Source organism: Variovorax flavidus, from assembly GCF_030317145.1.
GTDB classification, from domain to species: domain Bacteria; phylum Pseudomonadota; class Gammaproteobacteria; order Burkholderiales; family Burkholderiaceae_C; genus Variovorax; species Variovorax flavidus.
Window position 1 is genome coordinate 1 of sequence record NZ_JASZYE010000012.1, and the last position, 56,164, is coordinate 56,164.

The 56,164-nt window shown below is 64.2% G+C and carries 53 protein-coding genes and 1 pseudogene (1 of these 54 cut by a window edge); 27 read left to right on the plus strand and 27 right to left on the minus strand.

Features of this window, described 5'->3' with window-relative positions:
* Positions 1–289, plus strand: a pseudogene (locus QTH90_RS28695) (TAXI family TRAP transporter solute-binding subunit); the annotation flags it as partial.
* Positions 290–1,390: 1,101 nt separating this feature from the next.
* Positions 1,391–1,753, plus strand: coding sequence for a hypothetical protein (locus tag QTH90_RS28700; protein WP_286667976.1), 363 nt, complete (start codon positions 1,391–1,393; stop codon positions 1,751–1,753).
* Positions 1,754–1,860: 107 nt separating this feature from the next.
* Here QTH90_RS28700 and QTH90_RS28705 read toward each other — a convergent pair whose 3' ends face one another.
* Positions 1,861–2,313, minus strand: a complete 453-nt coding sequence (locus tag QTH90_RS28705) for a GlcG/HbpS family heme-binding protein (RefSeq protein WP_286667977.1) — start codon at positions 2,311–2,313, stop codon at positions 1,861–1,863.
* A 39-nt stretch (positions 2,314–2,352) separates the two neighbouring features.
* Between QTH90_RS28705 and QTH90_RS28710 the strand changes: the two genes are divergently transcribed.
* Positions 2,353–3,300: a LysR family transcriptional regulator gene (locus tag QTH90_RS28710; protein ID WP_353506644.1), complete on the plus strand. Its 948-nt coding sequence runs from the start codon at positions 2,353–2,355 to the stop codon at positions 3,298–3,300.
* A gap of 126 nt (positions 3,301–3,426) precedes the next feature.
* Here QTH90_RS28710 and QTH90_RS28715 read toward each other — a convergent pair whose 3' ends face one another.
* Complete coding sequence (locus QTH90_RS28715) at positions 3,427–6,573, minus strand: autotransporter family protein (RefSeq protein ID WP_286667978.1); 3,147 nt, start codon at positions 6,571–6,573, stop codon at positions 3,427–3,429.
* A gap of 536 nt (positions 6,574–7,109) precedes the next feature.
* Between QTH90_RS28715 and QTH90_RS28720 the strand changes: the two genes are divergently transcribed.
* Positions 7,110–7,355: a hypothetical protein gene (locus QTH90_RS28720; protein WP_286667979.1), complete on the plus strand. Its 246-nt coding sequence runs from the start codon at positions 7,110–7,112 to the stop codon at positions 7,353–7,355.
* 241 nt (positions 7,356–7,596) lie between these two features.
* Here the strand turns inward: QTH90_RS28720 and QTH90_RS28725 are convergent, their stop codons facing one another.
* Positions 7,597–7,998 carry a nuclear transport factor 2 family protein gene (locus QTH90_RS28725; RefSeq protein WP_286667980.1) on the minus strand — a complete coding sequence of 134 codons (402 nt, stop codon included), beginning with the start codon at positions 7,996–7,998 and terminating at the stop codon, positions 7,597–7,599.
* 41 nt (positions 7,999–8,039) lie between these two features.
* Positions 8,040–8,606 carry a hypothetical protein gene (locus QTH90_RS28730; RefSeq protein WP_286667981.1) on the minus strand — a complete coding sequence of 189 codons (567 nt, stop codon included), beginning with the start codon at positions 8,604–8,606 and terminating at the stop codon, positions 8,040–8,042.
* Positions 8,607–8,848: 242 nt separating this feature from the next.
* Between QTH90_RS28730 and QTH90_RS28735 the strand changes: the two genes are divergently transcribed.
* Positions 8,849–9,901: a helix-turn-helix domain-containing protein gene (locus QTH90_RS28735; RefSeq protein ID WP_286667982.1), complete on the plus strand. Its 1,053-nt coding sequence runs from the start codon at positions 8,849–8,851 to the stop codon at positions 9,899–9,901.
* 231 nt (positions 9,902–10,132) lie between these two features.
* Here QTH90_RS28735 and QTH90_RS28740 read toward each other — a convergent pair whose 3' ends face one another.
* Positions 10,133–11,719 carry a winged helix-turn-helix domain-containing tetratricopeptide repeat protein gene (locus QTH90_RS28740; protein WP_444814778.1) on the minus strand — a complete coding sequence of 529 codons (1,587 nt, stop codon included), beginning with the start codon at positions 11,717–11,719 and terminating at the stop codon, positions 10,133–10,135.
* 249 nt (positions 11,720–11,968) lie between these two features.
* Between QTH90_RS28740 and QTH90_RS28745 the strand changes: the two genes are divergently transcribed.
* The 8 genes from QTH90_RS28745 (at position 11,969) to QTH90_RS28780 (ending at position 17,688) form a co-directional block, all read left to right on the plus strand.
* On the plus strand, positions 11,969–12,724 hold the full coding sequence (locus tag QTH90_RS28745; protein ID WP_286667984.1) for an SDR family oxidoreductase: 756 nt from the start codon (positions 11,969–11,971) through the stop codon (positions 12,722–12,724).
* A 246-nt stretch (positions 12,725–12,970) separates the two neighbouring features.
* Complete coding sequence (locus tag QTH90_RS28750; protein ID WP_286668065.1) at positions 12,971–13,369, plus strand: cupin domain-containing protein; 399 nt, start codon at positions 12,971–12,973, stop codon at positions 13,367–13,369.
* Between the two features lie 345 nt (positions 13,370–13,714).
* On the plus strand, positions 13,715–14,221 hold the full coding sequence (locus QTH90_RS28755; RefSeq protein WP_286667985.1) for a lipocalin-like domain-containing protein: 507 nt from the start codon (positions 13,715–13,717) through the stop codon (positions 14,219–14,221).
* A 111-nt stretch (positions 14,222–14,332) separates the two neighbouring features.
* Positions 14,333–14,884 (plus strand): hypothetical protein, encoded by a 552-nt coding sequence (locus QTH90_RS28760; RefSeq protein ID WP_286667986.1) that lies wholly within the window; start codon positions 14,333–14,335, stop codon positions 14,882–14,884.
* Positions 14,885–15,036: 152 nt separating this feature from the next.
* Positions 15,037–15,768: an MgtC/SapB family protein gene (locus QTH90_RS28765; RefSeq protein ID WP_286667987.1), complete on the plus strand. Its 732-nt coding sequence runs from the start codon at positions 15,037–15,039 to the stop codon at positions 15,766–15,768.
* Between the two features lie 182 nt (positions 15,769–15,950).
* On the plus strand, positions 15,951–16,223 hold the full coding sequence (locus tag QTH90_RS28770) for a hypothetical protein (protein WP_286667988.1): 273 nt from the start codon (positions 15,951–15,953) through the stop codon (positions 16,221–16,223).
* Between the two features lie 22 nt (positions 16,224–16,245).
* Complete coding sequence (locus tag QTH90_RS28775; RefSeq protein ID WP_286667989.1) at positions 16,246–17,067, plus strand: enoyl-CoA hydratase/isomerase family protein; 822 nt, start codon at positions 16,246–16,248, stop codon at positions 17,065–17,067.
* A gap of 24 nt (positions 17,068–17,091) precedes the next feature.
* Complete coding sequence (locus tag QTH90_RS28780) at positions 17,092–17,688, plus strand: DJ-1/PfpI family protein (RefSeq protein ID WP_286667990.1); 597 nt, start codon at positions 17,092–17,094, stop codon at positions 17,686–17,688.
* A 63-nt stretch (positions 17,689–17,751) separates the two neighbouring features.
* Here the strand turns inward: QTH90_RS28780 and QTH90_RS28785 are convergent, their stop codons facing one another.
* From QTH90_RS28785 to QTH90_RS28795, 3 genes are all read right to left on the minus strand, one after another.
* Positions 17,752–18,789, minus strand: coding sequence for an alpha/beta fold hydrolase (locus tag QTH90_RS28785; RefSeq protein WP_286667991.1), 1,038 nt, complete (start codon positions 18,787–18,789; stop codon positions 17,752–17,754).
* Between the two features lie 96 nt (positions 18,790–18,885).
* Positions 18,886–20,190, minus strand: coding sequence for an epoxide hydrolase family protein (locus QTH90_RS28790; RefSeq protein WP_286667992.1), 1,305 nt, complete (start codon positions 20,188–20,190; stop codon positions 18,886–18,888).
* Between the two features lie 48 nt (positions 20,191–20,238).
* Entirely contained in the window at positions 20,239–20,667 is a 429-nt protein-coding gene (locus QTH90_RS28795; RefSeq protein ID WP_286667993.1) for an Ohr family peroxiredoxin, read from the minus strand.
* Positions 20,668–20,961: 294 nt separating this feature from the next.
* On the opposite strand from QTH90_RS28795, the gene QTH90_RS28800 reads away from it, so the two are divergent.
* Positions 20,962–21,423 (plus strand): DUF5990 family protein, encoded by a 462-nt coding sequence (locus tag QTH90_RS28800; protein WP_286667994.1) that lies wholly within the window; start codon positions 20,962–20,964, stop codon positions 21,421–21,423.
* A gap of 54 nt (positions 21,424–21,477) precedes the next feature.
* Here the strand turns inward: QTH90_RS28800 and QTH90_RS28805 are convergent, their stop codons facing one another.
* A complete protein-coding gene (locus QTH90_RS28805) occupies positions 21,478–22,611 on the minus strand; it encodes a thiolase family protein (protein WP_286667995.1) in 1,134 nt (377 codons plus the stop codon).
* Between the two features lie 131 nt (positions 22,612–22,742).
* Here QTH90_RS28805 and QTH90_RS28810 point away from each other — a divergent pair, with 131 nt between their 5' ends.
* Positions 22,743–23,690, plus strand: a complete 948-nt coding sequence (locus tag QTH90_RS28810) for a GlxA family transcriptional regulator (protein WP_286667996.1) — start codon at positions 22,743–22,745, stop codon at positions 23,688–23,690.
* Here the strand turns inward: QTH90_RS28810 and QTH90_RS28815 are convergent, their stop codons facing one another.
* The 3 genes from QTH90_RS28815 to QTH90_RS28825 are packed head-to-tail and all read right to left on the minus strand — an operon-like array spanning position 23,691 to position 25,322.
* A complete protein-coding gene (locus tag QTH90_RS28815; RefSeq protein ID WP_286667997.1) occupies positions 23,691–24,470 on the minus strand; it encodes an enoyl-CoA hydratase-related protein in 780 nt (259 codons plus the stop codon).
* A 34-nt stretch (positions 24,471–24,504) separates the two neighbouring features.
* Positions 24,505–25,092 (minus strand): GNAT family N-acetyltransferase, encoded by a 588-nt coding sequence (locus QTH90_RS28820; protein WP_286667998.1) that lies wholly within the window; start codon positions 25,090–25,092, stop codon positions 24,505–24,507.
* A gap of 20 nt (positions 25,093–25,112) precedes the next feature.
* The gene (locus QTH90_RS28825; protein ID WP_286667999.1) at positions 25,113–25,322 is read right to left on the minus strand and encodes a hypothetical protein; all 210 of its coding nucleotides are present in this window, start codon (positions 25,320–25,322) and stop codon (positions 25,113–25,115) included.
* A gap of 261 nt (positions 25,323–25,583) precedes the next feature.
* Between QTH90_RS28825 and QTH90_RS28830 the strand changes: the two genes are divergently transcribed.
* Both QTH90_RS28830 and QTH90_RS28835 read left to right on the plus strand, forming a co-directional pair.
* Positions 25,584–26,036 carry a MaoC family dehydratase gene (locus QTH90_RS28830; RefSeq protein ID WP_286668000.1) on the plus strand — a complete coding sequence of 151 codons (453 nt, stop codon included), beginning with the start codon at positions 25,584–25,586 and terminating at the stop codon, positions 26,034–26,036.
* Positions 26,037–26,213: 177 nt separating this feature from the next.
* Positions 26,214–27,125 carry a LysR family transcriptional regulator gene (locus QTH90_RS28835; RefSeq protein ID WP_286668001.1) on the plus strand — a complete coding sequence of 304 codons (912 nt, stop codon included), beginning with the start codon at positions 26,214–26,216 and terminating at the stop codon, positions 27,123–27,125.
* Between the two features lie 3 nt (positions 27,126–27,128).
* Here the strand turns inward: QTH90_RS28835 and QTH90_RS28840 are convergent, their stop codons facing one another.
* Both QTH90_RS28840 and QTH90_RS28845 read right to left on the minus strand, forming a co-directional pair.
* Positions 27,129–27,863, minus strand: a complete 735-nt coding sequence (locus tag QTH90_RS28840; protein WP_286668002.1) for a gamma-glutamylcyclotransferase — start codon at positions 27,861–27,863, stop codon at positions 27,129–27,131.
* A gap of 95 nt (positions 27,864–27,958) precedes the next feature.
* Positions 27,959–28,927, minus strand: a complete 969-nt coding sequence (locus tag QTH90_RS28845) for a GlxA family transcriptional regulator (protein WP_286668003.1) — start codon at positions 28,925–28,927, stop codon at positions 27,959–27,961.
* A 92-nt stretch (positions 28,928–29,019) separates the two neighbouring features.
* Here QTH90_RS28845 and QTH90_RS28850 point away from each other — a divergent pair, with 92 nt between their 5' ends.
* Positions 29,020–29,841, plus strand: a complete 822-nt coding sequence (locus tag QTH90_RS28850; RefSeq protein ID WP_286668004.1) for an SDR family NAD(P)-dependent oxidoreductase — start codon at positions 29,020–29,022, stop codon at positions 29,839–29,841.
* Between the two features lie 133 nt (positions 29,842–29,974).
* On the opposite strand, the gene QTH90_RS28855 is transcribed toward QTH90_RS28850, so the two are convergent.
* Positions 29,975–30,352: a helicase SNF2 gene (locus tag QTH90_RS28855; protein ID WP_286668005.1), complete on the minus strand. Its 378-nt coding sequence runs from the start codon at positions 30,350–30,352 to the stop codon at positions 29,975–29,977.
* A gap of 320 nt (positions 30,353–30,672) precedes the next feature.
* Here QTH90_RS28855 and QTH90_RS28860 point away from each other — a divergent pair, with 320 nt between their 5' ends.
* Positions 30,673–30,933, plus strand: coding sequence for a hypothetical protein (locus QTH90_RS28860; RefSeq protein WP_286668006.1), 261 nt, complete (start codon positions 30,673–30,675; stop codon positions 30,931–30,933).
* On the opposite strand, the gene QTH90_RS28865 is transcribed toward QTH90_RS28860, so the two are convergent.
* The 4 genes from QTH90_RS28865 to QTH90_RS28880 are packed head-to-tail and all read right to left on the minus strand — an operon-like array spanning position 30,930 to position 35,531.
* The gene (locus QTH90_RS28865; protein ID WP_286668007.1) at positions 30,930–32,357 is read right to left on the minus strand and encodes an efflux transporter outer membrane subunit; all 1,428 of its coding nucleotides are present in this window, start codon (positions 32,355–32,357) and stop codon (positions 30,930–30,932) included. The genes QTH90_RS28860 and QTH90_RS28865 overlap by 4 nt on opposite strands.
* Entirely contained in the window at positions 32,354–33,259 is a 906-nt protein-coding gene (locus QTH90_RS28870) for an efflux RND transporter periplasmic adaptor subunit (protein ID WP_286668008.1), read from the minus strand. The genes QTH90_RS28865 and QTH90_RS28870 overlap by 4 nt, the downstream gene beginning before the upstream one ends.
* A 5-nt stretch (positions 33,260–33,264) precedes the next feature.
* Positions 33,265–33,495 (minus strand): DUF1656 domain-containing protein, encoded by a 231-nt coding sequence (locus QTH90_RS28875; RefSeq protein ID WP_286668009.1) that lies wholly within the window; start codon positions 33,493–33,495, stop codon positions 33,265–33,267.
* On the minus strand, positions 33,492–35,531 hold the full coding sequence (locus QTH90_RS28880; RefSeq protein WP_286668010.1) for an FUSC family protein: 2,040 nt from the start codon (positions 35,529–35,531) through the stop codon (positions 33,492–33,494). Before QTH90_RS28880 ends, QTH90_RS28875 begins: the two co-directional genes overlap by 4 nt.
* Positions 35,532–35,777: 246 nt before the next feature.
* Here QTH90_RS28880 and QTH90_RS28885 point away from each other — a divergent pair, with 246 nt between their 5' ends.
* The 5 genes from QTH90_RS28885 to QTH90_RS28905 all read left to right on the plus strand — a co-directional run bounded on the left by QTH90_RS28885 (position 35,778) and on the right by QTH90_RS28905 (position 41,386).
* Entirely contained in the window at positions 35,778–36,497 is a 720-nt protein-coding gene (locus tag QTH90_RS28885) for a hypothetical protein (RefSeq protein ID WP_286668011.1), read from the plus strand.
* 120 nt (positions 36,498–36,617) lie between these two features.
* On the plus strand, positions 36,618–37,316 hold the full coding sequence (locus tag QTH90_RS28890; RefSeq protein ID WP_286668012.1) for a response regulator transcription factor: 699 nt from the start codon (positions 36,618–36,620) through the stop codon (positions 37,314–37,316).
* Between the two features lie 828 nt (positions 37,317–38,144).
* Positions 38,145–39,515, plus strand: coding sequence for an esterase-like activity of phytase family protein (locus QTH90_RS28895; RefSeq protein ID WP_286668013.1), 1,371 nt, complete (start codon positions 38,145–38,147; stop codon positions 39,513–39,515).
* 157 nt (positions 39,516–39,672) lie between these two features.
* Entirely contained in the window at positions 39,673–40,122 is a 450-nt protein-coding gene (locus QTH90_RS28900; protein WP_286668014.1) for a hypothetical protein, read from the plus strand.
* Between the two features lie 112 nt (positions 40,123–40,234).
* Entirely contained in the window at positions 40,235–41,386 is a 1,152-nt protein-coding gene (locus tag QTH90_RS28905) for an ABC transporter substrate-binding protein (protein ID WP_286668015.1), read from the plus strand.
* 54 nt (positions 41,387–41,440) lie between these two features.
* On the opposite strand, the gene QTH90_RS28910 is transcribed toward QTH90_RS28905, so the two are convergent.
* Positions 41,441–42,235: an alpha/beta hydrolase gene (locus tag QTH90_RS28910; protein WP_286668016.1), complete on the minus strand. Its 795-nt coding sequence runs from the start codon at positions 42,233–42,235 to the stop codon at positions 41,441–41,443.
* Positions 42,236–42,478: 243 nt separating this feature from the next.
* Here QTH90_RS28910 and QTH90_RS28915 point away from each other — a divergent pair, with 243 nt between their 5' ends.
* Positions 42,479–44,104, plus strand: a complete 1,626-nt coding sequence (locus tag QTH90_RS28915; RefSeq protein WP_286668017.1) for an inorganic phosphate transporter — start codon at positions 42,479–42,481, stop codon at positions 44,102–44,104.
* Positions 44,105–44,121: 17 nt separating this feature from the next.
* Here the strand turns inward: QTH90_RS28915 and QTH90_RS28920 are convergent, their stop codons facing one another.
* The 7 genes from QTH90_RS28920 to QTH90_RS28950 form a co-directional block, all read right to left on the minus strand.
* Entirely contained in the window at positions 44,122–45,300 is a 1,179-nt protein-coding gene (locus QTH90_RS28920; protein WP_286668018.1) for a tetratricopeptide repeat protein, read from the minus strand.
* Positions 45,301–45,339: 39 nt separating this feature from the next.
* Entirely contained in the window at positions 45,340–47,403 is a 2,064-nt protein-coding gene (locus tag QTH90_RS28925; protein ID WP_286668019.1) for a bifunctional metallophosphatase/5'-nucleotidase, read from the minus strand.
* 68 nt (positions 47,404–47,471) lie between these two features.
* Complete coding sequence (locus tag QTH90_RS31630; RefSeq protein WP_286668020.1) at positions 47,472–48,479, minus strand: HupE/UreJ family protein; 1,008 nt, start codon at positions 48,477–48,479, stop codon at positions 47,472–47,474.
* On the minus strand, positions 48,476–49,285 hold the full coding sequence (locus QTH90_RS28935) for a peptidylprolyl isomerase (protein WP_286668021.1): 810 nt from the start codon (positions 49,283–49,285) through the stop codon (positions 48,476–48,478). Before QTH90_RS28935 ends, QTH90_RS31630 begins: the two co-directional genes overlap by 4 nt.
* A 16-nt stretch (positions 49,286–49,301) precedes the next feature.
* Positions 49,302–51,536: a hypothetical protein gene (locus tag QTH90_RS28940; protein WP_286668022.1), complete on the minus strand. Its 2,235-nt coding sequence runs from the start codon at positions 51,534–51,536 to the stop codon at positions 49,302–49,304.
* Positions 51,537–51,713: 177 nt separating this feature from the next.
* Positions 51,714–54,275: a spermine/spermidine synthase domain-containing protein gene (locus QTH90_RS28945; protein WP_286668023.1), complete on the minus strand. Its 2,562-nt coding sequence runs from the start codon at positions 54,273–54,275 to the stop codon at positions 51,714–51,716.
* A gap of 3 nt (positions 54,276–54,278) precedes the next feature.
* Positions 54,279–54,902 carry a putative 2OG-Fe(II) oxygenase gene (locus tag QTH90_RS28950; RefSeq protein WP_286668024.1) on the minus strand — a complete coding sequence of 208 codons (624 nt, stop codon included), beginning with the start codon at positions 54,900–54,902 and terminating at the stop codon, positions 54,279–54,281.
* On the opposite strand from QTH90_RS28950, the gene QTH90_RS28955 reads away from it, so the two are divergent.
* Together QTH90_RS28955 and QTH90_RS28960 are read left to right on the plus strand one after the other, a co-directional pair.
* Positions 54,889–55,401 carry a hypothetical protein gene (locus QTH90_RS28955; RefSeq protein ID WP_286668025.1) on the plus strand — a complete coding sequence of 171 codons (513 nt, stop codon included), beginning with the start codon at positions 54,889–54,891 and terminating at the stop codon, positions 55,399–55,401. The two genes, QTH90_RS28950 and QTH90_RS28955, sit on opposite strands and share 14 nt — an antisense overlap.
* Positions 55,402–55,403: 2 nt before the next feature.
* Positions 55,404–56,164, plus strand: the 5' portion of a protein-coding gene (locus QTH90_RS28960; RefSeq protein ID WP_286668026.1) for a TonB-dependent receptor. 1,315 nt of this gene lie beyond the right edge of the window; 761 of the gene's 2,076 nt are visible here — the first part of the coding sequence; it begins with the start codon at positions 55,404–55,406; its stop codon lies beyond the right edge, outside the window.

A 56,164-nucleotide genomic window follows, 5' to 3' on the forward strand; every position in this document is an offset into this window, starting at 1 on the left:
CTATGACTACGGCCTGCAGTCGACCGTCGGCAACCTGACCCGCTTTGCCGAGTCGCTTTGCACCAACTTCGACAAGCTCCAGGCCAACGGGCATCCCAAGTGGAAGCAGGTCCGCCTGGAACTGCCTGCCCTGAGCCAGGGCTGGCGCTACTACGGTCCCATGGAAAAGCGCCTGCGTGCCTGCATTGCCGGTCAGACCGGCTTCGGCACGGCGACGCCGACCAAGGCGCAAGCACCGACGCGCGCCTGCACGGAGCAGGAGTTAGTGCTCGGCATCTGCAAGATCTGAGTCTTGCACCGTTCCATCCCATTCATTGACACCGCGCTGCGCGCAAACTGTGTCGACGTTTGGTTCGGCAGGCGGCTGTTAGAGATTGCTTTGGCCATGGCAAGAGCAAGATGTAACGGCGCTGGACGCGGGAACCCTTCGCTCGTGGAGCCCGGCGTTACAACCCGTCCAGGCCGAGAAGGAACATTCGCGGGCTTAGCCGCTCAAACCCTTACCGGTTGCAAGTAGGCCGAGGCCTGATGCTCGGCCCCTCTCCAGGGCCATCGCGCGTGGACCACCCACGGATGGCCCTCTTTTTCGCCTGCGATGGTTGCGCGCCGCCCCACCACGCGACGTTGTTGTGGGCAAGCGCCCGGTGCCATGGACAGGGACCGGTCATGGAAAGATTCAGCGGCCGGCGTAAGGGCCACATGCCTAGTCATGACACCTGAGCCTCCGCCGCCCAGGAGGTGAAAGCCTAGGATCGTGCGCTCGAAGCCGGACGCGCAGCATACGGATGAGCCGTCGCTGTTCTAGCCAACCCGGCTTGTCCAGCGCTTTGATCAGGCCCTTGCCAAAAGGGAAGGACTACTGAGCGTTATCCGTCAATCCAGCTTTTGGAAGCGTGCGCTTGTCGGGGAGGCCAAGCATGTCGATAGCGGTGCCGTCACGATTCACCATGTCGCGCGCGCGAAAGATGTCTTCTGCGTCGAGTTGTTCGACTGCGATACGTGCCGGCTGTTGAGTGCTTCGCTCAGTCGCGGGATCTCCGCAAGGTCTCTCCGTCAGGGTTATGCGACCGTCTGGGCCCTTACATCGATTCACTGGATCACCCGCAAGCGCGAGCTGGGCTGTGCTGACCAATGAGAAGCAGACGAGAGGGCACAGAAATTTCATGCGCCGATCATAGGACTGCGCGCCGAACGGCGTCCACCAACGAAAGGGCTTTTGTCTCCTCCAGCGAGAGCCATCCAGGTTTCCTCCCATGGGCGGCATTTAAGGCGAAATTTCGCGGCCGCTTGGGGCGCGGCCGTAAAAATCGATTGGCGGGACGCGGAGGCCGGTCTACATTGATCTTTCACCCACCACGAGGATCGCAACATGCCTATTCGCATCGCATCGATGACCCGCCGCATCGCGAAAAACGGCGCGATGCTCCACAAGGCGACGATGGACCGTGTCCGCGCGCTGGGGGCGGACCATGAGCCGTCCGAAGCCGAACAGACGCTGGCCGAGGAGCGCCGTTTGCTCAAGGAGGAGCGCGCGAAGCGCCAGGCGCAAGCGCTGCAGCCGAGGGCGAAGGCAATCGACAAGCTGGTGAGGACGCATCACCCGCAGGCGAAGGAGAAGCCCAAGAAGCTCAAGGAGGCCAAGGAGCCCAAGGTAAGCAAGGCTCACAGGCCCTCGCGTGGCGAAAAGCACGCCGCGCAGGCGGCGGCCCTGCAGGCCGCGAGTAGAGCGCCGAAGAAGACGGCGAAGACCTGAGGCGCCTCTCTGGCATTCGCTGCACAGGGTAGGCGGCACCGCATCATGCCGGCAGCGGCATGAGTGGCGCGAGCGCTTCCTGTGTCAACGTCTTCGGTCGGTGTACGTCAGTGCATGGCGAGGGAGTCAGCGTCTGCCATCGCCTTGGCGCCGACGGCGGCGACCTGCGCGTCTTGCGTCGATTGCATGCCAGAAACACCGATCGCTCCAACCAACTGGCCCCCAACCATCAGCGGGAGTCCTCCCTCGAGCGGGCATGCACCGTGCGTCGCCAGCAGTCTGAGATTGATGCCACCTGTTGTCAGCGCTTCCTCGAAAACCTTGGTCGGGCGCTTGAACCGGACGGCGCTCTCCGCCTTTGCCTGCGCAATCGTGACGCTTCCAGTCTGGGCTTGATCCATCTTGTGCAAGAGGACCAAGTTGGAACCGCTGTACATAACGGCAATCACCATGGGCCAGCCGTTGGCTTTCGCTTCGGCCTCTGCGGCGGAAGCAACCTTCCGCGCGGCGTCGAGCGACAAGGGAGGGCCGTATGGAATGATGTGTGAAACCGAGGTCATGTCGAGATGCCTGTGAGTGAAAGAAGCGGGCGATGCTAGGTGCCAGACAACCTCATGCCTATTCCAAATTTCTTCGCATCTGCTGTGCACAAATCACCTGATCAACGTATTCCCTCGGCGCAGGCCTCGCCTGCATTGGACGACGTGCGCTTTTTCCTGGCGGTGGCGCGCGACGGGAGCTTGTCCAGCGCCGCGCGAAGACTGAAAGTCGAGCACTCCACCGTCGCGCGGCGGGTCGGTGCGCTGGAGGCGAGTCTCGGCGTGCGCTTGTTCGACCGGCTTCAGAGGAGCTGGACATTGACGAGCGAAGGAGAGGCGCTAGTCGCGCCGGCGGAGCGTCTCGAGCACGAGGCTTTGGCGTTTGCCCGCGCAGCCACATCGGCCACGAGCCTGCACGGCACAGTCCGCATATCCGCCCCGCCGGTGTTCACGAGCCAATTCCTTGTCCCTCACCTGGCCGGCCGCGCTGACCGATGGACGGGGATCGACCTGGACCTCGTCGGGGAGGTTCGAACGGCAAACCTCCATCGCCGCGAGGCCGACCTTTCGCTTCGGTTCATGCGACCGGACGAGCCCGGATTGGCCGCACGCAAGTTGGGTGAACTGAGCTTTCGGCTCTATGCGACGCCGATCTGGCCCTCGCGTGCCGAGTCGGAATGGAGTTTCATCGGCTACGGCGACGCGCTGAGCGAAGTGCCGCACCAGCAGTTGCTCACGCGCATGGCCGGTGAACGATCTTTCGTCCTGCGAAGCAATGATCTGGCAGCGGTGCACCAGGCGTGTCGAGCCGGGATGGGGCTCGCCATGCTTCCCACTTTTCTGGCGCGCACCGACGACGATCTGATCGAAGTGCCGGGCGAAGATCGACCCTTGATGAGAGAAATATGGTGCGTCGTGCATCCCGACGTTCGTCGCTCGCCTCGAGTCAGGTTGATGGCGGATCTGATTGGCGAGCTGATTGAGGAGAGTTCTGCGGTTCTGGTTTGATCGCGGTCAGGCGCCGGATCCTCGGCGCGAAGCAGCAGAAGCTCGCGCATTGGAGATGTCCCAGTTCGAAGACCTGGCCAAAGGACCGTGTCGTTCAGAGCAGCGTCTGCCCGCTTTCGCTCCTCATCACCAAGTGCGCTTCGCCCCGATTCGCGCCGTGACGTTCTGGAAGTTCTGATTGCCCCATTGGTAGCCTAGGTTGGCCCATGCGGTCCAGCCCTTGTCGAGTTGCGTGTTGACGCCGAGCTTCACTTCGTATCGGTTGGACGGATAAAGATCTCGGATCGCGACCTGATTGAATGCCTCTCCGTTCGTCGCGTTGTCATGCCACCAGTTCAGCGTCAGATAGGGCTGTGTGCGCCGTCCGTCTTCGTGGATCCATGTGCGATGCATGCGAATACCCAAACGTGAAATCCAGCCGTTCCCGTCCTCCCCCGAGATGCGCGTGCCATTGGACTCGGTGATGTCGTCCTCGCTGTACCGCACGTAGATCAATTGGGCCTGCGGTTCGAGGATCCATTCACTGTCTTCGCGCACTCGTGTCGCGTATCCCGTTTCAGCCGACAGTGCCAAGGCCCGCGAGTCGTAGCGCACCTTCGGCAACAGGTCGCCTTGGACCTTGTTCTTGTACCAGCCGTAGATGCCCCACAGGTCCGTGTACCAGCCCAGCTTCGACTCGTCGTTCTGGTACCAGGTGCCGTAGGCACCCACGCTCCACCCTTCGGTCTTGCCGGTGGCACGGGCAGGGTTGCCGAAAGCGGTGGCGTCGCTATCGGCGCTCCCATATCCTGCCATGAGGCCTAAGTGCAGCCGATCCGGCGGCCTCTTGTCCTCGTCCTTGAAGACCGACCATCGCGCTATATCGCCGCCACCCTGAATCAACCAGCTTCGCGTGTCGACATCGAAATTTCCGTCCCGGCTGGTCGTGTCGCCGTCGTTTCCGACCACCCGCAACCATCCCGATCGACGCTTGTCGTCGGACTCGGCAAACTTCTGGGTCTCAATCCACTGCGGCTCGCCCAGCCGATCGTGCAGGCTGTGCAGGAACATCGCGCTAGCCTGGCGCTGGTTTGACAGGTAGGCGCCGACCTCAGGGCGATAGAGCGGCCGTACCGGGGCCGGTACCGGCGTCGGCGCAGGCGCAGGAGGCAGCACATCGGGATTGGGAGGCGGAGGGACCGGAGGAACCGGAGGCGCGGGGGGTGCGGGCGGCGGAGGTGGCGGAGGTGGCGGAGGTGGTGGCGAGGGCGGCTGCTGAGACCGCAAGTACCAACCTTGCGGATCGGTGCCATCTGCGGCACCGCGGAACAGAAGATATTCGTAGGGCCCGGCGACTGCACGCCCGCTCAGCACGAAGGCCCCAGGTGCCGTCGTGCCACCGCCGGTCGCAGCGATCACTTGGATCCCATTTTGCTGCGTCAGCGCTCCTGGTCCGCCGACGTTCGTAACCCTCAAGCCACTCAGGCCGCTTGCGCTGCCGCCGTTGATGACGAGCTTGTCCGAGGACGACCCGTCGCCACCGAGGAAGGTATTGACGCCGAGTGATCCGCCGAGTCCGAGGTAGTTCTGTACGGTCAGCGTGTGGAAAGGTCCGGCGCCCGGTGCGATGAAGTTGACTTGCCCAGAATTGCCGAGCTGCTGTCGCAACGTCGAGTCGCCAGTCACGGTCCAGACGCTGGTGGAGTCGACAGCGACGTTGCTGATCGGTGCTGAGGGAGGCGCCGCGCCCGACCACCGGGAGCCGGTCGCCAGGCTGACATCGACCCGGCTGTCGGAAGCAGCCTGGGCGTCACCGCCGAGCTGCGAAGCGCCCGACGCATTCAGGTGAACGAAAGTCGGCTGCTCGGGGAAGGCTGCGAACTGGTTGAATGCCGCAAGCAGCGTTCCGTTGCCGTTCACTACCGCGCCACCGTCGATGTTCAGGTCGAGCGGGCCGCGCGCGACGATCGCGGTACTGTCCGTGCTGACCACGCGGCCTCCGGTCATGTTGAAAGTGGCCGGCAGCGTCTGCGTGGTGTTCTGTGAGTTGAGGGCGACGTCTCGCGATTGGACCGTGGTGTTGGACAGTGTCAATTCGGCCCCCGTGAGGCTCGGTGTGACCGGGATCGGGCCGCGGTCGGCGGCGAGGATGTTCAGGGCCGCCTGCCCGAGACCGGTGGCGGTCACCGTTGAACCGGTCGCGACGATCCTGGCGTTAGCGTTCACCTGGAGCCCGATCGAGTTGGCGCCACTAGTGTTCACCTCAACGTTGTTCAGGTTGATGGTGCTGAGACCCACGGGACCGGAGGCGCCGGCCTGTGCGCCGAAGCCTTGGTTTGCACTGACGTCGATGCGCGTCCCGGTGGCAGTGACAGTACTCGTGGCGGTCGCCGACGCGGTGCCTGCAGGTGCGGCCCACAGTCCTGCAGCCGAAGAAGTGGTCAACGAGTTGTTGAAGATGCCCATGGATGCGGTCGTGCCTGTGACCGACACCAGTGACGCCGAACTGAGAAGTGGGGTGCTCCAACCTCCGACGTGCGCGATCTGGAGCGTGCCGCCGGTCAAGGTCACATTGACACTCGCATTGGGATCGCCGCCGGTCGCCCCTCCCGCGCCCGAGTAGGCCGCCACGCCGCCACCGGCGCCCGGCCCCTGCACCGTCAAGCCATCGATCGTCGCACTGCCGCCGCGCACCACGGCCAAGCCCACGCCACCATTGCCTGCGCCGGTGTTGGCAAGATTGACGGTGATAGCAGGCCCGACAACGGCGGCAGTCTGATCGATGACGAGTCCGGCGCCGCCGGGGCCGTTCATGGTGAAGGCCGTGCCTTGGGGAAGAGCGATCTGTCCGCCATTGTGAAAATACGCCCCGACCGCACCGTTGAATGCGGTTCCAGCGATCGAGATCGATGTCGGGGCAGTGGCAAGCGTGATCCGGCTGTTGGCACCTGATGCGCCCAACGCCACCGCCCCGCCGCCGCTTCCAGCGCTGATCGCGCCGGTCCCAGTCAAAGAGATCGTGCCGCCGTTCTGCGCCACCCATGCGGATGCGCCGGCGCCGGTGCCGCCGTTGCTCACCGTGATTCCGTCGCCAAGGACCTGTGCGCCGCTGCCGAAGGCGACCACGGAAGGCCGGCTCGCAACACCGGTGGATGTGATCGATACCGGTCCGGTCGGCACGCTAAACAGCGCAGATCCGGGCGCACCTGCGCTGTTGAGAAGTACGCCGCTGCCGTTGACGCTGAGCAGGCTGGCAGTGGGAGCCATCGTCACCGAGCCGCTGGTGATCGTCACGCCATTGGTCGTTCCCGTTGCTGTCACCTGCGTGTTGGGCCCAACGGGCACCGTGGTGCCGTCCGAAACCGTAATGGGAGCAACCGCGGTTTGAGCGCCGGCGGACATCGGCACTACGAGTGCAGCAATCCACCGCGCTAGAGATGTCTGGCGGCAAGGCATTGGCGTGGGACCGTTCAGTCGCATGCGGTTCCTCCGAGCCCGGGAAACTTGCGAACAGGGTCAGCAGCAGCCACAGCCAATCTCGAAGTGGGTGGAAGCTGGCGACCGTACGCCGAACACCACCCGACGCCAATTGCACCTTAGTGCAAGTCATCGCTCCATGTCCGACCCGGACGGCACATCTATCCGCCTTCCTAGCCTGCGACCCCAAATGGCCGTCGCACGGAGGCGCTTGAGCGAGTCTTTGCCATCCGGTCGACCAAGGATTGCGAAGGGTGTCCCGGCAAGCGGCACCCTCGTGCGCCGTTCGCCTTTGCATCCCAACCCAACTGCTCTAGCGCAACGTATGCGAGTGGACGCACAATGCTTGCACCATGGACCAGCTACGCCGCCTCTCCGTGTTTGTCGATGAGCCCCAGCCAGGCCATTTTCACTGGGTATTGCACGAAAGCACAGAGGACGCCACCGTCTGGGTGGATATTGAATCTAGCGCCGAGCCGTATCCGACATGGAATGCCGCGTTTGAGGTGGGGGTAACCAAGCTATACCACCTCATCGGCGACGAACGCGTCGGTCCTCGCGTCGCTGGTGAGGATGAAGGTGCAGCACCAGTCGGCTAGCTTTGGAGCCCACGCCTAGTGGGCAGGCTCGTTGTCCTGCCCCGTCATGTTCGCCCGGTCAGCGGTATGTCCCTGTCTCATGGATGGCAGCCCTCAAATGTGATTTCGGAGAGGCTCGGCCGTGTGTGCATTTCGTGCTCCGTTTGAAGGTGTGCACGAAGCTTGGAAAATTCCAATGCCCGAATAAAACTGGCAAAGCCGAGATCTCAATCCATGTGCATGGATAGCAGCCAGCTGCCGCTCAAGCGAGAAACTCGTTGCCAAACATCGGCAGCCCACTCTTCGACTCGGCGCGCGTCGCCTCGTCCTGCAGCACGTCCCAGTGCTCGACCAGAACTCCGTCGGCGATGCGCAGGATGTCCACGCCGATCCAGTTCACCGGACGGTGTTCGCCCCGGAAGCGGCCGTGGACCATCACGAAGTCGCCCTCGGCCATGATCAAGCCGGGCTCGTAGCGCAGGGATGCCGGCAAGCTCTTGATGAGGTTGAACAGTCCGTCGCGACTCGGCGCGATGTGGGCGCTGTGCTGGATGTAGTTCGGCGACCAGTACTGTTCGGCCTTGGCGTAGTCGCGCTGGTTGAACAACGTGTCGAAGGCCGCGAGGACCAGGGCCTTGTTCTTCGATTCGACGGATTGACCCATCTACGCTCTCCACAATTCCAGTTGACGGCAAGGACGCGAACCTACTTTCGCACCAGCGGGATCTGCAAGTTCGTCGGCCGGTTCTCTTCCGTGTCGAATCCACGGCCGTCCACGTTGCGTGCGCCCCAGAACAGCATGTCATGGCTGATATAGACGAGATCGAACTCCATGAAGTTCTTCCCTTCGCTCAACCCGAACGGCGGAAATGCCTTGCCGAACACACTTTGCGTGTCGTTGACCTCCCATTTCCTGTACCCACTGCCGGCGACCTGATTGAGCAGATCGGCAAATCCCTGAGCCAGAGGCGTCACCTCGTAGCCCTCGTCGGCGACAAAGTCCACCTTTTGCGCGCCCGCTGCGATCGGGTGAGCTCCGCGCCAGAGCATGTGGCCCCGAATGACCAGACGCGCAAGAGGCACGGCACCGTTCGGGTCCGCCGAATTGACGACAGTCAGTTCGAATCGGTCCCCGGCCAAGTACTTGAATTCGCGCTTCAGATAGAACGGCCTGAGCGTACCGTCGGCGCTCCTGCCGGCGCTGGGCCGGATTTCCGGAGCGATGCTCGCCCAGTCGCCGACGAGAGCCTCCTTGATCTGTTCCACATTCATGACGATCTCTCCTTGAGAGGTGCCGGGGGGCGGGCGGGAAGTGGAAGCACAGGCTGCGAGCGTCAGCGCCAGGGCGAGAGACAAGAAGGGTGACGAAATACCTCGTGTCCACATCGGGAATGAATCCTCACTAAAAGTCCGCAGGCCAGCGATCGGAAAATCCGGCCGAAACGGCCTGCAATGCAAGTGAAGGAACTATGGAGCGAGGGCGCCCCGCACCGCTAGCCCAAATCGGCAAATCGATGCACGCTCCCGGTCTGGGCCGTTCTTCGATCGCCCGCCGCCACGAAACAACCATGACGCTCAGACTGGACGTATTCGACGACTTCCACGTGCATGGCGCCTCGGCGCCGGAGTGGAACCAACGCTATCTGCAGGTATCCGCCGGGTCCATGTGCAGTTCGCTCGCCGAAGTGACGACGGACAGCATGCATGTCTTTCGCAAATGGATGAGTGAGCGGGTGATTCAACAAGGCTGTCTGCCCAGCGGCAAGATCTGCTTTGCAGTCCCGCTTGGGGAGTTCGCCGGAACGGCCCGGATGCAAGGGCACGAGATGCGCAAGGACAGCATCTTCGTTCTTCGCAGCGGGGACGAGTTCACGCTGCAACGACCCAAAGGGATGGAACTGATGGCCGTGACGTTCGAACTGGACGACTTTCGTCGCCTGTTGGACGAGCGGCCGTGGGCACCTGGCGCGCAGGCCCTCCTGTCCCGCTCAGTTCTTCGCGCGCCGGACGACGCGATGCAGCGTTTGCGGCATGACCTGCTTTCGTTGTTCGACGAGGCATCGACAGTGCATCCATGCGATTCGGATTCGATCATGGACGTACCGGTGTCCAACGTCGTGTTCGAGGCGTTGTTCGAACTTTTCGACGTTGCGGCGGATGTGCGCCAGTTGGTCGGGAGCGCGTCGGCCAGCTTTGTCGTTTCGCAATGCCATCGGATCGTGGAGGCTGGCGGGAATGCACCACCGAGCGTAGAGGAGCTGTGCCTGCGCATTCGCACGAGCCGCCGCACGTTGCAGGACAGCTTCAGGCAAGTCGCCGACTCGACGCCCGTGCACTACCTCCGGTGTGTGAGGCTGAACGCCGTACGTCGGCAATTGATGTCGACACGTGCGGCGGACCTCAGCATCGCGCAGGCGGCCGAGGACCGGGGATTCAACCATCTGGGCCACTTCGCGGAGCGGTACAAGACCTTGTTTGGCGAATTGCCGTCACAGACCATGCGCGCTGGCGCGGGGACGGCACGGGCACTGGTACTTCCATCGGACGAGCGCGCTGGGATGCCGTGATGCAGTCCTATTGGGTGGTCAATCTCCCCGGCACTGACCACGTTGCGCCGAGTGCTTCAGCCACGTGATGAGGCGGCCGATTTCGCCGGAGGGGATGGCCTCGACCAGGCCAGGCAGGACTTGCGCATAGCTGGCAAGCGGATCATCAGCGGCACCCGGAGCGTCTTGGCCGCGTCGAATCGTTCGAGTTGTCAATCGGTCGTGCACACACTGTGGAATGCTCCGCCGCAGTCATTCGGGCAATCCGGCCATACGCAGCCCCTTCGCGAACTGCGCCAGGTCTTCCGGACGATGGATTGGAAGCCAGTCTTTGAGTTGGGAGACGCGCAGTGACGGATCAAGCGTGCGCAGGCGCTGCATCGCCTGCTGCGCTTTGTCCATTCGTCCGGCGAGCGCATGACTCGCCGCCACCAAGCTGACGGCGGCCAGAAAGCTTGGTAGATTCCCGACGGCCTTTTCGGCCCAAGCCGAAGCGGAATCGAAGCGCCCCGCGAAGAAATGGGCCAGCGCCATACCGGCCTGCATCCTGTACATCTCCGGATCCAATGGGCTCAATCGCACGGCACGCGCCAAATGCTCGATCGCGGAGTCTGTCTCACCGTGCCAGGCGCGCAGGAACCCGCCCAGGAACCACGCGGGGGCGAGGTTCGGATTGAGCAGCACGGCCCTGTCAAGCAGTGCGATACCGCCGTCGAGCTCGCCGGCGAGATGCCCGAGTGCGTGACCTCCTCTCGTGAGCGCCATAGCATCGTTCCGGCCGAGCTCCACAGCCCGCCGGGCCAAGCGGGTACCTTCGGCGATTTCCCTGGGCCGATCGGTCATCCAGCCATTGACCTTGCGCCAGAAATAGCACCAGGCCGCCATGCCAAAGGCCGATGCAAAGTCCGGATCAAGCTCGGTGGCCTTGTAGAACAACGGGAGCGCCGCCTCGATGGATTCGCGAGTTCCGCTGTGGAGCTTCGCGGTGCCACGGAGGTAATAGTCATAGGCGTCCAGGCTTGCGGTCGGCTTGCGCTTGGCGCGCTCGATCTCCGCCCGCTCGAGTTGCGGCGCGATCGCGCCCACAACGGCTTCCGCCATCTGGTCGTGCAGCTCGAAGATGTCGTCCAGCATGCCTTCGAAGTGCTCCGCCCAGAGATGCGTCCCGGTTGTGGCATCAACGAGCTGTCCGGTGATCCGCACCTTCCTGCTGGTCTTGCGCACGCTGCCTTCCAGCACGTAGCGCACGCCAAGCTCGCGGCCGACCTCCCTCACATCCACCGCCTTGCCCTTGTAGGTGAAGCTCGAATTGCGCGCGATGACGAACAGCCAGCGCATGCGCGACAGAGCGACGATGATGTCTTCCACCACGCCGTCGGCGAAGTACTCCTGCTCGGGATCGCCGCTCAGGTTGTGGAAGGGCAACACGGTAATGGAGGGCTTGTCCGGAAGGACGAGCGTGGACTGCCGATCCTTTGACTCCCTGGAGGTGCTTTCGCTACCTGCTGAAGCGCCGGGAAGTCCTGCTCCCCCGACCTCGCCGAACTTGACCTCGCAGACGAAGCGGAACCCCTTGCGGGCGACCGTCCGGACCAGGCGCTGCTCCTCGCCGGTATCGCCGATGGCCTTGCGGACCGCATTGATGTGACTGGTGATCGTCGAGTCCGAGACAATTCGGCCGCTCCATACCGCCGTGAGCAGGTCTTCCCTGCTGACGACGTGATCGTGGTTCCTGACGAGATGTAGCAACAGATCGAAGACCTGCGGCCGGACAGGCACGACTTCCGCGCGATGCGAAAGCTCCCGGCGTTCCGGGTCGAGCAAGTAGTCTCCAAACATGAACTGCACCGTGGCATCCCCTGGCAGAACGGCCTCGGCCCCCTGGCGGGTCAACAGAATTCATCCGTCCGTGGATGGTACGGCAGCACGCGGGGAACGCCTCCTTTTCTGATCGCCAAACCTTGTACGAACAAGCAGGGTCTCCTGAAGGGAAATTCAAGGTGACGGCAAGGACTTTTCCGGAAGCCACAGGCAATCTCCACGTGCATCGACGGCAACGGTCGCGGTCGGAACAAGCGGAGAGAAGCCATGAAGATTGTCGTGATCGGAGGCACTGGCCTCATAGGAGCGAAAGTCGTGAAGAACCTACGCGAGCGGGGCCACGACGTGCTTGCAGCCTCCCCCAACACAGGCGTGAACACCATCACCCGCGAGGGTCTGCCTAAAGCGCTCGATGGGGCTGAAGTCGTCGTCGACGTGGCGAATGCGCCGGTATGGGAGGACCAGGCCGTCCTCGAGTTTTTCGAGACATCGGGCCGCAACCTGCTGGCCGCCGAAGCCGCCGCTGGCGTGCGCCACCATGTGGCCCTGTCGATCGTCGGTAGCGAACGGCTTCCCGACTGCGGCTACTTCCGGGCGAAGGTCGCGCAGGAAAGCCTCATCAAGGCGTCCGCCATCCCCTTCACCATCCTGCGTGCGACGCAATTCTTCGAGTTCGTCGGCGGCATTGCCGAGGCGGGCGCCGTCGGCGAGGAGATCCGCCTGTCGCCCGCGCTGATCCAGCCGATCGCCTCGACGGACGTGGCAGCGGCGCTTGCCGAGGTCGCAGTCGCTCCGCCGGTCAACGGCACAGTCGAAGTCGCCGGTCCGGAGGCCATGCCGCTGGACGAATTGGTCAGGCGCTTCCTGCGGGTGACGCAGGATACGCGCAAGGTCGTGCCGGATGTCCACGCACGCTACTACGGCGGCCTGCTCTCCGATCGGTCGCTCACGCCGGGGGAGAATCCGCGCATCGGCGCGATCCGGTTCGAGGACTGGTTGGCTGCCAACGCTGCAACGACCTGAGTGGTGCCAGACCGATGACTAAGGTTCAGTCCTGTTTTGCCATGCGGTCCCCCTCTGTCGCCGACTTCCGGTGCGACCAACGCGGACGCGTGCGTCTGGTGCGTCGGCGCTAGGGTACCTAGGATTCCACGCAAGGCGATTCGAAATGAACGTGCGCCTTGGTCATTCGCCCAGGAGATCCCCATGACCCAGTGCATCCGCGATGTGCATCCGTCGCCCAATCCTTCCATAACACAGGGGGCCAGCATGAAGTCTCTCGCCAGCTCCTGCGCGCTGCTGCTGGGCGTGCTGTACATCCCATGCTCGCACGCAGCGCCTCATGCGGAGGTCAAAGAGGTGATGCTCAAGGACCTGCCCGACTTCACGGGCAAGGAAGGCCTGGTCCTCGAAGTGGTCTATCCGCCTGGTAGCACGGACGAAGTTCATCGCCACGACGCGCATGCATTCGTCTATGTGCTGGAGGGCTCGATCGTCATGCAGCTCAAGGGGAGCGAGGCCGTGACGCTGCATGCGGGACAAAGTTTCTACGAAGGGCCCAACGACGTGCACATCGTTGGCCGCAATGCCAGCACGACGAAGCCGGCGAAGTTTGTGGTGTTCCTCGTCAAGAACAAGGGCGCTCCGATCCTGACGCCCGTACGTTGAACCCCTCAGGCGCCTGAGTAGCTTGAGGTAACTCAGAACGGCCATCACCAGACATTCAGTATCCATGTCATACGCAGCCGCTCGACGCCGCTTTCGAGTCGAATCGGCTGTACGGGCGTCAGGTGTTGCATCCCGAAAGCAGACGCCTCTCCATTGAAGGTCCGCCATCCCATTGGGCACGGACGGCTAAAGTTCGATGGCGCATTGGCCTGGCATCCCGTCAATCTTGTCTTTGCGTTTGCATCGGTTCAACATCACCGGTTCGGGCGAGCCGGCGTCCCATGCATGCGCCTTGGTCCGAACGTTCAAGCTATTAACGAACGGCGAATGCGAGAGGGGGTTCTCATGAAAACGCACACTCGGCTGCCAGGTTGCATCATCTCCCTGGGCCTCCTGCTGTTCCTGCCACATGCGGTGACTGCAAAGGACAAAGCAACTCAGCCCAGCGGAGTCTGGGCGGTGTCGAGCATCGTGATCCGCGAAGTCGATTCGGGGGCAATTCGAAACCTGCTGGGAGAGAAACCGGTTGGCCATGCGATCTTCACCCGGGGCGGCCACTTCGCATGGGGTTGGGTCGGTGACGATCGCAAGTCTCCGGCTGGGCCGGTGGCTACCGATGACGAACGCGTCGCGCTGTACCAAACCTTGGCCTTTGGCACCGGGTCGTATCGCGTGGAGGGCAGGTCGGTGTTTCTGCGCTACAGCTCGTCGTGGAACCAGATATGGACCGGCACGGAACGGAAGGCAGAGATGCAGGTTTCAGGCAAGACGCTCACCTGGAAGTCGCCGCCGTACAAGCTCCCGGATGGGAAGGAAGCGATGTCGGTCATCGTCCTTGAGCGGATTGAGTAGCAGACCGCCATCCGGCTCGCTCCCGATCGGATCCTCACATTTCGCAGGCCGCTTCGGATAGCGACACCAATTCCTCCAGCCGCACGAGGGAGGGATTTTGGATTTCCGTGGATGGATCGAACGCGCGCGGGGGACTATTCCGAAAACGTGAAAGCCGGATTGTGGCGAAGCGGCTTTTTCGATCCCGGAGCCTCCCCTACAGTGCTTTCATCGTCTTGCGAAACCCCATCCACTACCACCATGCGAGGCAGCGAAATGCATCCACTCCGCAAACTACGAGAACTTGGCAGCGCTACACCCGCGGAGGTTGGTGCACTGCTTGCCGAGAATGTCGTATTCAACAGTCCGATCCTGGTACGGTCGATCAAAGGGCGTGAAGCCGTCGCGGCGATCTTTGCCCAGTCGAGCTCTACGCGTGGCAGCGGTACCTATACGGCCGAGTTCAAGCTCGATGACCGTACCACCTTCTTGCGCTGGGAAGGGACCATCGAGGGCCGCAAGCTCGAGAGCCTGGAGGTCATCGTGGACAACGAGCAGGGGCTTATCGCTGAGCGCACTATTGCCCTGCGGCCGTATCCGGCGCTGAAGCTGTTTCGCGACGCCATGTATGCATCGCTCAAGAGCAAGCTACCGCCCGATGTTTGGGACTATCCAACGCCGTAGTGTGGAGATCCGAGCGCATCCATCAGTGCCACTCGGCGCTCAGGTCGCCCGAGCCGGGTAGCCCAGACGCCTTCGCCGCAAGCGCAGGTGGGTGCAAGTGCGACGAACACGTGGCTTCCGATCCACCGATTTCATATCGACAAGGAGGGGATGTGTCGCAACTCGGCTCGATCAATAGTTGGCACGGCGCGGGAGTGTGGATGGTGTTCAACATGGCTGCGGCGCTGTTGCTCGGATGGTTTGTCGGCTACGAGCGATATTTCAGCGGGCGCGCTGCCGGAAGCCAGGTCTACTGCCTGGTTTGCGCCACGTCCTGCGCCGTCACCTTGCTGGCTGGCTATCCCGCAATATGGTATTGGGGGAGTCAGAGCACGGTCATTGCGGCGGATCCGACGAAGGTCATCGGTGCCGTTCTCACGGGCATCGGATTTCTTGGCGCGGGAATCATCGTGAAGAGTGGCCCCAACGTACGTGGTCTGACGACCGCGGCGTCCATCTGGGGTTCGTCGGCGATCGGCGTCTTGGTAGGGGTAGGGTTCTACGTGCCGGCGATCGGATTGACCGCCTTGTTCGTGGTCTGCACTGCCATCGTGCCTCGGATCGAGCAGCGCCTGCCCGCCCATGCGGCGATCACGGGTACGTTCCGATTTCGCAAGGGCCACAGGCCCAGACCCGAGGAGGTTCACCGCTTCCTGGTGAGACGCGGGCTTCGCATTCCGCCGGAGAGCCTCGCCATCAGCTTCGACGGCACTCACTTTGAAGTCCAGTGCCTGATCTTCGCGAGTTCGAGCGCCAGAACGAACGCGTTGAGCACGATAGGGGAGGAATTGTCCCAACTCGAGCATGTCGAGGGTTTCACTTTGACGCACTCGAGCCGGACATGATCGGGCTCGCGGCGTGCGATCCGAATCGTGCCCCGCTCAGATCACCGAAGAGGTCGGCATCGAGAACGAGAAACTTCGTGGGGGCAGGGGTCGTTGTCGAATCTGCAATGCGGCTTTGCAGGCCGAGGTGTTTTTCTTCGCGCGTTGCACCTTTACTCTTAGCGTCATTCAAGGAGCTACCCATGATCACCCGCAAGTTCTTCCTCGCCGCCATCGTCGCATTGGCAACCTTTTCAGCTCACGCTGGCCCTGTCGAGGTTCGCGACTTCGACATCTTCGTGGACCCACCAACGGCCTTTGTCTTCGTCAAGCTTCCGCAGGGATGGAAGTTCGTCGACAAGGTTGACCCGAAGTCGCTTGCCAAGCTGCCAGCGAAGATTCATACCTCCCTGCTATTGCCGGACGAAGGTGAGCGAATCGCGAACGTCGAACGCTCGGACGGCCCGATCAAGTGACGCCAGGAAAGAAGGGACCCACATGGAATTCGAAACGTTGCGCACACGCAGTGACGGGCGCGTCCTCTTTGCCGAGATTGACAGTGCGCCAATCAACCTGCTCGGCACAAGCATGGTTCGGGACCTGGTATCTCTCATCCGCATGCTGGACAGCGGCGACAACTACCGTGTCGTCGTCTTTTCCAGTGCCAACCCGCAGTTCTTCATCCCGCATGTCGACGTGACGGAGGTGCAGGAGTACCGCCGGGAGGCGGCGGAGTTGGCCGGGGAAGCCTCGCTGGGATTGTTGCTGCGCCGCCTGAGCACCACAAGGGCCGTCACCATCGCCCAGATCGACGGGCGCGTGCGGGGCGCTGGCAGCGAATTCGTGCTGGCCTGTGACATGCAATTCGCCTCACGGGAGCACGCCGTCTTCGCACAGCCTGAAGCCGGAGTTGGCCTGGTGCCAGGAGCCGGAGGCGTGCAGCACCTGGCACGTGCCATGGGCCGCGGCAGAGCATTGGAAGTGCTGCTGAGCGCGGACGACTACGACGCCGACCTGGCGGAAAGGTACGGGTGGATCAATCGAGCCATGCCGGCCGCAGACCTGCCGCAGTTCGTCGCATCTATCGCCCGCCGCATTGCAAACTTTCCCCAGCAGGCCCTTGAAGATATCAAGGGGCGTGTCAATGCCATCACGCTGGCCGACACTGCGGACTTTCGAATAGATTCAGACCTCTTTGGCGCGGCGATGCGCAACCCGGTTGTCATGCGACGGATGCAGGCGCTCCTCGCGCGAGGAATGCAGACGCCGGGCGACCTTGAACACAACTTTGGCCGCGAGCTGACCAACCTTCCCGAATGACCCGATCACCCTGACGAGGACGCCATGCACATCGCCATCCTGACCTTCGAGGGCTTCAATGAGCTCGACTCGCTGATCGCATTCAACATCCTGAACCGGGTCAAGAAGCCCGACTGGCGGGTTTCGATCGCCAGTCCCGCGGCCAAGCTGCGTTCGATGAACGGTCTTGTAGTGGAGACGCAAGCGTCGCTGAAGGACGCTTGCGAGGCTGACGCAGTGTTGGTCGGCAGCGGAACCAAGACCCGGGATGTCGTCGCCGACGCTGCCTTGATGTCGCAACTGAAGCTTGACCCGACGCGCCAGTTGCTCGGGGCGCAGTGCTCAGGCGCCCTGATCCTCGCCAAGCTGGGTCTGCTGGCAGGTGTGCCGGCCTGCACGGACCTGACGACGAAGCCATGGGTCGAGGAGGCCGGCATACCTGTCCTCAACCAGCCGTTCGTGGCCAAGGAAAACGTCGCAACGGCGGGGGGGTGCCTGTCGTCGCACTACCTGGCGGCCTGGTTCATCGCGCGCCTGGCAGGCGTTGAGGCCGCACGCGGCGCGATCCACTATGTCGCCCCGGTAGGAGAGAAGGAGATGTACGTGAGTCGGGCAATGGAGAACATTTCGCCCTTTCTCTAGGCAAGCACGGCGAAATTGACAGGCGCATCCGAGCCAGACCCGGTGCGTCCTGTCGGTCACTGCTCAAAGGCGCGCCACATCCACAAGCGCGGCAGCGAAGGCGTCAGGGGCTTCTTGGGGCAGGTTGTGCCCGATGCCGCCACTGACGGTGCGATGTCCGTAGGGACCAGTGAACTTCTTGGCATAGGCGCTCGGCTCCGGGTGCGGTGCTCCATTGGCGTCGCCTTCGAGGGTGATGGTCGGCACGCCGATGGACGGACTCAGGGCCAGGCGCTCCTCGAGGTCGCGATACCTGGCTTCGCCTTCCGCCAGGCCAAGCCGCCAGCGGTAGTTGTGGATCACGATGCTCACATGGTCTGGATTGCTCAACGCCGCCGCACTGCGATCGAAGGTTGCCGCCCCGAAATCCCACTTGGGTGAAGCGATCTGCCAGATCAGCTTTGCGAATTCGTCGCGATTCCTTTCATAGCCCAGTCGACCGCGCTCGGTGGCGAAGTAGTACTGGTACCACCATTGAAGCTCAGCCTGTGGTGTCAGGGGAACCTTGCTGGCCTGCTGGCTGCCGATGAGGTAGCCGCTGACCGAGACCAGGGCATCGACACGATCGGGCCACAGGGCCGCCACGATGCAGGCCGTCCGCGCTCCCCAGTCGCATCCGGCGACCGTTGCCCTGGCGATTCCGAGCGCATCCATCAGGGCGATGATGTCTACGGCAATCACGCTCTGCTGGCCGTTGCGAGGTGTCTCGGCCGAAAGAAAGCGCGTTCCGCCATAGCCACGCAGATGCGGAACGATCACTCGATAGCCTGCCGCGGCCAGCAAGGGGGCCACATCCGCGTACGTGTGGATGTCATACGGCCAGCCGTGAAGAAGGATCACTGGCTTCCCGTTGACAGGACCCGTCTCGAAGTACTCCACGCGGAGCACGCCGGCTTCGACGTACTTGAGCGGTTCGAGCCGCCTGACAGGCGAGGCCGGAGGTCTGGCTGGCGAAGCGGCGCTTTGCGCATGGGCGGTTTCGTCGGTGAACTGCGCGGCGACAACGCCGACTGCAGCGGCGCCCAGGAACGAGCGCCTGGGAATGGATTGCGAATTTGACATGGGAGATTCCTTGTGGATAAAGAAGGAGGGCCATGGGGGAGGCGCGGGCGGCCAAACGGAGTGCCCGTTGCCTCGCAACACGGGAAGACCACGCATTCACGCGGTCTTGCCGGCTCCTCGAAGCGAGCTGAAGCCCGCGCGCAGTTCGTTCGCAAAGTGCTGCGGCTGCTCCCAGGCGGCGAAATGTCCACCTTTTGGCAGCCGGTTGTAGTGAACGAGGTTTGGATAGGCCTGCCGCGTCCAACTCCGCGGCGCTGCATACAGCTCATCCGGAAACACGCTGATCGCCACAGGAATGCTGACCCGCTTGGGCGCAAAGAATTCCAGCTTGCTTTCCCAGTACAGCCGGGCGGATGAAACTCCAGTCTCGGTCAGCCAGTAGAGCGTGATGTTGTCGAGGACGTCGTCGCGCGTCAGTCCCTCGGACCGGCCGTCGAATACGCGCGCGATCAGCTCGTAGCTGCGGGCATCGTGGTCCAGCATCCAGGCCGCCAACCCGATAGGCGAGTCCTCGATCGCATAGAGGGTCTGCGGACGATTTCCCATCTCCTGTGCGTAGGCCAGCCCGTGCTTGAAGAAGAAATCAAGCTGCTCGAAGGCATGCTGCTCCTCGGGCGCGAGTCCAGAAGGCGCCGGATGACCCTGCGCGAGCGCCTGTCTGATGCTGTCGGGAACCGTTGCCGGCATGTTGGTGTGCATGCCGATGAGTCCGGGCGGCGTCAGCAGCGCCAACTGTTCGGTCACTGCATTGCCCCAGTCGCCCCCCTGCGCCGCATACCGGGTGTATCCCAGCCGTTCCATCAGCACGACCCAGGCTCGGGCGATTCGCACCGGATCCCAGCCAAGCTCCGTGGGCTTGCCGGAGAAGCCGTGGCCGGGGAGGGAGGGAATCACCACATCGAAGGCGTCGGAAGCCTGTCCTCCGTGGGCCGTCGGGTTTGTCAATGGCTCGATGATTTTCAGCTGTTCGATGATGGAACCGGGCCAGCCATGCGTGACGATGAGCGGCAGCGCGCCCGGGTGCCTGGAGCGGACGTGGATGAAGTGAATTTCCACGCCGTCGATCTCGGTGACGAACTGCGGCAGCGAGTTCAACCTGCCTTCGATCTTGCGCCAGTCGTATCTCGTCGACCAATACTGCGCGAGCTTGCGCATCGTGGCGAGCTGCACGCCCTGCGAGGCGTCAGCTACCAGTTCCTTGCTGGGCCAGCGCGCGCCGGCGACGCGCCGACGCAGGTCGTCGAGCTTCGCTTGCGGCACGCTGACCTTGAAGGGACGAATGGACCCGCGTGCTGGCGCGTCTGGTAGAGAGGCAGAAGCGGCGAATGCAAAGGGTGCGGCGGTCAACGCGACAGCTGCCGTACCAGCAAGCAGGTCGCGCCGTGTGAGCGGTGAAGTCATGGGTAGCTCCAATCGAATGAAGGCGAGACTGGCAACGACCTGCCGATATCAGGCCAGCGAGTACTGAACGTCGACGTTGCCGGAGAGAGCCTTCGAATAGGGGCACGTCTCCTTTGCCGCGTCGATCAGCGCCTGCGCCACGTCGCGCGGCAGTCCCGGCAGGCTGACCGTCAGGCGGGCCTGCAAGGTGTAGCCGTCACCGCCCAGCACCAGATCCACCTCCGCGTCCACGGCCGTCTCTGGCGGGATGCCGACCTTCAGTTTGCCGGCAGCCAAGCCCATGGCGCCCTGAAAGCAGGCGGACCAGCCGGCCGCCAGCAACTGCTCGGGATTGGTGCCAGTGGCGGATTTGCCGGGGACGCCGTGGGTGATGTCCAGACGCCCGTCGTCGCTGCGCGAAACGCCTCCGTCGCGGTTGCCTGCGGTGTGAACGCGTGCGGTGTAGAGAACCTTGCGAGTCTGAATGGCTGTAGTCATGATCACTCCTGATTGAGAAAGGGTTGAAAAGGAGGCGTTGCCGAAGCGCAGCCGACCTGTCTTGAAGGTAGGGTGCGTCCGGGGCTTGAGTACCGGCCGGATGGAGGGATGGTTTCTCCGACCAAGGCAGGGGGTCGGTAGTGGGCTTCGCGTGCGACGCAGGCGCCAAGTCAAAGTGGCGGCTGCCGTCATGAGCTCGCTGCCGTCGGCCAAGCTCGATGGGCTCGCGACCCAGATCTCGGCGTAAGGTACGTCCTGCGCACCTCAACATCGACTTTTGGTTTGGACAAGCAAATGAAGAGCGGAACCGTAGCTCAGCTTCAGGTCATTCTGGTCGTCGTGGCACCGCCGCCCGGGGTGCTGTTCGCCATGCAAAAAGGGCGAGATGAACTGTTGCAGCCGTATGCGTCGACTGGTGATTCCATGTCGTTCGCCATCACCATGGATCTAGGGCCGGTGCTCGCAGACGGATCGTTCAACTTCCGCGGCGCGTTCGCGCAAGGCACGCCCGCCGATCGATTCGTCTATATGAATTCCGGCACCCTTGCAGGCCAAGCCGGGTCATGCTGGGAGCGCAGAGCGAAGATCAAGATGGCTGGCATACCTCGACACTTGGTGGAGGCGGCGGTGGACGACCCGAGCCGTGCAATCGAAGCTCGCATCGTGGGCACCGCGCGAGATGGGGGACCGGTGTGCGCGACCGTTCAACCCGGTGCGATCACTTGGCACCTGGCAACTTGCTCCCTGCAGACTTGAGGTCTTAGCTCTGAACTGCGTTGAAAGCGGCGATGGATCGCCGAGGGTCGACGCTCACGGCCGCTCCAATATGGTGGCGATTCCCTGGCCACCGCCGATGCACTGCGTGGACAACGCGTAACGTCCCCCGGTGCGTGCCAACAGCGAGGCAGCCTTGCCGGTGATGCGCGCGCCCGTGGCGCCCAAAGGGTGCCCGATGGCGAGCCCGCCGCCATCGACGTTGACCATGTTCATGTCCAGGCCCAGGTCGCGAATGCACGCCAGCGCCTGCGACGAGAACGCTTCGTTGATCTCCACGACATCGAGATCGCCCACCGTCAGGCCGGCACGCGCCAGCGCCTTGCGGGTCGCCGGGATCGGTCCGATGCCCATGATGGCCGGATCGACGCCGACAGTGGCGAAGCTGCGCACGCGTGCCAATGGCGCGAGGTTGTAGCGGGCCGCGAAATCGTCGCTGGTCACCAGCACCGCAGCGGCGCCATCGGTCAGCGGCGAGGAGGTGCCGGCGGTCACGACGCCGTCGGGACGGAAGGCCGGCTTGAGCGCAGCCAGCGCCTCCAGCGTGGTGCCAGGGCGGATGCAGCCGTCGGCGTCGATCACCTCGCCATCCGGCAGCCGGATCGGCACGATCTCGGATGCCAGGCGACCCTGTTCTCGCGCCGCCGCCGCCTTCTGGTGCGACTGAAGAGCCAGCAAGTCCTGATCGGCCCGGTTCACGTTCCAGCGCTGCGAAACGTTCTCAGCCGTCTCGCCCATCGAGAGATAAGCCGCGGTGTTCGCCAGCAGTTCCGGGTTGGGCGAAAAGTTGAACCCGCCTTGCGGGACCATGGTCATCGATTCCACGCCCACACAGAGGAAGGCGTCGCCCATGCCCGCTTCGATCTGGGCCGCGGCGATATGCACGGCCTGCATCGAGGAGCCACAAAAGCGGTTCACGGTCATACCGCCCACGGCCTCCGGCAGGCCAGCCAGCAGACCGACGATACGTGCGATGTTGTTTCCCTGGGCAGCCTCGGGATAGGCGCAGCCAAGAATCACGTCCTCGAGCAGTGCCGGATCGAGATCCGTACGCTGAAGCAGGCCCTTGACGACCTCCGCTGCCAGTGTGTCGGGCCGGACCCCGGCCAAGCGGCCCTTGCGGGCGAAGTGGAAGGGCGAGCGCGCATAGGCGCTGATGACTGCTTTCATGCGGGTATCTCCTGGAAGTCACTGGCGCACACGAGGGTGTGTTCGGAACTTGAATAATGCGGCTGGTAGCGGATGGCGTAAATGACGTTTATAGTCATGAATAAGGACATCCATCGAAACGGACGAACGCAGTGCATCGCATCGGTTACGTGCTCCCCGCGGGCTTCCAGGTCATGACCTTCAGCACCCAGGCCGTGTTCGAGCTCGCGAACCTGATGACCCGGCAGTCCTTCTATTCGATGGAGAACTACGCCCTCGGCGGTGGCTTGGTGAAAGCGTCGCAGGGTCTGGCGGTCCAGTCCCGGCCGCTGACTGCGCGCAGCAGCGCCGATACGTGGCTGGTGGCTGGTGCCATCGATCCACTGACGACGCCAACATCGCCCGAATTGCTTCGGCTGTTGTCCGGTGTCGCCACACGCGCGCGGCGCGTGGCGGGTCTGTGCACCGGCGCCTTCGTGATGGCCGATGCGGGCCTCCTTGAAGGGCGGCGTGCCACCACGCACTGGGCTTGGGCCGAGGCGCTGCAGCGCAGGCACCCTGGCGTGCAGGTGGAAGCCGACCGGATCTACATCAATGATGGGCCGGTGTGGACGTCGGCCGGCATGACCGCCGAGCTGGATCTGGCGCTGGCTTTGGTGGAGAAGGACTTGGGCGCCGAGGCGGCACGTTCGGTGGCACACCGGCTGGTGATGCATCAGCGCCGCTCGGGCGGGCAGTCGCAACACTCTGAAATGCTCAAGCTCGCGCCCAAGTCCGATCGCGTCCAACGTGCGCTAGAGCACGCACGACGTCATCTGACGCAGCCATTGAGCGTGGAGGAACTGGCCGAGGTCGCGCACCTGAGTGCGCGTCAGTTCAGCCGCGTGTTCACCGCCGAGACAGGTCAGTCACCGGCAAAGGCCATCGAGGGACTGCGGCTCGAGGCGGCCCGACTGATGATCGAGAGCACCCGGCACCCGCTGGAGGTGGTAGCGAAGGAGACGGGCTTCCGAGATCGGCGTCATCTGCGCGAGGCGTTTGTGCGGGGTTTTGGCATGCCGCCGCAGGCAGTCCGCCGCGAGGCTCGCACGCCGCAGTGATCACCGGCGAAACTGCGGGCGACGCTTTTCCCTGAACGCCGCTCGCGCCTCGATGTGATCGGGGCTTCGCAGCGCAACCCGTTGCATCTCGATCTCGACGCGCATCTGCTCCTCGAGGCCGTTGCGCAGGGAGCGGGCGATCAGCTTCTTGATCATCCCGGGGCTCTGGCTCGGTCCGTCGGCGAGCTTTCGGGCCGCGGCGTGCACGACGTCCAGAAGTTCGCCGTCGGGTACGGTTTTCCAGATCAAACCCCAGTCTTCTGCATCTTTCGCAGGGAGCTTTTCTCCTAGCATCATCAGACCGGTTGCGCGCGCGCGACCAAGGGCCTGTGGGAGCAGCCAACTCGAGCCGAGATCCGGGACCAGGCCAATGTTGACGAAGGGCTGGAGGAAGTACGCCGACTGCGACGCGATCACGATGTCGCAAGTCAACGCCAGGCTCATGCTGGCGCCGGCACACGGTCCGTTGACCGCAGCGATCGTGGGAATCTCCATCTCCGCCAGCAGGCGGAACGGCGGCACGAACCAATCGCGCAGGAATTCGTCGGGATCGTTCGGCTCCAGGCCGTCACGCGACGCCTGGAGATCGGCGCCGCTGCCGAACGCGCGCCCTTCGCCTGTCAGCACCAGGCAGCGCGCTGGCGATGCGATCACCGCTTTCAGGGCGGTTCGCAGATCGGCCAGCATCTGCTGGCTCAGGGCATTCAGGCTCTCGGGGCGTGAAAGCGTCAGTGTGGCAAGGCCGTCTTCGATGTCCAGCCGCAGAGTCTCGTAGTTCATGATGGCATGTTCTCCTTGTGAGTCGACCGTCAGATCATGATTCCAGCGTCAGGCGCAAATTGGTGACGATGGCCGCCCCGGCCTCTTTGGACAGGCTGAAGCCAAGCCGGCGGGCGAGGGCCAGCATTCCCCTGTTGTCAGATAGCGTGCTCCCGGAAAGCTGCTTGATGCCGGACTGGCGGGCAAGATCGATCAAGGCCGAAAGCAGTCGGATGCCCAGCCCGCTTCCTTGCCACTCGTCGGCAATGACGATGGCAAAGTCCGCCTCGCCCTGCGTGTCCTCCACGACGTAGCGTGCAACGCCGACCTGCTGCTCCCGACCGTCGATGACGACCGTCGCGACCACGGCCCCTTCATGGGATCGATCGATGTGTGTCCAGCGCATCAGCTCTTCGGTCGATGGCTTTCTCGCGGACATCAGGCGCTGATAGGCGGTGCGTGGCGACAGTCTCTCCACAAACTCGCGCTCGCGTTCGAAATCGTCGGGCTGAATCGGGCGCACCTGGATCTCGTTGCTGCCTCTGTCTTCGGGCGCGCTCCGCCACTCCTCGATCGTTGTCGCGTAGAAGGAAGGGAGGTTGACGAGACTCGTCGCCGTGGTCGAATTCATCAAGAAGTTCATGGCTTTCTCCAGCAACTGGCTCAGGCAACGCTGACGTTGGGCGTCGCGAACTCCCGACCCACCATCGCCCGGGCGAACAGGTAGTTGCTGCGCCCGCGTTCGGAGAGCGAATCGAGATCCACATGGCCCGCGGCGTCACACGGGAATGCATAGCCACGGCCCTCACGAAACAGCGATCGGAACCGGATTTCGAAAAAGGCGCCGGACTTGAAGCGGTTGAGATGAGACATTTAGGCTACCTCCAATGGGCTGGCATGCTTCCAATCTAGTCCTCGAGCCACTCATGAAAAAGGCGAAACGGGTCAATGCGTTGTTGCGCTGGGCGAAATAGTCGTGCAGCCCCCGCACTGCGTTGTTGACCCGGCTGAAAAAGCGTTTTGTGCTGCCTGGCCTTTCCGGCCGTGAGAGATCTTCCTAGAGTTCTGCCATCCGTTCGACAGGCGATTCCGCCCGTCGGATGTCACCGCCATCTGTTCTGCAAAGGACCGCACATGGGCCAGGAACTTCTCTATTTCGACGACCTCAGAATTGGCGATCGCTTCCATACCGGCACGCACGAACTGAAGGCCGACGACATCAAGCGCTTCGCTGGCGAGTTCGATCCGCAGCCGTTTCACCTCGACGATGCGGCCGCGCGCCAGACGATCTTCGGAGGGCTTGCCGCCAGCGGCTGGCATACCGCGGCCATCACCATGCGCCTGCTCGTGACCGATGGCCCAAAGCTGGCCAATGGCATCGTGGGCGCCGGCGGAGAGATCGAGTGGAAGACACCCGCGCGCCCCGGGGATGTCCTGCATGTGGACAGCGAAGTCGTCGAGCTGATCCCATCGCGCTCGCGGCCCGACCGAGGCATCGTGGTGATGCGGTCCACGACCGTCAACCAGCGCGGCGAGATCGTCCAGATCCTGACGCCGAAGCTGATGGTGGCCCGTCGGTCCGCTTGAGGGCTCGCGCACCGCCTTGAGACACCTCTTTTCGAGACACAGGACGTCCAGCGAGTCCTGAAGTCGGCGGTCGATGCGCTCAAGGCCGGCAAGCCGCGCCTCGTGCTCGACTTCAAGGGGCACTGAAGTCCGTGCGGTCTATGATGGCTCTCCGTCTTCAAACGGAGGAGCCTCACCATGGACCGCATCGCCGCGATGAACGCCTTCGTCCGGGTGGTGGAGGCAGGCACCTTCACCAAGGCCGCGGACACGCTCGACGTGCCGAACGCCACGGTGACCCGGCTGATCCAGGGACTCGAAGAGGATCTGAAGGTCCGTCTGCTGCACCGCACGACGCGTTCCGTCACCGTCACCCCCGAAGGTGCGACCTACTATGAACGGGTCGTGCGCCTGCTGGCCGAGCTCACGGACATCGAGTCTTCCACGCGGCTGTCGCAGGGCAAGCCCTCGGGAAAGGTGCGCGTGGAAACGGCCGCGGCGATCGGGACGATGGTCATCGTGCCCGGCATGGCCGATTTTCATCGCCGGTATCCGGACGTCGAAGTGGAACTCGGCGTCGGCAACCGGCGCGCCGATGTTGTGGCCGAAGGCGTCGACTGCGCCATTCGGGCCGGCGACGTCACCGAGCAGTTGATGGTCGCCCGGCGGATTGGTGCGTTCCGGTTCGTTACCTGTGCCACGCCGGCCTTCCTGCAGATGCACGGCACGCCGATGACCCTGGAGGAACTGCGCGAGCGTCCGTCTGTCGGGATGATCTCCGCGCGCAGCATCCGCGCGCTGGCGTTTCGCTTCTTCGACGGGGAGTCCGCAACCGAGCTGGCGCTCGATCACAAGCTTGTCGTGAACGACACCAATTCCTACGTCGCCGCCGGGTTGGCGGGCCTTGGCATCATCCAGGCGCCCAGCTATGCAGTGGGCCCGGCCATCAAGGCCGGCCAGCTCGTGCCGCTGCTTGAGGACTGGCGCACCCCGACGATGCATGTGAACGTCCTCTACGCGCCGAACCGCTATCTCAGCGCCAAGGTGCGCGCGTTCATCGACTGGACCGTCGAGCTCTTCGAGCGGAACGACGAACTGCGCATTCGTTGAGATTCAGGTCGCGCCGAAATCCTCGCGAAGGATTGCCGCACGCAACCGTTCCATGCCAGCGTCGCGGATGCCCAGTCTTGCCAGCGTCTCGACCGTAGCTTCGAAGTACGCGCGCGAAGTGCCGAGGGTGCCCTTGCCTGTGCGGATCAACTGCGCGACGTCGTGGATCGGGTGCCCACCGATGTATCGCTCGTGCTGGCGGTTGACCACGAAAGTGAGCGCCCGGAGTGCGCCTGCCCTGTTCTCGGCCGGCACCCAGCGGGCGTCGTAGCTACCGGTGAACATTTCGCGTCGCCAGAGCAGTCGCAGCTCTGTGGAGACCTTCGCCGCCTCGATGCGAAACAGGACGCCCTGGCACGCGCCGCCCCGGTCCAGTCCAAGCATCGCGCCAGGCTCTTGCGGCGAGCCGCGCCCGAGCAGGGAGCGAAGGCAGAACCGCCGATGCCACCCTTGCACGCGCGCGATGCTGGCGTGTGCCGCGTCCATCGCAGGGTTCCACATGAGCGACCCATAGCCGAAGATGTGGAGGTCCATGTCCGGGTCATGGTCGCCAAGGACGGCTCGGAGCGTCCCATCCATCTCAGCATCCGACCTGATCCTGACGCCTGCCGGCAGGTTGGCCTTCAGGGACTCGATCATGGAACCGGCGGCAAGGCGCTCGCGCGTGAACAGGTGCTCGGTGCCGAGCGGAATCGGGATGTTGTCCGTGAGACGGAGTTGCGGGTTCGCTTGAGCCATCCAGGCACTCTACGTATCGAAGCGACCGTAGGAAAGCAAGCGCTGCTCAATACGTCATTGCTTGTCTGGCAACAATTCCGCCTTCGCGTGCTGTCTCAGGCGGCCACTGCTTCTGTCATGCGACGCGTGCGCGCGGCCCGTTTGAGGGCCTGCGGAGGCTGGCCGAAGATGCGGAGGAAAGCCCGCCGCATGCGCTCTGGATCGGAGAAGCCGGTCTTGCTCGCGATGCGTTCGATAGTCAGCTTGTCTGCCTCGACGAGGATGCGGGCCGTTTCCGCTCGCAACCGCTCGACCGCACGTGCCGGCGACTGGCCGGTACTCTGCCGAAACTCGCGACTGAAGTGTCGCGGGCTCATGTGGGCGGCGTTAGCCAGCGTCTCTACCGACAGATCCTTGTTCAGGTGGTCCTTGGCGTAGGTCAGTGCTGCCTGAATGCGGTCTGACTGCGATTCGAGTTCCGACAGCATCGAGAACTGCGACTGCCCGCCGGCCCGGCGATGGTGCACCACGAGTTTCTTGGCGACCGCACGCGAGACATCGACGCCCAAGTCTTCGTCGACGAGCGCGAGCGCGAGGTCGATGCATGCGGTCATGCCGGCCGAGGTCCAGACCGCGCCGTCGCGCACGAAGATGCGGTCCTCCTCGACACGAACGGACGGGAACTGGCGCTGGAGATCCCTCGCAAAGCACCAATGCGTGGTGACCCGCCTCTCGTTCAGCAGGCCGGCGTTGGCCAGGACGAATGCACCGGTGCAGATGCTTGTCATACGGCGGGTCGACTCGACCGCGCGCGCCAGCAGGCGCAAGAGCTTCGGCGATGACGGCTGCAACTGGGTGGCTCCTGTCACGAGCAGCGTGTCGTAGGCATCCGGGTCCAGCGCGATCGTCTGGACTGCCGCGCCCAGCGAGCTCCTCACCGCTCCCCCGCTTTCGGAGACGACATCGATCTCGTAGGCGTGTTCGCCCTCATTGGCCACTTCGAGATTGGCCATCTCGAACACCGAGGCGGCCGCCATGTCCAGGATCTGGAAGCCGGGAAAGACAACAAGTCCGACGCGCTTCATTTTGTCCGTAAACGAGGGAAGTTAGTCATTTAGGACGAACGATAGATCGCTATCTTGAGCATGTCAATCCACCCGACCTGAAAGGAATCCAGATGAAACCGACAGACAAATCCACGCCCATCGCATTGGTGACGGGCGCATCCAGCGGCATTGGCGCGATCTACGCCGACAGGCTGGCCCGAAGGGGCCATGATCTGGTCCTCGTGGCGCGTGACGTCGCCAAGCTGACGGCGATCGCAGCGCGCATCCGCTCAGACACCGGTCGGCATGTTGAATTGCTGCCTGCCGACCTGACGGTCAGGGACGACGTGCTGCGCGTCGAGAAGCGACTGCTGTCCGACGACCGTATCGAGCTCCTCGTGAACAACGCAGGCGTGGGTGCCACGAGCGCGCTGATCGACTCGGACGCCGATCGACTCGACGACATGATCCAGCTGAACGTGACCGCTTTGACCCGGCTCACCCGTGCGGTTGCCGTCGGCATGGCCCGCCGGGGAAAGGGCGCGATCATCAACATCGCGTCGATCGTGGCGGTGGCGCCGGAACTACTCAACGGCACATACGGCGGCAGCAAGGCCTTCGTCCTCGCTTTCACACAGTCGCTGGATCATGAGCTGGCGCCCAAGGGGATTCAAGTGCAGGCGGTCCTGCCCGGTGCGACCAGCACCGACTTCTGGAACGTGGCCGGCGTTCCTGTGGAACACCTTCCGAGCGAGATCGTCATGCGCGCCGAAGAGATGGTCGATGCGGCGCTCGTCGGCTTCGACCGCCGGGAGCTGGTAACGATTCCGTCTCTCCCTGACATCGGCGATTGGGAGCGTTTCGATGCGGCACGCAAGGCGCTCGGCCCCAACCTATCGCGATCCAGCGCCGCAAAGCGCTACCAGACGGCCCATGATCTGGAGGTTGCGTGACCTCGTTCATCCAGCGCGTCGCTCTGCCGACCTCTCACGTTTTGCCGTTGTCAAAGCCTGCACTGGTTGCGGATGCAGAAGCGAAAACGCCGTCTGCGAGAGCCGCAGACGGCGTTTTCCTTTTGTAGCCCACTTACAGGGGAAGCTGCTGGCCATGCGCGGCAGCGAATGCCTGGGCGCGTACAGTGGCGCGATCTACCGCACCCCTGGAAACGGTTGCGACGCCCTGGCCGTAACCCTCGGCATAGGGATTCGCGCTGTGCGCAGCCGCCACTGCGCTGCCTCGAACGGCGCCGCGATCGACCAGGCCGGATGGAGCACTGGCAACGCGAGAAGAGGCGGCCTCGGCATATGGGTTGTCGCTGTGCGAGGCAATCACGGCCTGTGCACGCACGTCAACGCGAGCATTGGCAGACACAGGCGCTTCTACGCCCTGGTAGGTTTCGGCCTGTGCGCCGAAAGCGGCCAGGAGAGAGACAGCGGCTGCAGCGACGATCTTCGTGGTGTTCATTTCGGTTCCTTTCAGTGATGTGGTGGATAAGCCAGGACAGCGAACGACTGCCCTGTACAAAGTAGTTTGCGGCGGAAGCGCGCAAAGAAAACCCCTCGACCTCGCACTGGTGCATTGCAGTTCGCGAAAGAATCAATGCAGAGGTGGCTTTCGCACGGAGCGATTGTTGAGGGTTGGCCAATGATGAATTGGCAGGCGAGCGCTTTTTCTTCGGCGCATCGCCTCCTAGAGTGGTGTCCATGAAGTCCATTGTTTGTGAGCCTCCGGTCGAGCCATAGGGACTCAGTCCGGATCCACGATCTGCCGACGGAGATTCCTTCATGACCACTCGTCAAACCAAGAGCGCCGCCTCCTCATCCGCGGCCAGCCACTCCAGATTTCTCCGGTGGGCGATCCACGCCGGAAACGTCGTGGTCATTCTGCTCGGCATGTTCTGCGCCTATTCGCTGGCGACAAGCCACCACCGGTGGACCGAGACGCCACCAGCACTCTGGGACGGCGTGTACCAGACGGACGATGCCGGCGATACCGACGGTGCCGACGACGGCGCTCCGGTCTGCCGGATCGCCGTCAACGCCTAGGCGCCGCCCCAGCCGCCTCCGAGCGCAAGAAAGAGGTTCACCTGGTCGGCAGAGAGCCGGCTTTCAGCAGAGGCCAGGCTCTGTTCGATCTGGCTCAGCGTGCGCAGCGCATCCAGCACGGGCAGGTAGCCGATCCGGCCCGATTCGAACAGGCGCTGGGTGTCCTGGGCCGCACGCTGCGCCTGCGTGCGCGCAGACTGCAGGATGTCCCGTCGCTCCTGGTCTTGCGCATAGATCTCCAGCGCGCTTTCGGTCTCCTTCAACGCCGTCAGGACGACACCGTCGAAACGGGCCAGCGCGGCTTCGCGTTCCGCTTCCGCGGCATGGATGCGTGCGTGGGCCCGAGTTCTGTCAGGGAACTCCCAGCTGATGAGCGGTCCGATCGAGAACTTGAAGCTGTCGCTGCGAAAGGCATGCTCAAGCGTACCCACCGACGAGACTGAAGCGCCGATGGCCACCTTGGGATAGAGGTCTCCGATCGCCACGCCGATCCTGTCGGAAGCGGACAGAAGCTCGAACTCGGCGCGCCGGATGTCAGGACGGCGCCGGATCAGGCTGGCGCCGTCGCCGACTGGGATGGGCTCTCGAACGAGCGGCTCCTGCGCGCAATCTTCCAGCTGCTTCGATAGGTCCTGCGGCGCCTGACCCGTCAACGTTGCGAGGCGAACCATCGCAACCCGTCGTTGAGCGTTCAGGGTGGGAATCGTGGCGCGGACCTGGTCCTCCTGCGCGGACGAGCGCTCGACGTCCACCGAGGTCCCTCGGCCGTTCGCCACAAGCCGCTTCGTCAGTTGCGTGCTCTGCGCTTGCAGGTTGACCTGACCCCTGGCGATCACGATCTCGCGGCCAGCCGAACACATCTCCAGGTAAGCGCGCGTGGTCTCGGCTACGACGGTCACGCGAACGAGATCCCTGGCCCCCGTAGCGGCCCCGACGTCCGCCTGCGCCGCGTCGACGCTTCGCTGGATCTGGCCGAAGAGATCAAGCTGATAGGACACACCGAACCCGGCACCGTAGACCCACTTGCTGGGAAGCGCCCTGCCGGGATGAAGCTCCTCCTGCGCCGAACGTCTGCCAAACCCCGTGTTGGCACTGACCGTCGTCGTCGGCTCCTGGGCGGCGCCGGCGAGTTCGAGCGCAGCCTGAGCTTTGCGGAGGTTGGCAGCCGCCACCCGCAAGTCGGTGTTCGCGGCCAACGCTTTCTGGACGAGGTCGTCGAGCGTGCCGCTCTCGTAGAGCCGCCACCAATCCTGTGGGACGGCCGCCTGTGTGACATGTGCATCGCGCTCGCCCATGAATGCGCCTTGCGCGGCAGGCCGGTTCACCACCGCCTCCGCTGGCAGCGGGGCGACGGGTGGAATCAGGTTCGTGCAGGCGGCAAGCAATGCCGCAGCACCCAAGACGGCCCAGGCAACGGTCTTCATGGCTGATCTCCCAAACGTTGGCTCACCTGCACACGGTCGACATCCATGACGTCCACGCTCGCCGTTCGGCCCATGATCAGCCGCCGGTCCTCGGGCGACTCGTCGAGCCGAACACGAACGGGAATGCGTTGTGCCAGCCGAACCCAGTTGAAGGTGGGATTCACGTTGGCAAGCAGGTTCGAGCTGGGGTTGCGTTCGCGATCCTCGATCCCGGCCGCAATGCCTTCGACATGGCCATAGAGGGGCTCGGCCTCGCCGATGAGTCGCACCCGTACGGGATCTCCGACGTGGACGCGCACGATCTTCGTCTCCTCGAAATAGCCCAGGACGTGGATGGAATCCTTGTCGATCAAGGCCATCACCGGCCGGCCTGTGGTCGCGTAGGTTCCTGGACGCAAGTCGAGATTGGTGACCCAGCCGTCCACCGGCGCCAACACCCGCGTTCGCCCGACGTTCACGCGGGCGTTGTCGACTGCGGCGGCAGCCTGGGCCAAGGCGGCGTTGAGCTGTTCGAGACGTTGCGCGCTCTGCTCGCTGGCCTCTGCGGGCACCAGGTCACCCAAGGCACGGTTGCGCCGGTCCTCGCGCCGGGCCTGCGCGATCTGCGATCTCAGTCCAAGTACGGATGCCTCTGCCTGAGCGAGCGCGATGCGCGGACGGACGGAATCGATGGAGAACAAGAGGTCGCCCTTGTGCACCTCCTGGTTGTCGCGCACGGCGATCGTCTCGACGATTCCGGAAACATCGGGAGCGATCTGCACCACGTCGGCTCGCACGCGCCCGTCGCGCGTCCAGGGCGCTTCTCGGTAGTGCTTCCAAAGTCCGATGGCCGCCCAAGTACCGGCGGCGGCGACGGCGAGGGTGATGCCGATCTTCAGAACACGTTGAAGGGGTATTGCCATGGTCTTCATCCAAGCAGGTTGGCCAGGAATTCCTGGAAACGGGCGGTTGCGCTTGCCAGTGCCAGCCAGAGGAGGGCGTACAGCGCGAGGTTGAACAGCGGCGGATGCCACACCCACCGGTATGCGTTGGTCGCGATCAGGAGGCGACGAAGCAGCGCCAGCACCCCGGCGGCAACGACCGCCGTGACCAGCGCCATATCGACGAACACACCGAAGACATTGACGTCGGCGATCATTGGGCGCCTCCATTGACGATTGCCGCCTGCTGGGTCAGACCCAATCGCAGGCCCGTCGCGGCAGTGAGGCCACGCAGCCGTTGCGCACCCGTTTCCGACCCGGCCAATTGGACGATGGCGAGCTCGAGCGCCTGGCTGATTTCGGGAACCGCTTCAGCGTCCGGGCGCACAAGCCGCTGCCGGAAGTGCGTACCGATCTGATTCAGTGCGCCCTCGATGGCCGCACGCACCTCTGGCCTGCTCGCCAGCCCTGCGTCCCGCAGATCAAGCATGTTCACGCCGATGCGAAGGTCGTCCAGGGCCCGCCCGGCCCGGGCGCGGACCACGCCGTTCGCGCCGGCCATGCGCGACTGCAGCAGGCCGACCCGGTCCATCATGCGGCTGGCCCATGCGGCCCGAGAAAGCCCGTCCGTTCCGTTCGCGATCGTGGCGAGGTCGCGCCACGTCGCATGCATCAGTCTGCGCACGCTTGTGTTCGCGCCGATGACGCGGACCAGCGACATTACGAGCAGCGCGATGCTCGTTCCCAGCACGGCGCCGACCGCTGTCGCCATGAAGCTTCCGAAGTCGCCGGCCTGGACCGGCTGGACGGACATCAAGGTCACCGTGATGAGCACGAAGCCGAGCGCGGGGACGGCCCATTTCGGTACCGTGAGACATAGTGCGCAGACGAACAACAGGGGTGCCAGGACGCAAGCGAGCGCGACGTAGCCGTCCAACGCCGGAAAGATGGCGAACACATAGAGCGCGGCGACAGGCACGGCCATCACTGTGGCGATCAACATCAGCCGCACAAAGGGACGCGGGTCGTCGAGGAAGGCGAACAGGGAACTGCCGACTGCCGCGATGCCCATCGCCGCTGAACCCTGGTCCCAGCCAAGCACCCAGCACAGCGCGCCAGCAAGAACGACGGCCAGTCCTGCGGCGAGGCCCGACAGGGCCGCGAGTCCGTGGTCGATGTGAAGCAGGCGAGGGGAAGGCCGGGGAACGGGGCCGTGGGTGCCTTCGTCGGATGCATGCTCAGGATGCTCGTATCGATCCAGCAGGACGAGGCATTCGTCCCAACTTTCGAGCAACTCGTCGAGCCGATCCATCGCTGCAATCGCTAGCAGTTCGCCGTCTTCCAACCCGCGTTGCGCTGCGGCGACGAGACCGCGTCCGGATGCTCTCAAGCGATCCGCATCGGCGCGCGCGAACGGTTGCTCTACATGGCGGCGTACGGCGTCGAGGTGCGCATCGATTCGTGCACCCCATTGGTCATCCGTGCGCCGCAGGGCCACGAGGCGCGCTTCCACGCCGGCCAGCAGCGGCAGGAGCGAAAGCAATCGGGCTTCGAGCGCATCGACCGTGGAAACGTCTCGCGACGTGATGCCCGGCTCGAAGCCCAGCAGCGCAGCCAGCGTGCGTATCTCCGTCAGATCGGTGCCGAGACGATTGCGCGCCCGCTGCTCTCCCGCCTCGACGGGGTCCGGCGCCAGCCCTTTCTGAATCCAGTTCCTCGCATCACCAACGGCGGTTCGCAACTTGTCCAGCAGAAGTGGTCTGACGCTGCGCGGCGCGAAGACGGTGTGCACCGTCATTGACAGGGCCGCGCCCAATGCGATCTCCTCCACACGCCACATGGTCACATCGAAGATCGACGACGGACTGTTCGCCAGCGGCATGCCGATCAGGGGCAGCGTGTAGGCCGCCAGCAGGAATACGTAGCCGCGGGGGCTGCGGTCGAGGAGTGAAACGTAGAGGCACACTGCGACCCAGGCGGCGATGCCGAGGACGAGCATCTCTGGTGCCACCATGAGCGCGGGAACGAAAAAGAGGATGCCGGATACCGCCAGCAGCGTGCCCAACATGCGATAGACGGAGCGTGCGACGACCGCCCCCGATGCCGCACCGAACTGCTGGCTCGTCAGGAAGACCGTCAGCGCTGCCCAACCCGGGTTGGGCAAGTCGAGCAGGAGTGCCGCCGCGATGGCGGCGATGGCGGTGGAAGCGGTCTTGATCGCGAAGACAACCCCACGGGCATTGATCGCATTCATGACATGGGGTCTCCGGCTTGGTCTCTGGAAGGCAATGCGACGACTCTAGGGATCGGAAGGCCGGCGATCCATCTGTTGGCAAGCAATGCGGCCTTCAATGAATCGCAACAATCCGACCCGGGACCAAGGCGCACGCACGAGCGCGCGCGTCCGACACAAATGAAAGGGTGTTTTGCGGAATCGCCGCTTTTTGGCCGGCATTTCCACGGCTACGCTCATCTCCGTCGTGATGGAGAAAGGACTGAAATGAACAAGTTGCTGGAAGACGTGCTCGACGCCCACGGAGGTCTTGGCCGCTGGAATCAGTTCAACACCGTGAGCGCACAGATCGTTTCCGGCGGCGGTCTCTGGTCGCTCAAGGGCCTGATCCAGGACCCGGCGCCGCGCCGGATGAAGGTGTCGCTCCACGAGGAGTTCGCCTCGGTCGAACCCTTTGGCCAACCCAACTGGCGCACGAGCTTCCGACCCGGTCGTGTCGCCATCGAAACGACCGATGGTGACGTCGTCCAGGAGCGCCTGAGCCCGCGCAAGTCCTTTGCGGACCACACCATGAACTCGCCGTGGGATCCGCTCCACCGCGCCTATTTCAACGGCTATGCCCTCTGGACCTATCTCACCACGCCGTTCCTCATGGCCATGCCGGGCTTCGAGGTCGCCGAGATTGAGCCGATCGACGAAGGCGCTGAGCGGTGGCGAGGCCTGCGCGCAAAGTTTCCGGCGCACCTGGAAAGCCATTGCGAGGTGCAGGACTTCTACTTCGGCGACGACCTCGTCTTGCGGCGCCACGACTACCAGGTGGACGTGGCGGGCTCATTCCCAGCCGCGCAGTATGTCGACAGCTTCGTAGACATCCAGGGCTTCAGAATGCCAACGCGCCGGCGCGCCTACGTGCGTGGGCCGGACAAGAGGCCGGTGCGCGACCTGCTCATGGTCGCCATCGACCTCAGCAACTTCGAGTTCTCCTGAAGACGAGGCACGTTCGTGCAGTTGCGATTCCAGCAATAGTTCGTTCCGGAAGCAGCTCTTTTTCCCAGCGCATGGCCTTCCTACATTGATGGCAACAGATTCCGCCAACAGGAGATTCGCATGAACCAGAACGCGCTGCGGCCCAACATCCTGATCTTTCATCCGGATCCGCTACTGTCGGCTGGTCTCGTGGCGGCGCTACGCCAGCAGGGGACGTTCGAGGTCTACGTCTTCGGCGTAGACCACCTGGGCGCCGATGGTCCGAGCATCGATGCAGTCATCGCCGACTTCGACAACGCGATGCGTCTGGTCCGTCGTGCGGAGCGTGAGTCGAACGGAATCCGGGGGGCCGCCAGGGTACTTGCACTGACACCCAATGAGCGTGAGACGGACATCCGTCGGGCCATCGAGTCCGGCGTCCACGGCTACGTGCTGGTTGGAGGGCCGCTGGGGGACCTGATCGACGCAGTGAATGCAGTGGCCCACGGCTTGCGCTTCGTGAGTGCTACCGTTGCCCAGCGCATGGCCGACAGCCTTGCGCGCGCCTCGTTGACCTCGCGCGAGATCGAGGTTCTCGAACTGGTCACGGCCGGACAGCAGAACAAGTCCATCGCGCGTGCACTGTGCATCGAACTTGCAACGGTCAAATCGCACATGACCGCCATCATGAGCAAGTTGGGGGCAAGCACACGAACACAGGCAGCGCAAATCGCCGCGTCCCGCGGCCTTGTGCGGGAAAAAGGTCACGTCAAGCGTCAACAGCCTGCGCGGCTGTCGCTCGCCGGTTGCGCGGACGAGGCCGGTCTGCAGGTCGCATGAAGTTTCCAGATCCGATGCATTCGAACGTCTACCCGGGCGGGAGAGGTCCGTGTGGACCGACTCGCCAGTAAGCCTGACGACGGGCGCCAACGTCGTAGCGGAGAAAGAGACGGCAGGAAGGTACGGAACGGGAGCGCTTGCGGCACGCAGAACATACGGCGCGTTCGACCGCAGCGGTTGACCTACGACTCTTCGAACGTGTCGTCGCGCTGCGATTCGCTCGACCACTCGTCGATAAAGTTGCAAGCCCTCGAATCCAAGGCCCAGCCAATGCAAACGGGATCCATACCTCCGCTTGCGATCACGATGCAAATCTGGCACGTGCCTCTGTAGGACAGGTCGGCATGCGCCGGAATCGGGCCGGCGACTGTAGCTTCGACATGAACAGACCAGCCACGGTACTCGAAGTCCGAGCCTCTATCTGAATGCGTCGTTTCGGGTACCTCCTTGGGTGCAGATGCTTCCGTTTGGCGGATTCTGCCGGCTAGGCCGTGCATTCGCCTCTCACGCCGCAGAGCGGATGCTTGCGGGACAGTCCTCGTCATTTTGAACGTCGGCACGCACCTTGCATGTGTGTTCTGAGGCACCGTTCGAATCCGTCCAACGTTCCACGCCGGTGCACCGATTGTCTCCTCCACCCTCTCTTGGTGGATTTGCCCCTGGGGTTCGCGCCCCGGGGGTTTTTCTTTTGACGTCCACCAGATGGCGCTTGTTCCATCTCTGGGCGGACCCCTCCGACCAGCTGTTCTGCCGTCGCAGCTTGTCAACGGCCTGACACGACACGTGGCCAGCATCGCGCGCATTCCATCACTACCCACAAGGAATGACATGCGCTCGATTCCATCGCTGGTGCGGCAAACATTTGCGCCGCTTGCCACTTGCATGCTGCTGACCGCCGGTGCCGCTCATGCGCAGATGCTGATCGGCTGGGCCCAGATGCCGGCCGCCACCTTCGCGGACGGCCCGACGTCCGGGCAGTTCACCGCACCGAACACGTACGGCACGAACGTGCCACCTTTCGTCGACAAGCAGCCCGTCCAGGGCTTTTCAGGCGTGCTCGAGGGGCCGCGCAAGGACGTGTTCCAGTTCCTGGTCGATAACGGCTTCGGTTCACAGGCGAGTTCGGCCGACGCGCTGTTGCGCAGCTACACGCTGCGCATCCACTGGCGCACGCCGAAGGGCGGCCGCGGCACGACCGAGCCGGCCGACCTGGACAGCGGAAAGGTCCGTCCGCAATTCGACGCTCGAACGCGACTGCAGTTGAACGACACGCGCCGCAGGCTGACGATCCCGATCCAGGCTGACTACGCGAACTACTACGACAAGTCGACCAACGCGCCAGTCGACCCCGCCATCATTGCTGGCCGCCTCCTCACCGGTGCCGACTTCGACGTCGAGTCCTTCCGCCGCGACCGCCGGGGCAACTACTGGTTCGGCGACGAGTTCGGGCCGTATCTGATCAAGACCGACGCGAGCGGGTCCGTGCTCCGCAGCGAGATTCCGCTGCCGGGCGTCTACGCGCCGCAGCACAAGGACGTGATCGCAGGCAAGGTGGCTGCCAACCTGCCGAGCTCGGGCGGCTTCGAAGGCATGGCAATCAACACGAGCCAGACCAAGCTCTACACGCTGCTTGAAGGCCAGGTGACCGGCGACCCGGACAAGACCCGACGCATCAACGAATTCGACCTCGCGAAAGAAGGCTACACAGGACGGGGGTATGTCTATCCGCTCGATCCCAGCGGCACCAACATCGGGGACATGGTCGCGGTCGACGACAACCGCTTCATCGTGCTCGAGCGCAACGGCAACACGACGACTTCGCCGAATCCGGCCCCATTCAAGAAGGTGTTCCTGATTGACCTCAAGGGCGTGCCTGACGGTGGCATCGTGCGCAAGACCGAGCTCGTCGACCTGATGAACCTGTCCGATCCGTTCGACCTGAACGCCGACGGCCAGAGCGTCTTCACCTTTCCCTACACGACGATCGAAGATGTTCTGGTGCTCGACGCCCGCACGCTGCTTGTCGTCAACGACAACAACTTCCCGTATGGCGGGGGACGCGAGCTGGCGTCCGACAACACCGAGTTCTTGAAGATCCGTCTGCCGTTCTTGTTGTCAAAGGACGACGATGATCATGGCCAGGGTCATGGCCGCGACCGCGACCATCGTGGTGGGGGCTACGACTGGGACGACGACTGAACGCCAGCGCTGAAATCCCTTCGGTTGGTCCGGATACCGGACGCTGTCATCCGCCGGAAATGCCTCCGGAATAGCCTATGTCTCATCGCCGCCGTCCACCCCAGCGTTCACCCGCGAAGTTGACGGCCAGACCTTGACCCACATCACAAGGAATCGCATGAGAGTCGTTCCCATCAGCAAAATCCTCGCAACGACCGCTGCCGCATGGATGCTCGCAGGAGGCGCTGTCGCTCAATCCCCGGCCGGCAGAAGCCGCGCGGATGTAGAGGCCGAAGCCATCGCGGCAGCCCATGCTCCGAATCAGAACGTGACACGCGGGTCGCGCGGAGCCGAGCCGTTCACATCAGTGGCAGACCCCGCCAAGGTACAACAGGACGCCATCGATACCGCGCATGCGCCCAACCAGAACGTCACTCGCGGCTCGCGCGGCGCCGAGCCTTTTACTTCGACCGCCGATCCCGATGCCGTGCGCGCACAGGCCGAGGCTGCGGCTGCGGCGCCCGATCAGAACGTGACGAGCGGATCGCGGGTCAACAGCAAGGTCATCTCGTCGATGCCCAACCCGGTGCAAATGCGCGCCGACGCAAAGCGGTCGACGTCAAACTGACGCGACTGCGCTGAGTTTCGGGGAGCAATGTCTCCCCCATTGCGTGAAGGAGTTCACGCGGCAAAGTGCCTGTGCCGTTTCCTTGACACACGGGGTTCATAGCATCGCGCCGATGAACCTCCCACTTTTCAGCCAACGCCGTCGCTTCCTTCAAGGCACCGTGGGCGCCGCAGCGTTGGCGGCCTTCGCAGGCCCGTCAAGCGCCGTCGCGCAGTCCCGTCCCGCGGAGGGCGCAGGACCGCGTGTTACCCAGTTGTTGGACATGTCTTCTGAGCAGCAGGAACTCTCGCGAGACTATGCAACCGGCATCCGCCTCGCATTCGCCGAACTCAAGAGGGGGAATGCGCCTGTCCCCCAGCTTTCCACCATCGAGACGGACGGCTCAGCGCTCGCCGCCCGAAATGCCATCCAGCTCATCAAGAACGATCCGAGTCAGGTGGCCCTCCTCGGCACAGTGGGGGAAGGACTGGCGCTTTCGACCCTGAAAGAGGCGGGGCAGGCGCGCCTGGACATCGCCCATGTTGCGCCCTGGCTCGCCGATTCTCAGTTCGACGCAGACGCTCGGTTGTTCGGCCTCTTCGCGTCGCGGGAGAGTCAGATCCGCTACGTTGTGAAGAACCTGGCCACCATGGGAGTGACCGAACTCGGCATGGTGTATCCAAATGCCGGGCAGTCCGACGTCCTACGCGCCAGTACAGAGGCGATCAGCGCTCGCCTGCAGATCAAGGTCCGATCGTTGGTTGTTCCGCCTGGGCAGGATCTGGCGCTTTTTGGGTCGCAACTGGGAGCGGACACGCCTTACTTTCTCGTCTTCATGGGCGCGAGCATCGAACTGGCCCAGTTCACGCGTGGCCTTAGCAAGCGCGGCTTGCAGCGCTACGTGGTGTGCCTGGCCGACGTCGACACCAACACCTTCCTTCAGCTCGATCCAGGAAAGGGAGTGCCGATCATCTTCACGCAGGTAGTGCCCAACCCACACTCGAGCAAGGTGGCGGTCGTGAGGGCCTATCGCGACGCGCTTCAGCGCCTGTTTGACGAACCGCCGTCGCCGGTAAGCCTGGCAGGCTACTTGGCGGGTCGCTATGCCGCAGCGGTGCTTGCGAGTGTCGGGCAGGACTCCACGCGAGCCAGGGTGCTTGCGGAGTTTCAGCGTCGGCGTCCCGTTGATCTGGCTGGATGGCGCGTCGAATTCTCGGAAGGAGGGCGTGCGAGCACTTTCGTCAGCCAGACGCTGTTGAACGCGCAAGGGGCCTTCGTCGGCTGAGTTGCTTGAACTGCGCTTCGCCCGCGCCAGGCGGTCGAAGCGAAACTCGGAAGCCTACTTCGCAGCTACAACCATGTTGTGAGCCGCTTGCTTGATAAGGTCAGCCACAGCTTGGGGCCTGGACACGTAGACCGCATGGCTGCCGGGAGTTTCCACGACAGTGGCGCCTGCGCGCTTGGACATGAGCCGCTGCGCCGGCGGCGGGATCATCTTGTCGTCCTTCGCCACCAGATACCAGCTCGGCTTGGCCTTCCAGGCCGGCTCGGTCACTGCCCCGCCGAGTGCCTCCACACCCCAAGGTACTTGCGAATCGGCCATGAAGGCGGCCGTTTGCGGCTTCACGTCGGCTGCGAACGAAGCGGCGAACTTCGTCTTGTCGAGAAGCAGGAAGCCGTCTCGTGGCGGGAGAATCGGAGGCACGGGTGCCCCTGGCTGCGGATCCTTGATGAGCGATTGGACCGACTCACCCTTGTCCGGCGCGAAAGCGGCGATGTAGACCAGGCTCGCGACTTTCTCATCGTTGCCTGCCTCGGTGATGACGACACCGCCGTAGGAATGGCCTACCAGGACCACCGGCCCGGGCTTGGCGGCGATCACGCGCTTGGTGACTGCCACATCGTCGGCCAGCGATACCGTCGGGTTCTGCACGATCGTCACGTCGTAGCCGTCCTTCTTGAGGATCTTGTGAACGCCTTCCCAGCCCGATCCGTCCACGAACCCGCCGTGAACGAGGACGATGCTGGGCTTCGCCGCCGCCGGGCCGGCAGGCGCGGCCGAGGCCGCCGTCGAAGCGAGCATCGCCGCGCTGCAGACAGCCGCGACGAACTTGGAGAGCTTGCGAGTAGACATTTGAGAACTCCTGGATGGCGCACGCAGGCGCGCTTGGCATTGGGGTGCGTTTGGATGGACGCCTTTGAAAGTCGCACGCCAATCTCTCATCGGCGTGTGTAATTTATATTTAAATAGTTTAGATGTCAAGCATAGTGAATGTGGCCTGTCCTGCGACTACAGCTCGCGGGCTGGGTCGATCTGACACATGCTTGTCATACAGCGGGACAAGGATGGAGAAAACCACCACATCAAAGGACGAGCATGAGCAGCGTCTATCCCGCTACGCACAAGGGCGGTCCTTCGGCTGGAGCCTCTTCCCAGCGACCGAAGCTCGATGCCAGGCCCAGCGCTCTCACGCTGGTTCTGTTCTTCGCGCTCCTGGCCTGCGGCCTGCTCTTCACCGCCTGGAGCCTCGTCAGCGACGTGACCGAGGCCACCCCTGGGACAGTCACTTGGGTGCCCTACATCCTGCTGGGCGTCGCCTTGCTGATCGCCCTGGGCTTCGAGTTCGTCAATGGTTTTCACGACACCGCCAATGCGGTGGCCACGGTGATCTACACCCACTCGTTGCCACCGAACTTTGCGGTGGTCTGGTCGGGCTTTTTCAATTTCCTGGGGGTGCTGCTGTCCAGCGGTGCCGTGGCCTTCGGCATCATTTCGCTGCTGCCGGTCGAACTCATTCTGCAAGTCGGCTCCGGCGCGGGCTTCGCGATGGTGTTTGCACTGCTGATCGCAGCCATTCTCTGGAACCTCGGAACCTGGTGGCTCGGATTGCCGGCCTCCTCATCGCACACGCTGATCGGCTCGATCATCGGGGTGGGCATCGCCAATGCGCTGATGCACGGTCGTGATGGCACCAGTGGCGTCGACTGGACACAGGCCACCAAGGTGGGATATTCACTGCTGCTGTCGCCGCTCGTGGGGTTCGGCTGTGCCGCGCTGCTGTTCCTGGCGCTCCGTGCACTGGTCAAGAACCGGGCGCTCTACGAGGAGCCCAAGGGCACAACGCCTCCGCCGGTATGGATTCGCGCCTTGCTCATCCTCACTTGCACCGGCGTCTCCTTCGCCCACGGTTCGAACGACGGGCAGAAGGGCATGGGCCTGATCATGCTGATCCTTGTCGGCACGGTGCCGATGGCCTATGCGCTCAATCGCGCGATGCCGACGGATCAGATGACGCAGTTCGTCGCCGTGGCACAGGTCACGCAACAGTCGCTCGTCAAAAGCACGACGCTCGCTGCGCCTGCCGAGCCGGGCAAGGTGCTCTCGGAATTCGTGCGCACCCGTCAGCTCACGCCGGAGGTGGTTCCGTCGCTTGCCGCAGTGACGGGCAGCATCGGGGCCCAGGTCAAGGAGCACGGGACACTGGCGAAGGTGCCGGCGGCGGCGGTGGCGAACGTTCGGAACGACATGTACCTCGCCTCGGAAGCCATTCGCTTCCTCGAAAAGAGCGACGCGGTGCGCTTCGATGCGGACACGCTTGCGAACCTGAAGGCTTTCAAGAGCGAAATCGACAGTGCGACGAAGTTCATTCCGTTGTGGGTCAAGGTTGCGGTGGCCATCGCGCTGGGCCTCGGAACGATGGTGGGGTGGAAGCGCATCGTGGTGACCGTCGGTGAAAAGATCGGCAAGACCCATCTGACCTATGCACAGGGTGCTTCCGCCGAACTGGTGGCCATGATGACCATCGGCGCCGCCGACGTCTACGGATTACCGGTGTCGACGACGCACGTGCTGTCATCCGGCGTGGCGGGCACGATGGCGGCCAACCGATCCGGCCTGCAGATGTCTACCATCCGGAATCTGTTGATGGCCTGGGTCCTGACGCTACCGGCCGCGATCCTGTTGTCGGGCACGCTCTACTGGCTGTTCGTTCAACTGCTCTGAGCGGAACAGGCTGCATCTCAGCGCAGCGCGATGACCTGGAGCGCAGCGCGAAGTCCGAGTTCGTAGGCCTGGTCCGGAGGCATGGGGGCGCCCGGCCGTGCGGTGGCGCCCCCGGAAGGTCTGGTCGACGCTGCTTCCGGCAACAAGTCAGCCCACCGAGAAGCAGGCAGCATCGCGGCCTCGTCGCCGCGCCCCGGCAGCACCATGCCTGCCAGCCGACCGGCGGCATCGAGAACCGGTCCGCCGTAGGTGCTGGCCGGCATCCCGATGCCGAGCTTTCGGAGTCCGCCATCGCCCAGGAACCCGCCGAAGAAGCCTTGGCTCAGCCAAGGCCAGGCAGGGGCCGTGGACTCCTGAACTGCATATTCGAATGCGAAGCCGGCGCTTCCCGCGAACGGATCGCGCGATGCTGGAGCCGGGGTTCCATCGGCCGCGAGCGGGGCGTCGAGGCGCAGGACAGTGACACCCAGCGCCTCGAGAGGCTGCGTCGCGGCATCCGCGCGAGCGAGCGTGGTTTCCCCCATGCCGTTGCGCACCCAGATCGCCTGAGTGGTGCCGGGTCGGATCACGGCGCTGGGCACCAGCGCCATCGTCCCGTTGCCAATCAGTACGCCACTGGAGACCACACGGGCTGCGCTCGGCACCGCGGGCTGGCCATCTTCCATCAGGGCCTGCGGTGCCATCCGGTGCGGTGTACGCAGCAAGAGCTCGCTCGCCACAGGCGCAGAGGAGCCGAAAGCCCGGTGCACGTCGAGCGCCACGGGATCCTGCGGCAGACGATCAAGGGTCTCCCGCAGCACGCGTTCGGCGAACTCTCCTTGCCCACCCACGCGCAGCAACCATGCGTACAGCGCACCCGCGGGCCCTGATTCCAGATGTGCACCGGCCACGTGCGCGCAGAACGCCAAGGCCCGTCGGTACTGTCCGGCCTGCATGGAGGCGCGCACGAGGCCCATCTCCGTGTCGGGCGCGTGCAGCATCATGGCCGCGCGCTCGAAGGTGTCCGTTGCAGCCACGAGCTCGCCGCGGGCAAGCTCGGCCTCGCCGCGACGCAGCAGCGTCGAGCGAGCCTCCATCACCGCGGGGTCGTTCACGCGTATGTCCGTGATCGCGGCGGCGGAGCGCTGCACGCCCCTTGTTTCGGGCACCTGCGCGCCGCAGTATGCACCCGGCAGGCTCAGTGCAAGCACCGCCATGCAGAGGGTCCGTGTGTCCGGGGTCAATCTCGATCGCCGTCAGGGCAGTTGGGTGATGCGCGGGATCGCCAGCGCCGGCAGCGCCGGGTCGTAGGCCGGCTTCGGTGCCTTGTAGCCTCCGTTCAGGTAGGCAGTCAGTGCGTCGATGTCCTGCGCACCGCCGAGCGTGTTGGTACCACCGAGCAACACCGTGAATCCATCCCCGCCCGTGGCCATGAAGTTGTTGACGGTCACGCGATAGGTCTTGGTGGGGTTCTGCACCACGCCGTTGACCACGATGTTGTCCGGTGCACCGGTCGCGACGGGTGGCGTCACCGTCACATCGGTGGGCGTCAGCACCACGTTCACGATCTTCGAGCAGGCCGGCGCCCCAGCGCTCCACGAATACTTCAGGCCGTTCGACACCTGCATCACACGTTGGGCTGTCTGCCCCTTGCAACCCGTGAACTGCTGTTCAAGCAGATCCTTGAGTTGCTGCGCGGTCAGCGTCAGGGTCACCAGGCTGTTGCCGAAGGGCTGCACGGTGAAGGCGTTGCCGTAGGTCACGTTGGATGGATAGGTCGCAGCCGCGTTCACGAACCCGGGGCTCCGCACACCACCGGCGTTCATGAACGCGACGATCGCACCGCCCAGCGACGCGGGTTGGGTCGCCTGCAACTGGGCATCGGCGATCAAACTGCCGGCCGGCATCTCGCCGGCGGCATTCGCCGAATTCGGCAGTGCCGAGACGATCGTGCCGATGACCTGATTGGACAATGGCGAGGCGAGCGAGTTGTACCCGTCGACGATGTTCCTGACGCTCGGGTCCGCGGCGATGGCATTGTTGATCGCGACGTCCGTGCGATCCACCAGCCGGTTCGTCGCCGACACGGCGAGCACCTTGTGCGAACGGGGATGCAACGTGAGGTCGATGTCGGTGAGAACGCGGCCGAAGGCGCTCGCGCTCGTGACTGGGACCAGCCGTCCTTCGCGATTGGGAAGGCCAGTCGGACGCGGCGTGCTGACGGCGGCTCCGGAAACGCTCCTCACGTCGACAGTGTTGGCGGAGCAGTTGTAGGCGGCGTGCGTGTGGCCGCTGATGACCAGGTCGACCTCGTCCCCGAGGCCCTTGACGATGTTGGCGATGTCGGAGTCGGTGCCGTCGGCGTTCTTCAGGTTGCCGTCGCAGCCGTTGATGTCGCCGACGTTGGGGCTGGTCTGGAAGCCGCCCTGGTGCACAAGCACCACGATCGCATCGACACCCTGGGCGCGCAGGCGCGGGATCAGGGCATTGACAGTCTGCGCTTCGTCACGGAACTCCAGCCCGGCCACGCCCGTGGGCGTCACGATGCCGGGCGTGCCCTTCAGCGTCATCCCGATGAACGCGATCTTTGCGCCCTGGAAAGACTTGATGCCGTAGGCCGGGAACAGGGTGCGGTTCGTGGCCGTCTCGACGACATTGGCCGACAGCCACTTGAACCGTGCGCCGTCGAAGGTGCCCGGCGCATTCGAGCCCAGTCCTTTGCAGCTGTTCGGGTCGGGCACCCCCGCGGTGATCTTGCAGCCGCCGGACTGCAGGCGCCGGAGTTCCGCCGAGCCCTTGTCGAACTCATGGTTGCCGACCGCATTGAAGTCCACGCCGATCCTGTTGAGTGTTTCGACGGCGGGCTCGTCGAAGAAGAGGGCGGAGACCAGAGGCGATGCGCCAATGAAGTCGCCCGCGCCCACCACGACGTTGTTGACGTTCTGCGCCTTCATTCGCGCAACATAGGCGGCGAGGTACTCCGCACCGCCCACGGCGGGTCGCTGGGCCGCCGGAACCAAGGTATTGATGCCGAAGGTGCCGGGCGTCTGCAGCGTGCCGTGGTAGTCGTTGAACCCGATGATCTTGACCTTGATCGGCTCGGGCGGCCGGCCGTGGTGGTCGTTGTCATGGTCGTGGCCTGGCTCATGACCCCGGCCCTTGCCGTGATCGCGGGCGTTGTCGCGACCCTTGTCCCTGTCCCCGTCGTCCGAAACGCGGGACCTGGGATCGGGTTGCGCGTGGGCCTGGGTGGCTATGGGACCGATGCCTGCGGCAACCATCGTCAGCGCGCAGATGAGCGAGAAGCGGTGTTTCGACATGAGTTCCCCTCCGGGTCTTTGGATCGCCAATGAGGTGTCGTGAGCACGCGTGCGAACTCACGCGCGAACTATCGAGGCCGCCGGTGACGGTGTGGTGACGCCCGCTCGCGGGGGCGTCGTGTCAGGCGAGGATGGCCACGATGCGCGTGCACGACCAGTACGCCGCCATCGTCCCGATCGTGTAGAGCGATGCGCGGCGCGCCATCGGCATCACCGGCATGTCCCTCACGATGCGGTAGAGCACCCACGCGGCGGCGACCGTCATCAATTGGCCGATCTCCACGCCGACATTGAAGGTGAGCAGCGCGACCCAGAGGTAGTTGTCGGGCAGGCCGATCTCTTTCAAGGCGCCCGCGAAGCCGAGCCCGTGCACCAGGCCGAAGAGAAAGGCCACGAGCGCCGGCCATCTGCGCGCTAGCGTTGGCTCCACGCAAGGCCTCCCCGGCCACCAGCATGATCGACAGGGCGATCGTGGCTTCCACCGGCGGCGGCCGCAAGGTCAGCAGGCCCAGCGCGCTACAAGCCAGCGTGAGGCTGTGTGCGGCGGTGAAGGCCGTGATGGTCAGCAGCAGCCGGCGATTGAATCCCACGAGGAACAACAGGCCCACCACGAACATCAGGTGGTCCCAGCCCGTGAGGATATGCTCGATGCCCAGAACGGTATAGGCGGATGCGATCTGTGCCAGGCCGCGCTTGTCGTCGGCCGATCCGAAAAGGTGCACCGTCGACTGGGCGGCGGTGAGCGTGTAGACGCGCGTCTGGCCATCAAGCCACGTGAGCTTTACCAGCGCGGCCGAGTAGCGCTTGCCGACGCCGTCGATCGACAGGGTGCCCGTCATGCCGCTCTCGCCACAATGCACCGCGTTCGACTCGATGTTGCGGCATCCCTCGGGCCAGACCGGCGTGAGATCCTCGCTGGCCGGGCGTTTGTCGCCCGCACCCCACTGCCAGATGAACTCGCCACGGGAGACTTCCCGCAGTTCCATCTCGGCCATGCTCATCTCGTGCGCGTGGACAACCGCGGCAGGCATCAGGGCCAGCACCCCCAGCAGCACTCGTCGCAACCATCCGCTCATTGGGTCGAGACTTCGAAGCGAACCGTGTACTTCCGCCCGAGCGCGCGCACCGCAGCGGTGCGCTGGTCGGCCAGGGTCGAGTCGGTCCAGTCCTGCAGCACGACGCCGTGCAGCGACTCGAAGTCGGCTGCCTTCGATGGCGCGACCGCATCGAGCCGGATCGCACGCAGGCCGTCCTTCGTCGGTTGCGCCAGCCACTTGCCCTGCGGCGCGGAATCGAGTGCCGTCACGAAATCTACGCCGTAGCTTTGCTCGAGGTTGGCGCGCGGGCGTCCCTTGAAGACACGCAGTCCCGCTTTCGCATCGCCCGGTGTGCCGGCGTTCAAGGCACCGACGAACTCGCGCAACGCGGCCTCCGTGGTGTCCGGCGACACCACGGCCTCCTGGAAGTCGTAACGCGCCGGCTCGTCATACTTCGCTCGCTTGCGTTCGAACCAGTCGTGCAGAACCTTTTCATCGACAGGCGGCAGCTTGACGCCGGCATCCACGACGCTCAGGGCCTTGAAGATGACGCGTTCGCGAATTGCGGGATCACCCTGGTCGACACGCAGCGCGAGCCCTTCGCGATAGAGCACCTCGTTGTCGACCCAGCGCTCGCGCAGCGTCTTCAATTCATCCGGGTTCGGCTGGCGCCCGCGCGACGAGGCAAACAGCCGCCGGGCTTCCGCATCGACATCGGCGCCGACCACGATCGTTCGTGGGTCGTCTTCGCGCGATACGAGGTAGTGGTCGGCGGCGAAGAGCAGCCCGCCGAGCAGCACGAAGTGCAGCAGCGGTTCGCGCAACCAGGCGGGCGTCCTTGCCATGCGCTTCTGTGGCTCCCTACTTGACACCGGCCACCAGCGTTGAGCCCTTGACCTCGATATAGATCGGGTTGCTGTAGAACCAGAGGTCCGACCAGGCGGCCACGTCGTAGCTGACGTACTTCTGTCCGTTATTCACGGCAAGATGGTCGGGGCACGCGGCGTCGTTGCACGGGATGGCCAGGTTGGCGACGTTGCTCGCGTTGGTCACCAGATCAGGCAACGGGTTGCCGTTGGCATCGGTCTCGTGCGGCACGCTGGGCGGCAGGTTGGTGCCGCGCAGGCGCAGGTACTGTGATGTCGACACGGTGCCGGGCAGACGGAAAGTCATCCGGCGGAAGTCGCCGCCGGCGGATTTCCAGCTCGCGCCGTTGAAGGTCTTGATGACCGCAGCCGTCGGGTTCTTCGCCGCCGTGGGCACGTTCGCGAGGCTCGGGTTGGTGAGCCAGTCGCGCGGCCATTCACCGGCGTACTGGAGCGGATCGCTCGGGCTCTTGTAGCCGCTCACCATCCCGCGGATCACATCGATATGGTCCAACACTGGCTTGTTCAGCGGCTGCTTGATGCCGACCTGTGCAAGCGACGGATTGGGAAACGCGTACGGCGAATAGTTGGTGCCCGCAGGATCGCGCACCACCACGGAGACGATGATCTCTGCGCCCGGACGCACCACAAGCTTCTCGCCCATGGTGGCGCACTCGTCATGGTCGACGTCGGTGTTCTGCACGGCGGCGGCAACGGCCAGCGCCTCGACCACCGCGTTGCCCACGGCGTCGAGCGCCGGCGTGGACCGTCCGCGCGGATACGACGCACAGGCGACGAAAGCCAGCCGGTCGATCAACTGGCCGCTGGTCGTGAAGCTGTTGCCGCTGCGTAGGCCGTCGACGATGGATCGCGGCGTCAACTCGTCTCCGCCGTGCGGCTTGTCGTGGCCGCGCCGGTCGTCGTCGCGACCTCGTCCACCGGTGTCGCGCACCATCACGAAGTCGCGCTGGTACTCGCCCGGATAGAAGTCCTGCGTCGAGCGGCGATCATCGGGGCCGAAGATGCCGCGGTTGTGCCAATCGGAACTTGCGAAGAACCAGAAGTTGCGTCCTTCGCCCAGCAGCGCATCCCACACGCCGCCTACCTGCGCGCCGTAGACGCCAGTGCCTCCGTAGGTGGTCCCGCCCACGGAGTCGACCAGCACGCCTCCAATGTTGTTGCGCTTGGGGAAGTATTCGCCGCGATCGGATGACGCGCCATGGCCGGGCTGCGTCTCGAAGCCGAAGGCCGACTTGGGCGCCGCGTTGTTGAAGTCACGCAGGTGCTCGATATTGAAGCCGTTGTTGCCATCCGGATTGAACGGGCCGGCGCGCTCCAGGTGCGAGGGCACATAGTAGGAACCGTTCGGGTGGTGCTCCGCCATCCACTTCATGGCTTCGACCGTCTTCAAATGGCCGCGCGTGCCAGTGCCAGTGCCGCCCGCAGGAATGAGCTTTTGCGCGGTCGCGTTCCAGCTCGGATCGGCGGCATTTGCGCTGCCGGTGACTGAGCAATTCCAGTTGTTGCCGATCGTGCCGCCCACAACGGTGTTACCCCGACTCGTGTCGGTGTCGTTCCGATCGAAGCAGTATTCCCACTGCGCAAGGGCATTGGCATTGCCGAGAGGCGTGTAGCCCGGCTTCGTGGGGAGGCGTCCGCGATCGATGGATTTGGGCATCTGGCCGGTGATGACCGACGTGGACACGTGCTCGTGGCCCGCAGATACGGATTCAACGCCGATGAAAAGCGGTTGGTCGCGCAGGCGGGCCAGGTATTCGAGGATCGGGTACTGGTACTCCTGGATCGACTGCCAGCGCCACATGTTGCCGTTGCCACCGACCCCGCCGTTCAGGCCTTTGAGATTGGCCGCACCAATGCTGTCGGTCCAAGTCGTCGTCGGACCTTGACCTGTGTAGGGGTAGGCAGGAGTGCCAAGGCTCTCGTCCTCGGCCAGCGTGCAGTTGCGATTGCCGTTGCCGCCGTGGCCAGCTTGCACGAACCAGTCCAAGCCCCACGGCGTATCGGCCGTGTCGGTGGCCTTCTTGACCAGCTTCTGCATCGAGATCGAACCGTCGGAACAGGTGGTGTGATTGTGAAAATCGCCGGTCACGTAGGTGCCGGAGCTCTTGTCGCCCGCACTGGCCGGCGCAGGCATGGCGAGCAGGCCCGCGGCGCCGGCCGCCGCAACCGCGGCGAGGGCGAACTGGTTCTTCGTGAACACGAGATTCATCGGTTTAACTCCGTCAGGGTGGACTGGAAGGGGAAGAACCAGCCGCGCGATGTCCTTCACGCTGCCGGGGCAATAGAAAGTAGTGATTTGCGATGACCGGACCGTGACAGAGCGAGGGCGGGGCGGCCGCTATCGAGGCACCGCTTGCCGCGAGCCGACGAACGGTCGTGCGCCCCGTCAGGGCGCGGGCTCGGCCAGTTGCCGGAGCGCCAGCATCGCTTCCGCTCGTGCCGGCTGGACGCGCTGCAGATCCTCCAGCAGCGAGCGGGCAGCACGAGGATCACTGCGCGCGAGCACCCCTGCCATGCGCAGCAGCGGGTCATAGGCCGGGCGAAAGTCCGGGCTGATCCGCAAGACCGACAGCAGCGGCTCCCGGACCTGCGCCAGCATGCGCTGCACATCGGCAACGGGGCGCACCGACTGCCCGGCCTCGAGGAAGCGATCACGTGCCGCCCAATAGGCCGCTAGACGGCGCGACAGGTCCGGGTCGGCGTCGCTGCCGACAAGTTCGGCAGGCGAGATCTCGAACTCATGCAGCAGCGCGACGAGCCGGTCGCCCGGCTGCGAATCGGGCACGTAGGTGACTCTTGGCGCCCGGTAGCCGACCACGGGATGATCGTCCGTGTTGACCGGTGCGTCGCTGGCGAAGCGGGCCAGCGCCGCCGGCCCGGCGACGAAGTTGCCCAGGACGCCGAATGCATCCTCCATGCGGAAGCCGCCTCGCTGCTGGGGCGCAGGCTTGTGGGCCAGCCCGCTCAACCGGGCCACGTCGAATGGGCCATCCTCTGCGCGCGCCACGAGACCGAGCACCGGCGTTTCCAGGCTGAAGGTCGCCAGCACGGCCAGTGCCCGCGGATTCACCGCCACGAACGAACGCACGATGCTGCGCAGGGTGTCGATGTCGAGCTGGTGCAAAGGCAGCCACTGGCAGAAGACGCCGTCGGCGGCCAGCCGGTTGCGAACCGCTCGAAAGTGCTCGACCGTGTACAGCGAGCCGGTGCCGCTGCGCGCAGGGTGGTAGTTGTCGGCGACGATCAGGTCGTAGCGTTGGTCGGTGGTGCGCACGAAGCGACGGGCGTCGGCGACCGTCACATGCAGTCGCGGACTCGGCTTGCCATCCGTGAGCGCTTGCGTGAAATAGGCAGACGCCTCGACGACTTCGGGCAGCAGTTCCACCGCATCGACCTGCACGGAGGGATCCTGCGCAGCCGATGATGCGGTCACGCCGGTGCCAAGGCCCAGGAACAGGGCATGCCGCGGCGCTGGATGCAGCATCAGGGGAATCAGCGCTTGTCGGGCATCCGCGGGCAACGTGGCGCTGCTGCCTTCCTGCTGCCGGTTGTTGATGCGCAACCGAGCGACGCCGACGCCGTCTTCCACCACGCTCACCGCAGCCATTGCGCCATCTCGGTAGCTGACAATGCGTCCGCCCTCGGGCACATCGACGAAGGCCAGTGGCGGCGACAGCACCGCGATCGCGACCAGTGCGGCCACAGGCGTCCAGAATGCCGGCTTCGTTATTGTGCCGGGCAGGGCCAGCGCGAGGTAGCCCGCAGCGACCAGCAAAAGCGAATGCTTCGGCCCCAAGGCCGGGAGCAGGATGACGCCAAACAGCAAAGGCGCGACGGCTGCCCCCAGCGTGTTGAAACCCAGCGCGCGCCCAAAGACATGGCCCTCGGCCCGTGCGTGTGCACAGAGATGGGCGAACAACGCACCCATCACCAGGGTCGGCAGAAGGAAAGCTGCGACGGCAGGCGCGGCCTCCGAAACCAGCGCCGAGGCCATGCCGGGGCCCAAGCGCTCGGCGACGGCCAGCCGCAGCCGGTCCGCGCCCCACAAGCTCAGCGTGCCGAGAAGGCAGGTCGTCGCCTGTAGCCGGAACAGGGCGTTGAGAACCCGGACCGGATCGGCGGCGCTGGCGCTCAGGCGATGCCACGCGGCGGCCCCCATCGCCGTGCCCGCCAGGTACACCGCGAGAAGCATCGCGAAGGTGTAGACGGTGTCCTGCGCCACCTGGCTCAGCACGCGAACGACGAGCACCTCGTAGCCGATGCCCAACAGGCCCGTTGCGGCCAGCGTCGCCAAGGCGGCCGGGCTTGCCGCGCGCGTGGCGGCATGCACGCCACCCGCACTCGCCGCCGGCGGCAGTGCAAAAGCCGCCGCGGCGCAACCCAGATTGAGCAAGGCGCACGCCACCGCCGTGCGGGCTAGGCCGAACTGCGGCACCAGCCAGAATGCAGCGATGAGCACACCGATCACCGCACCGAAGGTGTTGCAGGCATAGAGGGCCGCGATGCCCTGCTTTTCGTGACCCAGCCGTGCCATGACGCGCTCCATGGCGGGCAGGGTCGCTCCCATGGCGGCCGTGGCCGGCAGCAGCACGACGAAGGTGCCGAAGAAGGCCACCGTCCACTGCCAGAGAGGTGACGGCTGGGGACCGGTGGCATCGAGTAGGACCTGGCTGACCGGCGCCAGGAGCAACGCCAGCGCCACGCTCCACAGGGCGATCCATACTTCGCACGCCGCGTACCAGCGCTCGGGCCGTGCACTGCGAACGACGTGCGGGCCGATGGCCAGTGAGCCCAATGCGAGCCCTCCGAAGAAGGCCGCCACCACGGCCAGCACTGCGGCCGACTCATGGCCCAGCCACAACGCGCTCTGTTGTGTCCAGACGATCTGGTAGCCGAGTCCGGCGAAGCCGGACGCGACCATCAACCCGCAGGCGATACGGTGGCGCATCGCTCAGCCGCCGAAGCTGATCTTGTAGCCCCAGGAATCCAGGCGGGTGGGAATGGCGTTGAACGCCATCGTGATTCGCCGCTCCCCGGGATTCGGTGGCACCGCGTGCATCAGGTAGCTCGGGAACAGCACCATGTCGCCAGGTTCCGGCGCGGGACTGATCCACTTGTCGGCGCTGTAGGGCCCGGGCGTGGTCTGCGCATGGTCGTTCCGGAACGCGAAGTCGTGCCCGCCCGGCGACTTCATGAACACGGTCCGCGCATCCGGGTGCGTGGGTGTCAGGTACAACACGCCCGACACGAAGCTGTTGGCATGGTTGTGCATCGCCTGCCGGCCGCCGGTGTCGAGCACGTTGACCCACATTTCCTTGACTGACCACCCGATGCGCTCTCCGAACAAGAGTGCGCCGAAGTCGACCAGCTTGGGCGTGATCAGGCTTGCGCAATCGACCAGCAGCGGACTGTCGCCGGGCTGCAGCATCGATGTGTGCGAGAGACTGGGGGACGAGTTGTTGTCCCGCGAAGCCTGCGATGCGAAGTGCTCGACCAGCCCGTGCACGAGCGCGGCGCCGAGCGCTTGCGGCACGCGCATGAACGGTGTCGGAAAGAGCCCTGTGATTTCGTCCATCGGCCGCATTGTCATGCGGCCGCTGCTCGAGCGGGGTCACGGTTCTGTCATATACGCTTCCCAGAATGACCGGCCGGGAAAGCAATCATTCATGCATCGAACCCATTGCTCAACCCGTATCGGCCTGACCTTGCTGGCGCTCAGCGCGTCAACCTGGGTGAATGGCGCGGAATTGGATTTCAACCTGCTCGAAGTCCCCGCCGAAACGCAGTCGAGCGGCCCGGCACAGCCGCAGGCATGGACGCCGATGCGTCCTTCGCCTTCTTCCCCGGACGCTCAGACCTTGCCGAAGCCGCAGCAGCGAGAAGAGGCTGCCGGCCCGGGCAGCGCTGTGTTGACGCCTTTCGCCGAATCGTCGCGAGCCCCTTCAGGCAGCGCAGCACCGCACGACAAAGCTGCCGCCGCATCACGTGGCCTGGATGTTCCGGATCTGGTCCTGACCGCCGTTGCAATCCTTGCCGGTGTCGCTGCGCTCGCGTGGCTCCTGCGCAGAGCCTGACATTGCGCGCACTTTCGCGCCACCTGTGGTTGGGCATTCTCTTCAGTAGCTCGGCCGTTTGCGCCCAGGATGCATCGCTTCCCGAGATCCAGGTTCGGGGACCGCGCGATGCCGCCATCGGAACAGCCGAAAGCGCCAGCGAAGGAGCGGCCGAACGCGAAGTCTTCCAGGCCAGGCCGAAGCTCCGGCCCGGCGACATCATCGAAGCAGTCCCTGGCGTGGTCGCGACCCAGCACTCCGGCGACGGCAAGGCGAACCAGTACTTCCTCCGGGGCTTCAACCTGGACCACGGCATCGACTTCTCGATGAAGGTCGACGGCATGCCCGTGAACATGCCGACGCATGGACACGGGCAAGGCTTTGCCGATCTCAACTTCCTCATCCCCGAACTGGTCTCCGGGGTGAGCTACCGCAAGGGTCCCTATTTCGCGGACAACGGCGACTTCTCGCTGGCGGGAAGCGCGACGCTCGACTACTTCAGCGTGCTCGACGCGCCTTTCGCGGAACTCACGCTCGGCTCCAACAACTACCGCCGGCTTCTGGCCGCAGGATCGCGTTCAGTACAGGATCAGACGTGGCTGGGTGCCGTCGAACTCGTCGGCAACGACGGCCCATGGGAGGTGCCCGAAAACCTCAGGAAGGCCAACGCGGTCCTGCGCTATTCGCAAGGATCCGCAACGCAGGGATTCGCCGTCACCGGGATGGCCTACAAGAGCCGCTGGACGGCGACCGATCAGGTGCCGCAGCGCGTCATCGACAGCGG

Coding starts and splice junctions, on each gene's coding strand:
- QTH90_RS28805 (WP_286667995.1), bottom strand. CDS start 22,611: ATGAAAGCAGTCATCAGCGCCTATGCGCGCTCGCCCTTCCACTTCGCC.
- QTH90_RS28755 (WP_286667985.1), top strand. CDS start 13,715: ATGAAAACGCACACTCGGCTGCCAGGTTGCATCATCTCCCTGGGCCTC.
- QTH90_RS28935 (WP_286668021.1), bottom strand. CDS start 49,285: ATGGCAAGGACGCCCGCCTGGTTGCGCGAACCGCTGCTGCACTTCGTG.
- QTH90_RS28820 (WP_286667998.1), bottom strand. CDS start 25,092: ATGAACTTCTTGATGAATTCGACCACGGCGACGAGTCTCGTCAACCTC.
- QTH90_RS28950 (WP_286668024.1), bottom strand. CDS start 54,902: ATGGACGAAATCACAGGGCTCTTTCCGACACCGTTCATGCGCGTGCCG.
- QTH90_RS28850 (WP_286668004.1), top strand. CDS start 29,020: ATGAAACCGACAGACAAATCCACGCCCATCGCATTGGTGACGGGCGCA.
- QTH90_RS28785 (WP_286667991.1), bottom strand. CDS start 18,789: ATGTCAAATTCGCAATCCATTCCCAGGCGCTCGTTCCTGGGCGCCGCT.
- QTH90_RS28890 (WP_286668012.1), top strand. CDS start 36,618: ATGAACCAGAACGCGCTGCGGCCCAACATCCTGATCTTTCATCCGGAT.
- QTH90_RS28880 (WP_286668010.1), bottom strand. CDS start 35,531: ATGAATGCGATCAATGCCCGTGGGGTTGTCTTCGCGATCAAGACCGCT.
- QTH90_RS28815 (WP_286667997.1), bottom strand. CDS start 24,470: ATGAACTACGAGACTCTGCGGCTGGACATCGAAGACGGCCTTGCCACA.
- QTH90_RS28830 (WP_286668000.1), top strand. CDS start 25,584: ATGGGCCAGGAACTTCTCTATTTCGACGACCTCAGAATTGGCGATCGC.
- QTH90_RS28780 (WP_286667990.1), top strand. CDS start 17,092: ATGCACATCGCCATCCTGACCTTCGAGGGCTTCAATGAGCTCGACTCG.
- QTH90_RS28760 (WP_286667986.1), top strand. CDS start 14,333: ATGGATCGAACGCGCGCGGGGGACTATTCCGAAAACGTGAAAGCCGGA.
- QTH90_RS28900 (WP_286668014.1), top strand. CDS start 39,673: ATGAGAGTCGTTCCCATCAGCAAAATCCTCGCAACGACCGCTGCCGCA.
- QTH90_RS28835 (WP_286668001.1), top strand. CDS start 26,214: ATGGACCGCATCGCCGCGATGAACGCCTTCGTCCGGGTGGTGGAGGCA.
- QTH90_RS28775 (WP_286667989.1), top strand. CDS start 16,246: ATGGAATTCGAAACGTTGCGCACACGCAGTGACGGGCGCGTCCTCTTT.
- QTH90_RS28725 (WP_286667980.1), bottom strand. CDS start 7,998: ATGGGTCAATCCGTCGAATCGAAGAACAAGGCCCTGGTCCTCGCGGCC.
- QTH90_RS28705 (WP_286667977.1), bottom strand. CDS start 2,313: ATGACCTCGGTTTCACACATCATTCCATACGGCCCTCCCTTGTCGCTC.
- QTH90_RS28905 (WP_286668015.1), top strand. CDS start 40,235: ATGAACCTCCCACTTTTCAGCCAACGCCGTCGCTTCCTTCAAGGCACC.
- QTH90_RS28700 (WP_286667976.1), top strand. CDS start 1,391: ATGACCCGCCGCATCGCGAAAAACGGCGCGATGCTCCACAAGGCGACG.
- QTH90_RS28825 (WP_286667999.1), bottom strand. CDS start 25,322: ATGTCTCATCTCAACCGCTTCAAGTCCGGCGCCTTTTTCGAAATCCGG.
- QTH90_RS28920 (WP_286668018.1), bottom strand. CDS start 45,300: ATGGCGGTGCTTGCACTGAGCCTGCCGGGTGCATACTGCGGCGCGCAG.
- QTH90_RS28910 (WP_286668016.1), bottom strand. CDS start 42,235: ATGTCTACTCGCAAGCTCTCCAAGTTCGTCGCGGCTGTCTGCAGCGCG.
- QTH90_RS28870 (WP_286668008.1), bottom strand. CDS start 33,259: ATGGCAATACCCCTTCAACGTGTTCTGAAGATCGGCATCACCCTCGCC.
- QTH90_RS28945 (WP_286668023.1), bottom strand. CDS start 54,275: ATGCGCCACCGTATCGCCTGCGGGTTGATGGTCGCGTCCGGCTTCGCC.
- QTH90_RS28730 (WP_286667981.1), bottom strand. CDS start 8,606: ATGAATGTGGAACAGATCAAGGAGGCTCTCGTCGGCGACTGGGCGAGC.
- QTH90_RS28750 (WP_286668065.1), top strand. CDS start 12,971: ATGAAGTCTCTCGCCAGCTCCTGCGCGCTGCTGCTGGGCGTGCTGTAC.
- QTH90_RS28885 (WP_286668011.1), top strand. CDS start 35,778: ATGAACAAGTTGCTGGAAGACGTGCTCGACGCCCACGGAGGTCTTGGC.
- QTH90_RS28940 (WP_286668022.1), bottom strand. CDS start 51,536: ATGAATCTCGTGTTCACGAAGAACCAGTTCGCCCTCGCCGCGGTTGCG.
- QTH90_RS28770 (WP_286667988.1), top strand. CDS start 15,951: ATGATCACCCGCAAGTTCTTCCTCGCCGCCATCGTCGCATTGGCAACC.
- QTH90_RS28845 (WP_286668003.1), bottom strand. CDS start 28,927: ATGAAGCGCGTCGGACTTGTTGTCTTTCCCGGCTTCCAGATCCTGGAC.
- QTH90_RS28795 (WP_286667993.1), bottom strand. CDS start 20,667: ATGACTACAGCCATTCAGACTCGCAAGGTTCTCTACACCGCACGCGTT.
- QTH90_RS28740 (WP_444814778.1), bottom strand. CDS start 11,719: ATGTTTGGAGACTACTTGCTCGACCCGGAACGCCGGGAGCTTTCGCAT.
- QTH90_RS28720 (WP_286667979.1), top strand. CDS start 7,110: ATGGACCAGCTACGCCGCCTCTCCGTGTTTGTCGATGAGCCCCAGCCA.
- QTH90_RS28895 (WP_286668013.1), top strand. CDS start 38,145: ATGCGCTCGATTCCATCGCTGGTGCGGCAAACATTTGCGCCGCTTGCC.
- QTH90_RS28925 (WP_286668019.1), bottom strand. CDS start 47,403: ATGTCGAAACACCGCTTCTCGCTCATCTGCGCGCTGACGATGGTTGCC.
- QTH90_RS28875 (WP_286668009.1), bottom strand. CDS start 33,495: ATGATCGCCGACGTCAATGTCTTCGGTGTGTTCGTCGATATGGCGCTG.
- QTH90_RS28735 (WP_286667982.1), top strand. CDS start 8,849: ATGCACGCTCCCGGTCTGGGCCGTTCTTCGATCGCCCGCCGCCACGAA.
- QTH90_RS28915 (WP_286668017.1), top strand. CDS start 42,479: ATGAGCAGCGTCTATCCCGCTACGCACAAGGGCGGTCCTTCGGCTGGA.
- QTH90_RS28865 (WP_286668007.1), bottom strand. CDS start 32,357: ATGAAGACCGTTGCCTGGGCCGTCTTGGGTGCTGCGGCATTGCTTGCC.
- QTH90_RS28855 (WP_286668005.1), bottom strand. CDS start 30,352: ATGAACACCACGAAGATCGTCGCTGCAGCCGCTGTCTCTCTCCTGGCC.
- QTH90_RS28790 (WP_286667992.1), bottom strand. CDS start 20,190: ATGACTTCACCGCTCACACGGCGCGACCTGCTTGCTGGTACGGCAGCT.
- QTH90_RS28800 (WP_286667994.1), top strand. CDS start 20,962: ATGAAGAGCGGAACCGTAGCTCAGCTTCAGGTCATTCTGGTCGTCGTG.
- QTH90_RS28745 (WP_286667984.1), top strand. CDS start 11,969: ATGAAGATTGTCGTGATCGGAGGCACTGGCCTCATAGGAGCGAAAGTC.
- QTH90_RS28840 (WP_286668002.1), bottom strand. CDS start 27,863: ATGGCTCAAGCGAACCCGCAACTCCGTCTCACGGACAACATCCCGATT.
- QTH90_RS28860 (WP_286668006.1), top strand. CDS start 30,673: ATGACCACTCGTCAAACCAAGAGCGCCGCCTCCTCATCCGCGGCCAGC.
- QTH90_RS31630 (WP_286668020.1), bottom strand. CDS start 48,479: ATGAGCGGATGGTTGCGACGAGTGCTGCTGGGGGTGCTGGCCCTGATG.